The organism is Curvibacter sp. EU05-FHT14A10, assembly GCF_058791075.1.
Genome location: NZ_JBYTDE010000010.1, coordinates 1 through 55,578 on the forward strand (window position 1 = coordinate 1; position 55,578 = coordinate 55,578).

The 55,578-nt window shown below is 65.7% G+C and carries 52 protein-coding genes (1 of these 52 only partly in view); 21 read left to right on the forward strand and 31 right to left on the reverse strand.

The annotated features are described in order from the left end of the window. Positions 1 to 87 precede the first annotated feature (87 nt). Both AC3WUT_RS18975 and AC3WUT_RS18980 read right to left on the reverse strand, forming a co-directional pair. Positions 88 to 1,212, reverse strand: coding sequence for a lipocalin-like domain-containing protein (locus tag AC3WUT_RS18975; protein WP_492348644.1), 1,125 nt, complete (start codon positions 1,210 to 1,212; stop codon positions 88 to 90). Positions 1,213 to 1,224: 12 nt separating this feature from the next. Then, positions 1,225 to 3,810, reverse strand: a complete 2,586-nt coding sequence (locus tag AC3WUT_RS18980; RefSeq protein WP_492348645.1) for an FtsX-like permease family protein — start codon at positions 3,808 to 3,810, stop codon at positions 1,225 to 1,227. Between the two features lie 196 nt (positions 3,811 to 4,006). On the opposite strand from AC3WUT_RS18980, the gene AC3WUT_RS18985 reads away from it, so the two are divergent. Further along, positions 4,007 to 4,438 carry an Hsp20/alpha crystallin family protein gene (locus tag AC3WUT_RS18985; RefSeq protein ID WP_492348646.1) on the forward strand — a complete coding sequence of 144 codons (432 nt, stop codon included), beginning with the start codon at positions 4,007 to 4,009 and terminating at the stop codon, positions 4,436 to 4,438. A 23-nt stretch (positions 4,439 to 4,461) separates the two neighbouring features. Here the strand turns inward: AC3WUT_RS18985 and AC3WUT_RS18990 are convergent, their stop codons facing one another. From AC3WUT_RS18990 to AC3WUT_RS19000, 3 genes are read right to left on the reverse strand one after another with little or no spacing between them, the layout of a single operon-like run. Continuing rightward, positions 4,462 to 5,148 (reverse strand): ABC transporter ATP-binding protein, encoded by a 687-nt coding sequence (locus AC3WUT_RS18990; protein WP_492348647.1) that lies wholly within the window; start codon positions 5,146 to 5,148, stop codon positions 4,462 to 4,464. A gap of 13 nt (positions 5,149 to 5,161) precedes the next feature. Further along, the gene (gene miaA, locus AC3WUT_RS18995; RefSeq protein WP_492348648.1) at positions 5,162 to 6,133 is read right to left on the reverse strand and encodes a tRNA (adenosine(37)-N6)-dimethylallyltransferase MiaA; all 972 of its coding nucleotides are present in this window, start codon (positions 6,131 to 6,133) and stop codon (positions 5,162 to 5,164) included. Positions 6,134 to 6,143: 10 nt separating this feature from the next. Beyond that, on the reverse strand, positions 6,144 to 7,334 hold the full coding sequence (locus tag AC3WUT_RS19000) for a multidrug effflux MFS transporter (RefSeq protein WP_492348649.1): 1,191 nt from the start codon (positions 7,332 to 7,334) through the stop codon (positions 6,144 to 6,146). A 254-nt stretch (positions 7,335 to 7,588) separates the two neighbouring features. Here AC3WUT_RS19000 and AC3WUT_RS19005 point away from each other — a divergent pair, with 254 nt between their 5' ends. Continuing rightward, on the forward strand, positions 7,589 to 8,908 hold the full coding sequence (locus AC3WUT_RS19005) for a serine hydrolase domain-containing protein (protein ID WP_492348650.1): 1,320 nt from the start codon (positions 7,589 to 7,591) through the stop codon (positions 8,906 to 8,908). A 211-nt stretch (positions 8,909 to 9,119) separates the two neighbouring features. Then, positions 9,120 to 9,449 (forward strand): ferredoxin FdxA, encoded by a 330-nt coding sequence (gene fdxA / locus AC3WUT_RS19010; protein WP_492348651.1) that lies wholly within the window; start codon positions 9,120 to 9,122, stop codon positions 9,447 to 9,449. A gap of 31 nt (positions 9,450 to 9,480) precedes the next feature. Here the strand turns inward: fdxA and gdhA are convergent, their stop codons facing one another. After that, on the reverse strand, positions 9,481 to 10,824 hold the full coding sequence (gene gdhA, locus AC3WUT_RS19015) for an NADP-specific glutamate dehydrogenase (protein WP_492348652.1): 1,344 nt from the start codon (positions 10,822 to 10,824) through the stop codon (positions 9,481 to 9,483). A gap of 130 nt (positions 10,825 to 10,954) precedes the next feature. Continuing rightward, entirely contained in the window at positions 10,955 to 12,967 is a 2,013-nt protein-coding gene (gene mutL, locus AC3WUT_RS19020; protein WP_492348653.1) for a DNA mismatch repair endonuclease MutL, read from the reverse strand. Between the two features lie 98 nt (positions 12,968 to 13,065). On the opposite strand from mutL, the gene AC3WUT_RS19025 reads away from it, so the two are divergent. Next, positions 13,066 to 13,719: a DedA family protein gene (locus AC3WUT_RS19025; protein WP_492348654.1), complete on the forward strand. Its 654-nt coding sequence runs from the start codon at positions 13,066 to 13,068 to the stop codon at positions 13,717 to 13,719. Positions 13,720 to 13,792: 73 nt separating this feature from the next. On the opposite strand, the gene AC3WUT_RS19030 is transcribed toward AC3WUT_RS19025, so the two are convergent. The 3 genes from AC3WUT_RS19030 to tsaE all read right to left on the reverse strand — a co-directional run bounded on the left by AC3WUT_RS19030 (position 13,793) and on the right by tsaE (position 16,408). Beyond that, the gene (locus tag AC3WUT_RS19030; RefSeq protein ID WP_492348655.1) at positions 13,793 to 14,053 is read right to left on the reverse strand and encodes a YMGG-like glycine zipper-containing protein; all 261 of its coding nucleotides are present in this window, start codon (positions 14,051 to 14,053) and stop codon (positions 13,793 to 13,795) included. 214 nt (positions 14,054 to 14,267) lie between these two features. Then, positions 14,268 to 15,815, reverse strand: coding sequence for an N-acetylmuramoyl-L-alanine amidase (locus AC3WUT_RS19035; RefSeq protein ID WP_492348656.1), 1,548 nt, complete (start codon positions 15,813 to 15,815; stop codon positions 14,268 to 14,270). Beyond that, positions 15,812 to 16,408: a tRNA (adenosine(37)-N6)-threonylcarbamoyltransferase complex ATPase subunit type 1 TsaE gene (tsaE, locus tag AC3WUT_RS19040; RefSeq protein ID WP_492348657.1), complete on the reverse strand. Its 597-nt coding sequence runs from the start codon at positions 16,406 to 16,408 to the stop codon at positions 15,812 to 15,814. Before tsaE ends, AC3WUT_RS19035 begins: the two co-directional genes overlap by 4 nt. On the opposite strand from tsaE, the gene queG reads away from it, so the two are divergent. Next, positions 16,388 to 17,518 (forward strand): tRNA epoxyqueuosine(34) reductase QueG, encoded by a 1,131-nt coding sequence (queG, locus tag AC3WUT_RS19045; protein ID WP_492348658.1) that lies wholly within the window; start codon positions 16,388 to 16,390, stop codon positions 17,516 to 17,518. The two genes, tsaE and queG, sit on opposite strands and share 21 nt — an antisense overlap. Here queG and AC3WUT_RS19050 read toward each other — a convergent pair. Then, positions 17,457 to 18,362, reverse strand: coding sequence for an AEC family transporter (locus AC3WUT_RS19050; protein ID WP_492348659.1), 906 nt, complete (start codon positions 18,360 to 18,362; stop codon positions 17,457 to 17,459). The genes queG and AC3WUT_RS19050 overlap by 62 nt on opposite strands. 124 nt (positions 18,363 to 18,486) lie before the next feature. On the opposite strand from AC3WUT_RS19050, the gene AC3WUT_RS19055 reads away from it, so the two are divergent. From AC3WUT_RS19055 to AC3WUT_RS19065, 3 genes are all read left to right on the forward strand, one after another. Beyond that, positions 18,487 to 19,452, forward strand: coding sequence for a tripartite tricarboxylate transporter substrate binding protein BugE (locus AC3WUT_RS19055; protein WP_492348660.1), 966 nt, complete (start codon positions 18,487 to 18,489; stop codon positions 19,450 to 19,452). Positions 19,453 to 19,580: 128 nt separating this feature from the next. Next, positions 19,581 to 20,510, forward strand: a complete 930-nt coding sequence (gene xerD / locus AC3WUT_RS19060) for a site-specific tyrosine recombinase XerD (RefSeq protein ID WP_492348661.1) — start codon at positions 19,581 to 19,583, stop codon at positions 20,508 to 20,510. A gap of 64 nt (positions 20,511 to 20,574) precedes the next feature. Continuing rightward, positions 20,575 to 21,567, forward strand: a complete 993-nt coding sequence (locus AC3WUT_RS19065; protein ID WP_492348662.1) for a Bug family tripartite tricarboxylate transporter substrate binding protein — start codon at positions 20,575 to 20,577, stop codon at positions 21,565 to 21,567. A 52-nt stretch (positions 21,568 to 21,619) separates the two neighbouring features. Here the strand turns inward: AC3WUT_RS19065 and AC3WUT_RS19070 are convergent, their stop codons facing one another. The 3 genes from AC3WUT_RS19070 to AC3WUT_RS19080 all read right to left on the reverse strand — a co-directional run bounded on the left by AC3WUT_RS19070 (position 21,620) and on the right by AC3WUT_RS19080 (position 25,159). Further along, complete coding sequence (locus tag AC3WUT_RS19070) at positions 21,620 to 22,918, reverse strand: EAL and HDOD domain-containing protein (protein ID WP_492348663.1); 1,299 nt, start codon at positions 22,916 to 22,918, stop codon at positions 21,620 to 21,622. Between the two features lie 60 nt (positions 22,919 to 22,978). Continuing rightward, a complete protein-coding gene (locus tag AC3WUT_RS19075; protein WP_492348664.1) occupies positions 22,979 to 24,262 on the reverse strand; it encodes an EAL and HDOD domain-containing protein in 1,284 nt (427 codons plus the stop codon). A 78-nt stretch (positions 24,263 to 24,340) separates the two neighbouring features. Beyond that, complete coding sequence (locus AC3WUT_RS19080) at positions 24,341 to 25,159, reverse strand: ferritin-like domain-containing protein (RefSeq protein WP_492348665.1); 819 nt, start codon at positions 25,157 to 25,159, stop codon at positions 24,341 to 24,343. An 87-nt stretch (positions 25,160 to 25,246) separates the two neighbouring features. On the opposite strand from AC3WUT_RS19080, the gene AC3WUT_RS19085 reads away from it, so the two are divergent. Together AC3WUT_RS19085 and hslO are read left to right on the forward strand one after the other, a co-directional pair. Continuing rightward, on the forward strand, positions 25,247 to 25,771 hold the full coding sequence (locus AC3WUT_RS19085) for a gamma carbonic anhydrase family protein (RefSeq protein WP_492348666.1): 525 nt from the start codon (positions 25,247 to 25,249) through the stop codon (positions 25,769 to 25,771). Positions 25,772 to 25,815: 44 nt separating this feature from the next. Beyond that, positions 25,816 to 26,808 carry an Hsp33 family molecular chaperone HslO gene (gene hslO, locus AC3WUT_RS19090; protein WP_492348667.1) on the forward strand — a complete coding sequence of 331 codons (993 nt, stop codon included), beginning with the start codon at positions 25,816 to 25,818 and terminating at the stop codon, positions 26,806 to 26,808. A gap of 62 nt (positions 26,809 to 26,870) precedes the next feature. Here the strand turns inward: hslO and AC3WUT_RS19095 are convergent, their stop codons facing one another. The 8 genes from AC3WUT_RS19095 to AC3WUT_RS19130 are packed head-to-tail and all read right to left on the reverse strand — an operon-like array spanning position 26,871 to position 33,728. After that, on the reverse strand, positions 26,871 to 27,551 hold the full coding sequence (locus AC3WUT_RS19095) for an AAA family ATPase (protein WP_492348668.1): 681 nt from the start codon (positions 27,549 to 27,551) through the stop codon (positions 26,871 to 26,873). Next, positions 27,544 to 28,191: a nicotinamide riboside transporter PnuC gene (gene pnuC, locus AC3WUT_RS19100; RefSeq protein ID WP_492348669.1), complete on the reverse strand. Its 648-nt coding sequence runs from the start codon at positions 28,189 to 28,191 to the stop codon at positions 27,544 to 27,546. Before pnuC ends, AC3WUT_RS19095 begins: the two co-directional genes overlap by 8 nt. Positions 28,192 to 28,225: 34 nt before the next feature. After that, positions 28,226 to 28,501 (reverse strand): cell division protein FtsB, encoded by a 276-nt coding sequence (gene ftsB / locus AC3WUT_RS19105; protein ID WP_492348670.1) that lies wholly within the window; start codon positions 28,499 to 28,501, stop codon positions 28,226 to 28,228. A 31-nt stretch (positions 28,502 to 28,532) separates the two neighbouring features. Further along, positions 28,533 to 29,816 carry a phosphopyruvate hydratase gene (gene eno, locus AC3WUT_RS19110; protein ID WP_492348671.1) on the reverse strand — a complete coding sequence of 428 codons (1,284 nt, stop codon included), beginning with the start codon at positions 29,814 to 29,816 and terminating at the stop codon, positions 28,533 to 28,535. 47 nt (positions 29,817 to 29,863) lie between these two features. After that, positions 29,864 to 30,151, reverse strand: coding sequence for a DUF1330 domain-containing protein (locus AC3WUT_RS19115; protein ID WP_492348672.1), 288 nt, complete (start codon positions 30,149 to 30,151; stop codon positions 29,864 to 29,866). Continuing rightward, the gene (gene kdsA / locus AC3WUT_RS19120) at positions 30,148 to 31,002 is read right to left on the reverse strand and encodes a 3-deoxy-8-phosphooctulonate synthase (protein WP_492348673.1); all 855 of its coding nucleotides are present in this window, start codon (positions 31,000 to 31,002) and stop codon (positions 30,148 to 30,150) included. The genes AC3WUT_RS19115 and kdsA overlap by 4 nt, the downstream gene beginning before the upstream one ends. Before the next feature lie 17 nt (positions 31,003 to 31,019). Further along, positions 31,020 to 32,666, reverse strand: coding sequence for a CTP synthase (gene pyrG, locus AC3WUT_RS19125; protein ID WP_492348674.1), 1,647 nt, complete (start codon positions 32,664 to 32,666; stop codon positions 31,020 to 31,022). A 45-nt stretch (positions 32,667 to 32,711) separates the two neighbouring features. Further along, positions 32,712 to 33,728: a LysR family transcriptional regulator gene (locus AC3WUT_RS19130; protein ID WP_492348675.1), complete on the reverse strand. Its 1,017-nt coding sequence runs from the start codon at positions 33,726 to 33,728 to the stop codon at positions 32,712 to 32,714. A 111-nt stretch (positions 33,729 to 33,839) separates the two neighbouring features. On the opposite strand from AC3WUT_RS19130, the gene AC3WUT_RS19135 reads away from it, so the two are divergent. From AC3WUT_RS19135 to dut, 3 genes are all read left to right on the forward strand, one after another. After that, the gene (locus tag AC3WUT_RS19135) at positions 33,840 to 35,363 is read left to right on the forward strand and encodes a CoA-acylating methylmalonate-semialdehyde dehydrogenase (RefSeq protein ID WP_492348676.1); all 1,524 of its coding nucleotides are present in this window, start codon (positions 33,840 to 33,842) and stop codon (positions 35,361 to 35,363) included. Positions 35,364 to 35,535: 172 nt separating this feature from the next. Beyond that, on the forward strand, positions 35,536 to 36,747 hold the full coding sequence (gene coaBC, locus AC3WUT_RS19140) for a bifunctional phosphopantothenoylcysteine decarboxylase/phosphopantothenate--cysteine ligase CoaBC (RefSeq protein ID WP_492348677.1): 1,212 nt from the start codon (positions 35,536 to 35,538) through the stop codon (positions 36,745 to 36,747). Positions 36,748 to 36,766: 19 nt separating this feature from the next. Continuing rightward, on the forward strand, positions 36,767 to 37,213 hold the full coding sequence (gene dut / locus AC3WUT_RS19145) for a dUTP diphosphatase (RefSeq protein ID WP_492348678.1): 447 nt from the start codon (positions 36,767 to 36,769) through the stop codon (positions 37,211 to 37,213). A 74-nt stretch (positions 37,214 to 37,287) separates the two neighbouring features. On the opposite strand, the gene AC3WUT_RS19150 is transcribed toward dut, so the two are convergent. Beyond that, on the reverse strand, positions 37,288 to 37,812 hold the full coding sequence (locus AC3WUT_RS19150) for an FKBP-type peptidyl-prolyl cis-trans isomerase (protein ID WP_492348679.1): 525 nt from the start codon (positions 37,810 to 37,812) through the stop codon (positions 37,288 to 37,290). Positions 37,813 to 38,178: 366 nt separating this feature from the next. Between AC3WUT_RS19150 and AC3WUT_RS19155 the strand changes: the two genes are divergently transcribed. From AC3WUT_RS19155 to AC3WUT_RS19170, 4 genes are all read left to right on the forward strand, one after another. After that, positions 38,179 to 39,858, forward strand: coding sequence for a diguanylate cyclase domain-containing protein (locus AC3WUT_RS19155; RefSeq protein ID WP_492348680.1), 1,680 nt, complete (start codon positions 38,179 to 38,181; stop codon positions 39,856 to 39,858). 108 nt (positions 39,859 to 39,966) lie between these two features. Continuing rightward, positions 39,967 to 41,100, forward strand: coding sequence for a JmjC domain-containing protein (locus AC3WUT_RS19160; RefSeq protein ID WP_492348681.1), 1,134 nt, complete (start codon positions 39,967 to 39,969; stop codon positions 41,098 to 41,100). A 5-nt stretch (positions 41,101 to 41,105) separates the two neighbouring features. Beyond that, positions 41,106 to 41,618: a hypothetical protein gene (locus AC3WUT_RS19165; RefSeq protein WP_492348682.1), complete on the forward strand. Its 513-nt coding sequence runs from the start codon at positions 41,106 to 41,108 to the stop codon at positions 41,616 to 41,618. 256 nt (positions 41,619 to 41,874) lie between these two features. Continuing rightward, a complete protein-coding gene (locus tag AC3WUT_RS19170; RefSeq protein ID WP_492348683.1) occupies positions 41,875 to 42,138 on the forward strand; it encodes a hypothetical protein in 264 nt (87 codons plus the stop codon). A gap of 88 nt (positions 42,139 to 42,226) precedes the next feature. Here the strand turns inward: AC3WUT_RS19170 and AC3WUT_RS19175 are convergent, their stop codons facing one another. From AC3WUT_RS19175 to AC3WUT_RS19205, 7 genes are all read right to left on the reverse strand, one after another. Continuing rightward, entirely contained in the window at positions 42,227 to 43,000 is a 774-nt protein-coding gene (locus tag AC3WUT_RS19175) for an MBL fold metallo-hydrolase (protein WP_492348684.1), read from the reverse strand. A gap of 116 nt (positions 43,001 to 43,116) precedes the next feature. Beyond that, entirely contained in the window at positions 43,117 to 44,235 is a 1,119-nt protein-coding gene (gene bamC / locus AC3WUT_RS19180) for an NlpB/DapX family lipoprotein (protein ID WP_492348685.1), read from the reverse strand. Positions 44,236 to 44,279: 44 nt separating this feature from the next. Continuing rightward, entirely contained in the window at positions 44,280 to 45,176 is an 897-nt protein-coding gene (gene dapA, locus AC3WUT_RS19185; RefSeq protein WP_492348686.1) for a 4-hydroxy-tetrahydrodipicolinate synthase, read from the reverse strand. A 67-nt stretch (positions 45,177 to 45,243) separates the two neighbouring features. Further along, positions 45,244 to 45,810: a class I SAM-dependent methyltransferase gene (locus AC3WUT_RS19190; RefSeq protein WP_492348687.1), complete on the reverse strand. Its 567-nt coding sequence runs from the start codon at positions 45,808 to 45,810 to the stop codon at positions 45,244 to 45,246. A 3-nt stretch (positions 45,811 to 45,813) separates the two neighbouring features. Further along, positions 45,814 to 46,629 (reverse strand): SDR family oxidoreductase, encoded by an 816-nt coding sequence (locus tag AC3WUT_RS19195; RefSeq protein WP_492348688.1) that lies wholly within the window; start codon positions 46,627 to 46,629, stop codon positions 45,814 to 45,816. 55 nt (positions 46,630 to 46,684) lie between these two features. Next, positions 46,685 to 46,852 carry a hypothetical protein gene (locus AC3WUT_RS19200; protein ID WP_492348689.1) on the reverse strand — a complete coding sequence of 56 codons (168 nt, stop codon included), beginning with the start codon at positions 46,850 to 46,852 and terminating at the stop codon, positions 46,685 to 46,687. A 10-nt stretch (positions 46,853 to 46,862) separates the two neighbouring features. Next, positions 46,863 to 48,083 (reverse strand): MFS transporter, encoded by a 1,221-nt coding sequence (locus AC3WUT_RS19205; protein WP_492348690.1) that lies wholly within the window; start codon positions 48,081 to 48,083, stop codon positions 46,863 to 46,865. A gap of 121 nt (positions 48,084 to 48,204) precedes the next feature. On the opposite strand from AC3WUT_RS19205, the gene AC3WUT_RS19210 reads away from it, so the two are divergent. From AC3WUT_RS19210 to AC3WUT_RS19225, 4 genes are all read left to right on the forward strand, one after another. Beyond that, positions 48,205 to 50,184: a DNA topoisomerase IV subunit B gene (locus AC3WUT_RS19210; RefSeq protein WP_492348691.1), complete on the forward strand. Its 1,980-nt coding sequence runs from the start codon at positions 48,205 to 48,207 to the stop codon at positions 50,182 to 50,184. Then, positions 50,162 to 51,034, forward strand: a complete 873-nt coding sequence (locus AC3WUT_RS19215) for a lytic transglycosylase domain-containing protein (RefSeq protein ID WP_492348692.1) — start codon at positions 50,162 to 50,164, stop codon at positions 51,032 to 51,034. The genes AC3WUT_RS19210 and AC3WUT_RS19215 overlap by 23 nt, the downstream gene beginning before the upstream one ends. After that, positions 51,031 to 53,373, forward strand: coding sequence for a DNA topoisomerase IV subunit A (gene parC / locus AC3WUT_RS19220; RefSeq protein ID WP_492348693.1), 2,343 nt, complete (start codon positions 51,031 to 51,033; stop codon positions 53,371 to 53,373). The genes AC3WUT_RS19215 and parC overlap by 4 nt, the downstream gene beginning before the upstream one ends. A gap of 155 nt (positions 53,374 to 53,528) precedes the next feature. Continuing rightward, positions 53,529 to 55,271, forward strand: a complete 1,743-nt coding sequence (locus tag AC3WUT_RS19225) for a methyl-accepting chemotaxis protein (protein ID WP_492348694.1) — start codon at positions 53,529 to 53,531, stop codon at positions 55,269 to 55,271. Between the two features lie 93 nt (positions 55,272 to 55,364). Here the strand turns inward: AC3WUT_RS19225 and AC3WUT_RS19230 are convergent, their stop codons facing one another. Further along, positions 55,365 to 55,578, reverse strand: the 3' end of a protein-coding gene (locus AC3WUT_RS19230; protein ID WP_492348695.1) for a RidA family protein. It continues 245 nt past the right edge of the window; 214 of the gene's 459 nt are visible here — the last part of the coding sequence; its start codon lies off the right edge, out of view; it ends in the stop codon at positions 55,365 to 55,367.

Below are 55,578 nucleotides of genomic sequence, written 5' to 3' on the forward strand. Positions count from 1 at the left end.
CCAGGAAACTGGCGGGGGTTTTGTCTTTGGGGCTGCAGAATACGCTACTGCAGCTCCTGGGCCAACGCTTGCCGCTGCCCTCTCCGATCACAGCCTCAGCGCCTGCGCGTACCCCGTCAGCTCCACGTACCCTCGGCCCAGCAATCGGCCCTGAACGTCGAACACCTCGCTCAAGCCCTCCCAGTAGATCGCACCTGTTGATGCGCGGCTGTCCAGCTCCTGTGCTTCAACCACCGCTTTGACGACCCATGCCCGCCCCGGCAGTTCCACCTTCCATTCGGTTGGGTACTCCGCCTGCGTCTTTGGGCTTCGCCAACGTCTAACAGGAGTCAACTGAACCTGTCCTGGGCTGGTGATGGTTTGCTTGCCGCTGGCATCGCGCCAGGTGCTGGCATCCCAGAGTGTGTTCCCGCCTCGGTCCCGCATGCGGAACGCCATGAGGGCTGAACCATCGAGGAAATTGAGGCCCATCCAGTCCCATCCCTGGGCTTCGGGGGCCATCAGTTCATCGCTCCATTCGTGGTCCAGCCAGGCCCGGTGCTCGGTCCCTGCATCCAGAACAAAGCGCTGACCCTGCAACTGGATGTGCCCCTGCACACTCATCTGAGGCTCGCTGTAGTAGCGACTGAATTGCGTGGCCTGAGGCCCCTTTTGGGAATAGCCCTCCAGGCCTTGCAGGAGCAGTGGCTGCCTGGGTTTGAAGTCAAGGTGCAGCTCGAAGGCGTCACTCTGAATCCGGGCTTCGTACTGGCTGCCCTCTTGGGTGTGGCTGACACGCCGAAACGACCAGGGGTGCAAGTGCACCTCAGTGTCTTGGGTGCCAGCTTCGGCCAAGCCCATGCCTGCGCGTGCACTGCGCTGGTCATGCCAAAGCTGTTTGCCCTGTACATCGGTCAGCGCAGCATGGGCGAACACCAGTTGCTGGGGGGAGAAGGCCGAACGTCCTTTGGGCACACCCTGCACGCGGGATCTGAAGAACGTGATCTGGTAGCCAAACATCCGCGAACCGGATTGAGCGCTGCCCGTCACGTACCACCACTCAATGCCCTGCTCTGGATGACTGCCAAAGTCTCTTGGAAATTGCAGCGGTGGTCTGGACAGCAGCGGCCCCTTGGCCAGGGCCCCCATGGGGGCACCCGCACCCACCAGACTCCAGGCCAGGGCATTGAATTGACGCCGTTTCAGCATCTGCGGTTTGGACAAAGGGTTCATGGGTGACAAGGTTTACCAATCTTCTCGCACGGCGCTCACCGCATCGCGGCTGACCGCCGCCCGCCCCGCCAGCCAGGCCGTCACCGTGCCGGCTGCGACCGTGGCCAGGCACAGGGCCAGCAATCGGCTCCAGGGGGCATGCAACTCCATGCTCCAGTGAAAACTCTGGGGATTCACCACTTTGACCAGCAGCACGGCCACCGCCAGCCCCAGCAGCAGTCCGGCCGCGGCACCGATGCTGGTCCAGACCAGCCCCTCACCGGCGACCACGGCCAGAATTTGCCGGCGGGTGAGCCCCAGGTGGGTCAACAAGCCGAACTCTTTGCGGCGTGCCAACACCTGGGCGCTGAAGCTGGCCGCCACGCCAAACAAGCCGATGCCAATGGCCACGGCCTGCAGCCAGTAGGTCACGGCAAAGCTGCGATCGAAAATCTTCAAGGAGCGCTCACGGATCTCTGCCGAGGAGGCGATCTCCAGCGCCAGCGGCCTGCTGCTGCCGCCTTGGCTGGAAGGCAGGGCCAGCAGCTCAGCTTGCACGACCGATTCAGCCACGCCAGGGCGTGGCCAAAGGGCCAGATCGTTCACTTGCGAGTCCCCGCTCAAGGCCTGGTAGTCGGCCCGGTCCATCACCAACGTACCGGACTGGCGGGCGTAATCTCGCCAGATGCCTTTCACAAAGAAGCGGGTCGCCGGCGATGTGGGTGCCGGATCCCGATGCGGGAAAGCCTTGGCCAGCAAGTCGAAGTCTTCGCCAGGGCGTGCCTGGTACAAGTCGACCATGGCCTCGCTCACGTAAAGCCCAATCGCGCCGGTCGGTGTGTCCAGAATCTTTCCTTGCAATGGCAGGCTTTTGGAGTCGTCCAGCCGGTCCTTGGCGATCAGGGTGACTTTGGGCCGCCCAGGCATCAGCTGCAGCGCGCGCACCCGCAATCGACTGCTGGCTTGTACCGAGGGCAGTGCCACCGCCTGGTTCAGCCAGTCTTCTGGCAAGGTCAGTACTTCGCTCGCTTGCTGGCTGCCTTGCAGGTGTACATACAACGGGGCTGGCAGCACCAGGTCCAGCCAGTCGATCACTGAGACCCTGAAACTGCTGACCATCACGGTCAAGGCCACGGCCAGACTCAGGCTGGCCACCACCCCACTGATGGCCGAGCTGGCCATGCCGCGCATTCGGCGAGCGCGCTCCACCGCCAGCAAGGGCAGCAGGTGTTGCTGCAGGGCCCCAGCCAGTGGACCATCGATGATGGCCATCAGGCTGGGCAAGAGCACGATGCCCCCCACCAGAAGTGCACCCACCGACACATACGCCGCCACCGGGATGCCCCACCAGGGAGGGGACAAGGCCAGCACGCCGGCCAGTGCCATCAACATCAGGCCCGCCATGCGCCCATGGGCTGCAGAGGGTGCATCTCCCAGCCCTTTCAGCGATTGAGCCGGGGGCAGCGCGGCGGCGGCGCGCGCCGGCCACCAGCCCCCTGCCAACGCCGCGGCCACGCCCAGGCTGCCATACAGCAGCGCCGCGGCCGGGCTCCAGCGCAGGCTGGGTGCCACACCGGTGAAATACCCGCCACCCAGATCACCGCCCAACCAGCGCAGGGCCAGGGCCGCCAGGACGGTGCCCGCCAGCAGGCCGAGCCCACTGCCCACGCCGCCCAGCAGCAGGGATTCAAGCAGCACCAACCGGGCCCGCTCCCTGGGTTGCAGGCCCAGCACGCCCAGCAGCGCAAACTGCCGTGTGCGCCGTGCCACGCTCAGCGACAACACCGAAAACACCAGAAAAGCCCCGGTGAACAGCGCCACCAGGGCCAGCACCGTCAGGTTGACCCGGTAGGCCCGCGACAACTGGTCAATCTGTTGACCCGCGTCGGCCGGCTCATGGGCCAGCACATTGGCGGGCAGGTTCAGGTCCGTCAGGTAGCGAACGTGGTCCACCCCGGCCTGCAGCCGCACGTCGATGCGACTCAACTGACCGACACGGTCAAACAAGTCCTGCGCTGCGGCCATGTCCATCACGGCGGTGGCTGGTCCCGTCACAGCCAGCGTGCCCGCGACCTGAAGCGCCACCGGGCCCGCCTCGGTCTGTACCTGGACCTGGGTAGCGCCGGAGACTTGAGCCTGGGCCGCCGCATTCAGAAAAACACGTCCAGGTCGCAAGATGTCCAGGCGGTCTGCGCCAGCCAGGGGGCGTGGGATCAGGTCGGGTGCCACGCCAGCCAGGCGGAACGCATCCACACCCAGCAGTCGCAAGGGCACACCGCCCGGGGCCTGTGTGGTGAGCAGCAAGGTGTTGAGCTCCAGCACGGGTGAGGCCTCGGCCGTTTCGGGGTGTTGGGCCACCCGGGGGTACAGCGCTTCATCGAAGGTTCCCCGCACGGCGCGCAGTTCCAGATCGGCCTGCCCATTGACCGAGCGCACGGCCTGCGAGAACTCGTCCAGCGCCGAGGCATTGATCAGATGCACCGAAAAGGCCAGGGCCACGCCCAGCAGCACGGCCACGATCGCGGCCAGTGATCGCCAGGGGTGACGGCGCAACTCTTGCCACGAAAAAGTGCAAAGCAAGGCCCAGAGGGGCGATTGGTGACGGGGTGGCGGTGGCATCAGCCGCCATTGTGCACAGCTCTTTCAAGACCCTTCGCATCACCCGTCATCGCGACTTTTTGCGCCAGATCAAACAGGGATGCGAGGGTCTGTCTTGAACCCCAAAGCCGCTCTTGATGCGCCGCGCAGACCCCCTATTTTCTGAACGGGGGGCCCGCATGGGCCTGTCCCGTCATCAACCAGAAGGAGTTTCGACATGAATTCACTGATCCCACGCGGGGGCCTGCTGCTCGATGAGTTTTTCCGCGATGCCGCCCCCGGTTTCTACATCCGCCCCTTGCACGGGGACAGGCTGCCCACGCCGGCCCAGATCAAGGTCGACGTGACCGAAAGCGACGCCGCCTTCACCGTGCACGCCGAGGTGCCCGGTGTCGCCAAAGAAGACCTGCATGTGACCCTTGAGGGCCAGGTTTTGAGCCTCAGTGCCGAGGTGCGGCAGCAGGACCAGGCCACCCGCGATGGCAAGGTGTTGCGCAGCGAGCGCTACTTTGGTCAGGTGGCTCGCAGCATCCAACTGCCCACCGAGGTGGACGTCAGCCAGGCCCGCGCCCGGTACGAAGACGGGGTTCTCACCCTGACCCTTCCAAAGCGTCAGGCCGGCAGCGCCCAGCGGCTCAAGATCGAGTGAAGCGGCACCCGCCGGGGCGTGGGCTAGGCCGCGATGCCCTGAGCCGTCAGCCGCAGCACCCGGTCGGCCTGGGCCGCAGCGGCTTCCGAGTGGGTGACCAGCACCAGCGCGGCCCCTTGTTCACGCGTCTGCTGCAACAGCAGGGCCATCACTTGGCTGGCGGTTTGCGGGTCCAGGTTGCCGGTCGGTTCATCGGCCAGCAGCAGACCGGGCCGGTGCACCAGGGCGCGGGCAATGGCCACGCGCTGCAACTGGCCGCCGCTCAGTTGCTGTGGCAGGCGCTCGCCCAGCCCCGCCAGCCCTACGGCTGCCAGCATCTCCGAGACCCGGGCCTGGGCAGCCGTACCGCTTTGGCCCAACAGCATCAAAGGCAAGGCCACGTTTTGTCGCACGTCCAGGTGGGGCAGCACATGAAAGGCCTGAAACACAAAGCCCACATGCTGGCGTCGCCACAGGGCGCGCGACGTTTCGTCCAGCCCGGCCAGATCGGTGCCTTGCACATCGATTCGGCCTTCATCCCAGTGGTCCAGGGCCGCCAGGCAGTTCAGCAAGGTCGACTTGCCCACGCCAGACTCACCGATGATGGCGACAAACTCCCCGGCACTGACAGTCAGGCTCACGTGCTCGAACACCGGGGCGCCGGCATAGCGTTTGCCCAGGCCCTGAACGCAGATGGCGGGCTTGGTCATGAATGGGCCAGGGGCGTTCATGGTGTTCGTGTCCTCAGCCCAGCTGTCCGCTCTTGCGCAGCAGGGCCTCAGCCAGGGCCAGCACCTGCGGCAGGGCATCGGGTGCATCGCAGGCCACGGTGTGGCGTCGAGGCATGCTGCGCAGCCAGGTCAGCTGCCGCTTGGCGAGCTGGCGTGTGGCAAAGATGCCGCGATCGCGCAACTCGTTCATCGGTTCTTGGCCTGACAAGGCCTCCCAGGCCTGGCGGTAACCCACGCAGCGCATCGATGGCAGGTCCGGGTGCAGATCGCCGCGGGCCCGCAATCGGCAGACCTCGTCGATGAAACCCTGTTGCAGCATGGCGTCAAAGCGTTGTTCGATGCGGTGGTGCAGCCATTTGCGGTCCTTGGGTTCCAGCGCGATCAGTTCGATGGGCAGGCCCCGGGTCGTGTCGCCGTGCTGTGCGGCATGAAAGCTCGACAGCGTCTGCCCCGATACCCGGAACACCTCCAGCGCACGCTGGATGCGCTGGGCATCGTTCGGGGCCAGGCGCTGAGCCGTGGCGGGGTCCACACGCGCCAGTTCGGCGTGCAGGCCAGGCCAGCCGCGCTCGGCTGCCTCAGCCTCCAGCGCGGCACGCACCTCGGGGTTGGCGGGGGGCATCGGGTCCAGTCCATCCACCAAGGCCTTGAAGTACAACATCGTCCCGCCGACCAGCAGCGGCAGGGCGCCGCGGGCGCGGATGGCCTGGATCAGCCCAGCCGCGTCTTGGGCAAACTCGGCGGCGCTGTAGGCTTGCAAAGGGTCGCGGATGTCGATCAGGTGATGGGGCACCTGCGCCAGCTCGGCCGCGCTGGGCTTGGCCGTGCCGATGTCCATGCCCCGGTACACCAGTGCCGAATCCACGCTGATGATCTCCATCCGATGATGGGGCGCGAGGTGCGCAGCCAAAGCCAGTGCGGCAGCCGTCTTGCCGGAGGCGGTCGGGCCTGCCAGGGCCAGGCAGGGAAGGGTCGAAGTCGTCATGCAAGGGGTCTCAGGTGGCGGCCGGTTCACCGTATTTGGGGACCAGTGTCCAGGCGGTCAGGGCGATGCAGGCGCTCCAGAACCAGACGCCCAGGGTCAGAGGGTAGATCGTGCCGTCCATGTGCTGCCCCAGCCAAGCCCCGATCCCAAAGGCCACCACCATCATGCCGAAGCCATTGAGCGCCGAGGCTGCGCCGGCGGCCTGGGGGAAGGGGCCCACGGCACCGCTTTGCCCACAAGGCTGGTGCACCCCGTGAGCCAGCATGAAGATGTAATAGGGCAGCATGATGGCCCAGCCCTGGTGCACGCCCGCCAGGGCCAGTGTGCCCATCAGCGTGCCGCCCAGCAGGGTCATCCCGCCGGCCACGGCCACGCTGCGTCGCAGACCCAGGCGCGGCAGCATCCAGCGGCACATGAACGTGCCCAGAAAGTAGGCAAAAGACATCGAACACATCAACAGGCCATAGGCGGTCTTGCTCAGCCCCAGGACTTTGATGAAGACGAAGGACGACGAGGCCAGAAAGGTGAACAGCCCGCCATACGAGGCCGCGGTCAGCACCGAGAAGGTGATGAAGGTCGGGTGGCGCAGGATCTGCCCCCAGGTGCGCAACACCACTGAAGGCTGGGTGGCACGCGGGTTGCGCTGGGCCAGGCTCTCGCTGAAGCGCCAGCCCAGCAGCCCCAGGGTGGCGGCGCCGAACACGGCCAGGGCCAGCATGGCGGCCCGCCAGCCCATCCAGTCGGACAGCAGGCCCCCCAGGGGAGCGCTCAGGCAGGCGATCACACCCAGGCCGGACAAGCCCTTGGACATGACCCGTGCGCCTTCCAGTGGCTTGTACAGGTCACGCACGATGGCCCGGGCGCACATCACGCCAGCCCCCATGGCCGCCCCCTGCACCATGCGGCCCAGGATCAGCATCTCCATCGAGGTGGCCAGGGCACAGCCCAGGGCCGACACGGTGTAGGCCACCATGCCGATCAACAGCACGGGGCGGCGTCCGATCCGGTCCGACAGCGGGCCCCAGGCCAGTTGCGAGCAGCCGAAAGCCAGCAGAAGCGCCGACAACGTCAGTTGGGCTTGCGTCATCGTGGCGCCAAAGCCCTCTTTCATGGCCGGCAGGGCGGGCAGGTAGAGGTCGGTGGTCACCGGCTGCAGACCCAGCAACAGAGACAGGATCAGGACCACCAGCCCGGGGCTCATGGCGGGGGTCTGGGGAAGGGCCGCAGAGGCGGCAGAACGAGAGGCAGGCATCCGGGCGAGCGTATCAGAAAGCACCCCGGGCCCTGCCAGGGCGAGGGCACTCCGGTCAGTCGCCTGGGTGACGGAATCGGGCCGGTGTATCCCTGACAGGACATACCCGCAGCACCGTCCTGGGGCGCCTCCGCCTTTGCTAAGGTGGCTGGTTAACCCCGTTCACTCAGCGATCCCTGGATCGGCACGCCTGGAGGCTAGTCATGACCGCATTTCCCGCTCTTCGATGTTCCCTGAGCACCTTTCGCATGGGCCTGCTGGCGGTGCTGTGTGCCCCGTTGCTGGCGACGGCCCAGACCCCGCCACTGCCCCCTCCCGACAGCGTGAACCTGGACCGCCTCGGCTACATGAGCACCTTCCCGCCCGAGCCCGCCCAGCGCGTCACCTTGGCCAACAGCTACCAGTATCCGCAGCTGCGTTGGGTGGTGCAGCATGTGCGCGAACTGCAACCCACGCACAACATCCGGCGTGGCACGGGCCCGGCCTCCAGCTTGCCGGCCGATCCTCGACCCCTGGGACCAGTGAGCTTTGAAGATGCCAAGGGCCAGTCGCTCACCATCGATGAGTGGGCACGCAGCACCTACACCGACGCCTTGGTGGTCTTGCACAAGGGGCGGGTGGTGTACGAGCGCTACGACAACCAGATGACGCCGCATTCGCCGCACCTGTTGTTTTCGGTCACCAAATCGTTCACCGGCCTGCTGGCCGCCCAACTGGCCCAGGAGGGCAAGCTTGACCCGGCCGCCCTGGTGACCACCTATGTGCCCGAACTGGCCGGCTCGGCCTGGGGCGACATGACGGTGCGTCAAGTCATGGACATGACGGGTGCGGTGCGCTTTCGTGAGGTCTACACCGACCCCAGCACCGAGATCTTTGGCTACAGCTGGGCCAGTGGCCTGCTGCCCAGGCCTCCGGGTTACCAGGGCCCCACCACGGTGTACGACTTCCTGAAAACCCTCAAGAAAGAGGGCGAGCATGGTGAGGGCTTTGTCTACCGAACGGTGCACTCCGAGGTGCTGGGCTGGATCGTGTCGCGTGTCACAGGCCAGCATTGGGCCGAACTCATGAGCCAGCGCATCTGGCAGAAACTGGGCATGGAAGAAGACGCCTATGTGATGGTCGACAGCGTGGGCACGCCCTTACAGGGGGCTGGCCTGAACGCCACCGCCCGCGACCTGGCCCGGGTGGGTGAGATGTTGCGCCTGGGCGGCACCTTCAATGGCCAGAAGATCCTCGACAAGGCCGTCATCGAGGACACGGCCCGAGGTGGTGACCGCGAAAAGTTCAAGTTCCAGGGCCTGCAGGCGGCCCGACCGGGCTACAGCTACCGCAACCAATGGTGGGTGCTGCACAACGCCGATGGGGCCTACGAGGCCGCCGGGGTGCACGGGCAGTTCATCCACATCAACCCGGCCGCCGAAATGGTGGTGGTCAAGCTGTCGTCGCACCCCGTGGCGGGCGCCGCTTTCACCCACCCGACCACGCTCAAGGCCTGGGCCGCGCTGGCCAAAGCCGTGCGCTGAGCCCGGGCATGGGCCGCGGTGGCGCGGCACAGGCCCGCTTTCGCTGACAATCGGCGCGCTCCCGCAGGCTTTGCGGTGGCTTTTCGTGACTCGTGAAAGGCTGCGCCGTGGCGCCCCGATTTTCTGTTGGCCCTGCACCCGGGTGCGGGGCCATTGTTTTGTCTGACGCTGATTTTTTCAAGCGGCCTGGCGCCTGTGCTGCGGAGGCCCCATGCCTTTCGTAGTCACTGAGCCCTGCATCCAGTGCCGTTACACCGACTGTGTCGAGGTGTGCCCCATGGACTGCTTTGTGGCCGGCCCCAATTTTCTGGTGATCGACCCGGCGGGCTGCATCGACTGCTCGGTGTGTGTGCCCCAGTGCCCGGTGCAGGCCATCGTGAACGCCGCCGAGGTCACGCCAGAGCAGGCCCCCTATGTGGCCCTCAACGCTCACCTCGCCAAGTCAGAGGGCTGGACGCCGATCCGCCAGCGACAGGCGCCCTTGCCAGAGCATGCGCACTGGGCCCAGGTGGCGGACAAGCGCCACCTGCTGCCGGCCTGAGCTTGGCCTCTTTTGGGGCGGCTCGGGCGGGTCAGACCACGCCCTGGGCCCGCATCGCGTCGGCCACCTTCACAAAGCCCGCCACGTTGGCGCCGGTCAGGTAGCTGACACGGCCTGTCGCATCTCGCCCATGGTCCACGCAGGCCCGGTGGATGCCGCTCATGATCTGGCGCAGGCGCAGGTCCACCTCCTCGCGCGGCCAGCTCAGGCGGGCGGCGTTCTGGCTCATCTCCAGGCCTGAGGTGGCCACACCGCCTGCATTGCTGGCCTTGCCTGGGGCATACAGCACCCCGGCCGCCTCGAAGGCCTTGGCGGCTTCGATGGTGCTGGGCATGTTGGCGCCTTCGGCCACGCACAGCACCCCGTTGGCGATCAGGGCCGCCGCATCCAGGGCGTCCAGTTCGTTTTGTGTGGCGCAAGGCAGGGCCACATCCACCGGCACTTTCCAGGGCCTGGCATCGGGCTCGAAGCGGGCCCCGATGCGCTCGGCGTAGTCGCTCACGCGCCCGCGGTGGTGGTTCTTGATCTCCATGAGCAGCGCGAGCTTCTCTGGGGTGAAGCCTTGCTCGTCGATCACCGTACCGCCCGAGTCCGACGCGGTCAGTACCAGGGCGCCCAGCGTCATGGCCTTCTCGATGGCGTACTGAGCCACATTCCCCGAACCCGACACGCTGACCCGCAGGCCCTCGAACGAGCGTCCCCGGGAGTGAAGCATCTCTTCGGCAAAATACACCGTGCCATAGCCCGTGGCCTCAGGGCGCATCAGCGAGCCGCCAAAGCTCAGCCCCTTGCCGGTGAACACGCAGTCAGCCCGGTTGCTGAGCTTTTTCATCATGCCGGCCATGAAGCCCACCTCGCGCCCGCCCACACCGATGTCACCGGCGGGCACGTCGGTGTCCGCGCCAATGTGGCGGTAAAGCTCTTGGACGAAGGCCTGGCAGAAGCGCATCACCTCGCCGGGGCTGCGCCCCTTGGGATCGAAGTCGGAGCCCCCTTTGGCACCGCCCATGGGCAAGGTGGTGAGGGCGTTCTTGAAGGTCTGCTCGAAGGCCAGGAACTTCAGCACCGACAGGTTCACTGAGGGGTGAAAGCGCAGGCCGCCCTTGTAGGGCCCCAGCGCCATGCTGTGCTGGATGCGGTAGCCGCGATTGACCCGGACCTGGCCCTGGTCGTCCACCCAGCTGATCCTGAACATCACGATGCGCTCGGGCTCGACCAGGCGCTCCAGCAGGGCGTGTTCCGCGTAATGGGGGTGGCGTTGCAGAAACGGCCACAGACATTCCATCACTTCCGTGACGGCTTGCAGGTACTCGGGTTGGTGGGGGTTTTGGCGGTTCAGCCGTTGCACAAAGCTGGCGGCATCGAGATGCTTCATTCAAGGGTCCCTTCGCCTGCCGCACAAACCGGCAGGGGGGATGATCTTGCGGGCAGGCCGCCCAGCGTTCGTCACCAAATGTAGCCCCTGTGCCCGCCCCCTGGCGGCGGCGCTGGACGGCTTGCTGCCCTCAGCGCCCGCGCAGGAACAGGGCGTCCAGTTCGCGCATGGGCAGTTGCCGCCAGGTGGGGCGTCCATGGTTGCATTGGTCGGATCGCTCAGTCTCTTCCATCTGGCGCAGCAGCCCGTTCATCTCGTCCAGGGTCAGGCGGCGGTTGGCGCGCACCGCACCGTGGCAGGCCATGGTGGCCAGCAGTTCGTTGCGAGCCCGCTGCACCACCGTGCTGGCATCGTGCTGGCCCAGTTCGGCCAGCACGCTGCGGGCCAGCTCCACCGCATCGCCCTGGGCCAAGGTGCTGGGCACCGACCGCACGGCCAGCGTCTTGGGCGAAAAAGGCACGATCTCCAGGCCCAGCGTGGCCAGGGTGTCGGCACATTCCTCGGCCGTGGCCACCTCTTGGGGCGTGGCGGCGAAGGTGGCCGGGATCAGCAAGGGCTGACTGGCCAGCGGGGCCTCGTCAATCTGGGTCTTGAGGCGCTCGTACACGATGCGTTCATGGGCGGCGTGCATGTCCACAATCACCAGGCCATGGGCGTTTTCCGCCAGGATGTACACCCCTTGCAGTTGCGCAATCGCACGCCCGAGCGGCCAGTCGTCGGCGGTGTCGGGCAGGGCCGTGGGCGCCGGCTGGGCAGCCAGGCTGGCCTGATTGAAGGGCGAGGGGGCCCCGAGCGCCGGATGGACGCTGGGGTTGCCAACGGGGGGCTGAGCGAGGGCCGGGCGCCCCACCGTGTCGGCCCACAAGGGCGGGGTGGTCCCGTTGGCGGTGGCGGCGCCAGGTTGCCACAGCGCGGCCAGGTCGTTCACGCGGTGACCCACCGGATCGGGGCGAAAACCCATGCCGGCCTGGGTCCAATGGGCGCTGAAGGGCGCTGGCGCGGTGGCGTGGGTCCCGGCCAGGCCTGGCGCCTGATCCGGGCCGGGCTGGAGGCCCGTCAACTCCGGGGGCTGGGCGGCGGCGGCCGCGGCCGCCGCCAGCGCAGCGCGCGGGGCAGCCAGGGCATTTTCGACCGCATGGCGCACCGCCTGATGGACCTCACGGCTCTCCCGGAAGCGCACTTCGATCTTGGTCGGGTGCACGTTCACGTCGACGCGGGTCGGGTCAATCTCCAGCGACAAGGCATAGACGGGCTGGCGTTGGCCATGCAGCACGTCTTCGTAGGCACTGCGGGCTGCATGGGTGAGAACTTTGTCGCGGACGTAACGTCCGTTCACATAGCAGAACTGGTGGTCGGCCCGTGAGCGCGACGCATCCGGCACCCCGGCCCGGCCCGTTACCCGGATCGGCCCCACATTGAAGTACACGGCCACCGATTGGGTCAGGAACTCTTCGCCCAGCACATCGGCCAGGCGGCGGTCATGGGCTTCGGGACCGTGGCAGGCGCGCCACTGCTCCACCAGCTTGCCTTCGTGCCAGATCGCAAAGCCGACTTCGGGGCGGGCCAGGGCGTGGCGGCGCACCGATTCCACGCAATGCGCCAACTCGGTGGCGTCGGTCTTCAGAAACTTGCGCCGTGCGGGCGTTGAGAAGAAGAGCTCTTTGACCTCCACCGTGGTGCCGGTGGCCCGGGCGGCCGGCTTCAGTTCGCCGGTGCGTGCATCCAGCAGGAAGGCATTGGGTTGCCCTTCGGTGCGAGACAGCAAGGCCATTTCAGAGACAGAGGCGATGGCGGCCAGGGCCTCGCCGCGAAACCCCATGGTGCCCACTGATTCCAGGTCGTGCAGGTTGCTGATCTTGCTGGTGGCATGGCGCTTCAGGGCCACGGGCAACTCTTCGGGGGGGATGCCCATGCCGTTGTCCTCGACCGAGATCAGCCGCACGCCACCGGCCAGCAGACGCACGGTGATCTGGCTGGCGCCTGCGTCCAGCGCGTTGTCCACCAGTTCGCGCACCACCGAGGCGGGGCGTTCGACCACTTCACCTGCGGCGATCTGGCTGATGAGTTCATCGGGCAGCTCGCGGATGGGGCGGCGCGCGGAAGTGGCAGATGGGGAGGATGGGGGGAAGGGCTCGGTGTTCACCCCGGGATTCTAGAGGCCCGGCAGCTCATGGGTCCTCAGCGGGGCTTGTCACGACGTTTGCGGTTGGCGGCTTCATAATCTGCCGCCAAAGGATGCCCATGGAAATCATTGCCTCATTGATCGACTTCATCATTCACGTCGACAAATACCTCGAGTTCTTCGTGCAGAACTACGGCCTGTGGGTCTATGCGCTGCTGTTTGCCATCGTGTTCGTCGAGACCGGCCTGGTGGTCATGCCCTTCTTGCCGGGCGACTCGCTGCTTTTCATTGTCGGGGCCATGGGCGGGGCGGGTTTGCTGAACCTGCCCTTGGCTGCCGTGGTGTTGGTGGTGGCCGCCATTCTGGGCGACCAGTGCAATTACCAGATCGGCCGGTTTTTCGGCCCCCGGGTGTTCCAGTGGGAGAACTCGCGCTTTTTCAACCGGGACGCGTTCAACCAGGCCCACGCCTTTTATGAGCGTTACGGAGGCATCACGGTGATCCTGGCGCGCTTCATGCCCTTCATTCGCACCTTTGCCCCCTTTGTGGCGGGCGTGGCGGCCATGACCCGTCGCCGTTTCACGGCTTATAACGTGGCGGGGGCGGTGATCTGGGTGGTGGGGGTCTGCGCCATCGGCTACCTTTTCGGCAACCTGCCTTGGGTGAAGCAGCATTTCGAGAAAATCATCTGGGCGATGATCCTGCTGCCGGGCCTGCTGGCCCTGTGGGGCGCCTGGAAGGGCCGCCGCTCCGGTGGGGCGGCCCAGGCCTGAGAACGTCGGTTCGTTCCAAGGGGCCGTTGCACCACACAGGCTCGCCGGCTGTGTGCGTGAACGGCGCTCAGCGTCAGCGACGGCCCTTGCTGAGTTCGTTGCCTGCCAAGGCGCCTGCTGCCGCGCCGGCCACCACGCCCAGGGTGCTGCCGAACAGCACGCTGCCGGTGGCGCCACCCACCACCGCGCCAGCCACCGTACCCACTTGCTGGTGGGTGGGGCGGGAGGCGCAGGCGCCCAGGGACAGGCTCAGTGCCAGCACGGTGAGCAGGGTCAGCCGACGGGAAGAAGGGAGCGCCAGGCTGGGGGCGGTCCGAAGGGTGTGGTTTTTCATGGGATTCCTTTGAACAGGTCGGGAGGGCGGTGGATCCGCCAAGACTCTGTTCGGAACTTTACAAACATGAGCCACCACCATCTGTTTGAAACTCGGCATTGATGTGTTGCCAAGGTTTCAAATAAGTCCAGATGTTTCAAAAATAGGCCTATTCGGTCATTAATGACGAATTGCCGGCAATTTGATCGACTCACCGCGCCCCATGGCGGGCGCTTCAGGCACTGCGGTTGCGTGCCAGTGGCGGGTTGCGCGAGAAATAGCGCTCGATGCCCCGCATGACGGCATCGGCCAACTGATTCTGGTACTCAGGGCTGCGCAGGCGGGCTTCTTCTTCGGGGTTGCTGATGAAGGCCGTCTCGACCAGCACACTGGGGATGTCGGGCGCCTTGAGCACGGCAAAGCCGGCCTGCTCGACCTTGGGCTTGTGCAGTCGTCCGACGGCGCTGATCTCACCCAGCAGGGCGGTGCCCAGCTTCAGGCTGTCGTTGATCTGCGCCGTGGTGCTCATGTCGAGCAGGGCGCGTTGCACGGTGGCATCCTGCACCTTCACGTTCAGGCCGCCCACCTGATCAGCCCGGTTCTCCTTGTCGGCCATCCAACGGGCCGCCGCACTGGAGGCGCCACTCTGGCTGAGCGCGAACACACTGGCTCCGCGGGCCGCCGGGGTGATGAAGGCGTCGGCATGGATGCTCACGAACAGGTCGGCCTGCACGCGCCGGGCCTTGTCCACCCGCACATGCAAGGGCACGAAGAAGTCGGCATCGCGGGTCATGAAGGCCCGCATCGGGTTGCCCTTGACCGTGGTGGCGTTGATGCGTTCACGCAGCAGGTGGGCGATGCTGAGCACCACGTCCTTCTCGCGCGTGCCCGAAGGGCCCGTGGCGCCTGGGTCTTCGCCGCCGTGGCCCGGGTCCAGCGCGATGATGATGAGGCGGTCGGTGGCCTGGGTCTCGGCGTTGTCGTTGGCCGGGGGCCTGGCAGGGCGCGGCGCGGGGCCAGGGGGGCTGGCGTTGGCTGAAGCCTGGGTTGTTGGGCTCGTGCCAGGGCCGCTGAGGCTGGGGCTGGGCTTGAGCTCCGGGCGGCCTGGGGGGCTCACGGGGGCGGAGCTTGCGGAGGGCGCGGTTGCATGGGGGTTGCGCTGCGCAATCAATTCTCCCAGGGGGTCGGGCAGTGGCGCGGGCTTGCCTGCGCTGCCACTGGGGGGGGCGGTGGTGACGGCGGTGGCCGGCGCATGCACCGCTTGTCGGCTGTCCTGAAGGCGTTCTGCGATCAGGGCTTCCAGTGGGTCGACTGTCACCGTGGGGTACAGGTCGAAGACCAGCCGGTGCTGGTAGGCGGCCACCGGGGGCAGGGTGAAGACCTGGGGCAAGGCTGCCTGTTTGAGGTCAATCACCAGCCGGACCACCCCTGGGGCGTACTGGCCGACCCGGATCCCGCTGATGAAGGGGTCGTCGGCCTTCACCTTGGCCACCAACTCCCGAAGGGCCGGGTTCATCTCGATGCCGTCGATGTCCACGGCCAGTCGTGGCGGGTTGGCCACAAAGGTCTGCCGCGCGGCCAGTGCGCCATCGGATTCGATGGTCACCCGGGTGTAGTCTGGCGCGGGCCACACCCGCACGGCCACGATGCTGGCACCCCAGGCCAACTCGGTCAGCCCCATCAGCAGCACCACGCCACCGGCCTGCAAGGCCTGGCGGCGGCGCAGCAGGACGGGTACCTGTGGGGTCTCTGCGTGCGCGTTCAGGTGGGGGTGGCGGCTCATGCTCGCAAGGCCTCCAGCAAGGTCTGGCCCAGCGGGGTGGCGGCTTGCAACACGACCTGGCGGGCGGCCGCGGGGGCCTCGGCCGTGTCGGCGCTGTCATCATCCGGCGTCTCGTCCGATCCCAGCACCGTCAACTGCAGCACCAGGTCGGGCACGGGCAGCATGCCCTGGGCCTTGTCGGGCCATTCGGCCAGCTTCAGGCCCGGGCTGGCAAACAGGTCCCGAAAGCCGGCCTCCTCCCATTCACGGGGATCGTTGAAGCGGTAGAAATCAAAGTGCCAGATGCGCAGCACCTGCTCACCCTGGCGGGCTTCATGGGGCTCAACCACGGCGTAGGTGGGGCTTTTGATCCGTCCCTGCACGCCCAACTCGCGCAGCAGGTGGCGCACAAATGTGGTCTTGCCGGCGCCCAGATCCCCCTGCAACTCGATGAAGGCATGGCGCACACCAGGCAAGGCGGCCAGACGGCGGGCGAAGGCCTGGGTATCGGTTTCGTGGCTCCAGATCAGCGTGGCAGAAGACAGGTGGGGCGACATGGGCGACATGGACAACAGGGTTCCTACAATTCCGGGGTGCAAATCAATGGCCATCAACTTGTATCCGACATCCAGGGCTGGGCCCGGGCGCTGGGATTTTCTCAAATCGGCGTCGCCGGCATCGATCTGGCGAGTGCCGAGCCAGGCTTGGAGGCCTGGCTGGCTGCCGGGTTCCACGGCAGCATGAATTACATGGCGGCGCACGGGCTGAAGCGGGCCCGGCCAGCCGAACTGGTGCCGGGCACGGTCAGCGTGCTGACCGCGCGCATGGATTATCTGCCCGCCAGCACCCCAGCCGACTGGACCGGGCATGAACTGGCGCGATTGCAGCGTCCCGGCGAGGCGGTGGTGTCCTTGTATGCGCGGGGCCGTGACTACCACAAGGTGTTGCGCAGCCGATTGCAAAAACTGGCCGAGCGCATGGCCGCCGAGTTGGGGCCTCTGGGGCACCGGGTGTTCACCGATTCGGCCCCGGTGCTGGAGGCCGAACTGGCCGCCCGCAGTGGCCAGGGCTGGCGCGGCAAGCACACCCTGGTGCTGAACCGCGACGGGGGTTCGATGTTCTTCCTCGGTGAGATCTACCTGGACATCGCCTTGCCGCCCACTGAACCGGTCACGGCGCACTGCGGCCAGTGCAGCGCCTGTGTACAGGCCTGCCCTACGCAGGCCATCGTGGCGCCCCACCGGGTGGATGCGCGGCGCTGTGTCTCTTACCTCACCATCGAGCACGATGGCCCGATCGACCTGGCCCTGCGTCCGCTGTTGGGCAACCGCATCTACGGCTGCGATGATTGCCAACTGGTGTGCCCCTGGAACAAGTTTGCGCAACGCTCGCCCTTGCCCGATTTCGACGAGCGCGCCGGCCTGTCAGGCCAGACGCTGGCGCATTTGCTGGGCTGGTCCGAGGGCGAGTTTCTGCGCCGCACCGAGGGCAGTCCGATCCGTCGCATCGGCCATTGGCGCTGGGTGCGCAATCTGAGCGTGGCGGCCGGCAATGCCCTGCAGGGTGGCCTGGCGGGTGACGAGGCCGTGGTGCTGCGCCAGGCCCTGGCGGCACATCAGGCCGGTGCCGACGCGGTGTTGGCCGAGCACCTGGCCTGGGCGCTTAGCGCAGCACCCCCAGGGCAAAGGGCAGGCTCGCCATGCCCAGCAGGGTCGACAGGGTGACCAGGCCAGCCACATAGGGGCCGTTGTAGCCCATGCGGGCGGCCAGCACATAGCAGGTCGAGGCGGTGGGCAGGGCTGAAAACGCCAGCAGCACCGTGGTCTGCACGGTGTCCAGCCCGAAGGCGCGGGCCAGGCCCCAGGCCAGCAGTGGCAGCACCAGGTGTCGGATGGACAGAACGGCCACGGCCAGGGTGCGGGCCTTGGCCAGTTGCCCGATCTCCATGCCTGCGCCGGCCGACATCAAGCCCAGTGCCAGCGAAGCCGCGCCGATGCGGCTGACCGTCGGGTCCAGCCAGACCGGCATGGTGAAGCCCGCCAGATTGGCCAGCAGCCCGCTGGCCGTGGCCAGCACCAAGGGGTTGCGCAGAATCTCGCCCACGAAGCCGCGCTTGGCGTGGCGTGCCATGGGCCAGACCGCAGCCACGTTGAAAATCGGCACGCAAACGCCGATCAACACCGCGATCAGCAACATGCCCTGGGGCCCGGCGAGCCGGTCGGTGATGGCCAGGGCAATGAATGAATTGAAGCGGAACGCCACCTGCACGCTGGCCGGGTGCTCACGCCCGCGCATGAAGCGGCCCACGAACGGCAAGTGAGGCAGCGCATACGACAGCCCAATGCCCGACACCCCCATCAACACCCCGGCCGTGAGCAGCGAGGACGCCTCGCCCAGGTTCAGCGGGCTTTTCACGATGGAGTGGAACAGCAGCACCGGAAACAGAAAGAAATACACCAGGCTCTCGACCTGTTGCCACACGGTGCGGTTCAGCGCGGTGTATCGGCACAACAGAAAGCCGCAGAGAATCAGCGAAAAATCGGGGAAGAGCAGTTGGGCGTAGTTCACCGGTCGAGAATAACAGTCAGGGGGCAACAGGGTTTGTCACTAGCTGCTTTCCACAGGGGCAGAGGTCGGGCTAGCCGTTACGATCTCGCACTCATTCAAGAACGCGTTGACTAGGAGAATTCAAATGCATCGTCGTACCTGGATTGCTGCACTCGCTGTGAGCACATTGACCGGTGCCGTGTGGGCGCAGTCTTACCCGACCAAGGCCATTCAGTTGGTCGTTCCGTTTGCGCCAGGGGGCACGACCGACATCATTGCCCGCACCATCGCTGACCCGCTGGGCAAGGTGCTGGGGCAACCCGTGGTGGTGATCAACAAGGCGGGCGGCGGCGGCGTGGTGGGGGCCACCGAAACGGCGCGTGCGGTGCCCGATGGCTACAGCCTGGGCGTGGCCACGGTCTCGACCACGGCCGCCAACCCCGCCATCAACCCCAAGATCCCGTACAACCCGCTGACCGACTTCAGCCCCATCGTCAACGTGGCGGCCACGCCGAACGTGATTGCGGTGCACCCGAGCTTTCCGGGCAAGGACTACAAGAGCTTTCTGGCCGAGGTGAAGAAGTCGCCCGGCAAGTACTCGTACTCGTCGTCGGGCACCGGGGGCATTGGCCACCTGCAGATGGAGCTCTACAAGAACCTGGCGGGCGTGTTCGTCACCCACATCCCTTACCGGGGTGCGGGTCCGGCCTTGAACGACACGGTGGCGGGTCAGGTGCCGATGATTTTCGACAACATGCCCTCGGCCATGCCCTTTGTGCGTGAAAACCGGCTGATCCCCATCGTGGTGGCCGCCCCCACGCGTTTGGCGGCCTTGCCCAATGTGCCCACCTTCAAGGAGGTCGGGCTGGAGCCGGTGAACCGCATGGCCTACTACGGCATCTATGGCCCCAAGGGCCTGCCCAAGGAGGTGGTGGACAAGATCAACGCCGGCGTGCGCAAGGCCCTGGAAGATCCGGCCGTGCGCAAGCGCATCGAAGACACCGGTTCGATCATCGTGGGCAACACCCCCGAGCAGTTCGCCGACCAGATCAAGGCGGAGTTCGAGGTCTACAAGCGCGTGGTGCAGCAGCAGAAGCTCACCCTGGATTGAGCTTGTGAACCTTCGGGCTCGGCGAGGCCTGTTCGGGCCCTGATGCCACAGGCCGGTTGCTTGCCACAGCAACCGGCCTTTTTTGCGTCTGGGGCATGGCATAGTTCGGGCTCTGCCTGCCCTCATCCATGTCCACGCTGACCCAGCCCACATCGACGCCTGTCCCCACGCCACGCAGCCAGGGCCTGATCGACAGCTTCATCGATGCCCTGTGGCTCGAAGACGGCCTGTCACAGAACACCCTGGCGGCCTACCGGCGTGATCTGAGCCTGTTTGCTGGCGCGCTGGCCCAGCAGGGCTTGTCGCTCGATGGGGCTGGCGAGGCGCACATCCAGCAGTACTTTGCCCAACGCCATGCGCAGAGCCGCATCACCACTTCCAACCGGCGGCTGACCGTGCTGCGCCGGTATTTCCATTGGGCCCTGCGCGAGCGGCACATCTCGGTGGACCCCACGCTGCGACTGCAGGCGGCGCGTCAGCCGCTGCGCGTGCCCAAGACCCTCAGCGAGGCCCAGGTCGAGGCCTTGCTGGCGGCCCCTGATACCAGCACTCCGCTGGGTCTGCGCGACCGGGCCATGCTGGAGCTGGTCTATGCCAGTGGCCTGCGGGTGTCCGAGCTGGTGGGCTTGCGCCTGCATGAGGTGGGCCTGGCTGAAGGCGTGCTCAAGGCCCAGGGCAAGGGCGGCAAGGAGCGGCTGGTGCCTTTCGGCGAAGTGGCGCGCGACTGGCTGCAGGCCTACCTGGCGCAGGCCCGGCCGGTCATCCTGGGGGGGCAGCTCAGTGACGACCTGTTTGTCACCCAGCGTGGGCAGGGCATGACCCGGGCCATGTTCTGGGTCATCGTTCGAAAAAATGCCGAGCAGGCCGGCATCCGATCGCCGTTGTCGCCGCACACGTTGCGCCACGCGTTTGCCACTCACCTGCTCAACCACGGGGCCGATTTGCGCGCCGTGCAGATGCTGCTCGGCCATGCTGACATCTCGACCACCACCATCTACACCCATGTGGCCCGGGAGCGCCTGCGCCAGCTGCATGCCCAACATCACCCACGGGGCTGAGGCCGGCGAATATGCTGATGCTGAGCCCTCCAGCCTGGTCCCCACCTCTTGCTTTGGAGTTTTCATGTTCCTGAACTCACGCCGCCAATTGCTGGCCCGGTCCTCTGCCCTGGGCCTGTTGCCTGTCGCCCGAGGGGCCTGGGCGCAGGCCACGCCGGCCTGGCCCACGCGCCCGGTGCGCCTGCTGGTGGCCTATCCCCCCGGCGGCGTGAGCGATGTGGTGGCCCGCCTGCTGGCCGAGCGCCTGCAAGGCCCGTTGGGGCAGCCTGTGGTGATCGAGAACAAGGCCGGTGCCAGTGGGGCGATTGCCATGGACGCGGTGGCCAAGGCCGCCCCCGATGGCTACACCCTGGGCTTCAGTGCCATCAGCCCGCTGACCCTGAGCCCCCACCTGGGCAAGCTGCCCTATGACCCGGCCCATGACCTCGTGCCGGTGGTGAACGTGATGGCTTCGCCGGTGCTGCTGTTGGCCACGCCAGGGTCGGGTTTGAACGATTTTGCCGGGCTGCTGGCGCAGGCGCGCAAGCAGCCGGGGCAGGTGCGTTGGGCCACGGCCGGTCAGGCCTCACTGGGCCACATCATGCTGGAGCAACTGCGGGCTGCGGCCCAGGTGGACATCACGCACGTGCCGTACAAGGGCGGCGGGCAACAGATGACGGACGCCTTGAGCGGCCAGTTTGAGGTCTTGTCGACCAATGCCAGCGCCGCCGTGCTGCAGCATGTGAAGAGCGGGCGCCTGCAGCCTTTGGCGGTGGGTGCAGCCAGCCGCCTGGAGGCCCTGCCCAAGGTGCCCACACTGGCCGAGTTGGGCTACCCCGCAGCCAACCTGGCGTCGCAGTTCGGGTTGCTGGCTCCGGCCCGCACGCCGGTGGCCGTGGTGGAGCGCATCAATGCCGAGGTGAACCGGGTGCTGGCCCAGCCCGATGTGCGCAGCCGGCTGCTGGCCAGCGAAAACCTGCCTGCAGGGGGCAAGGCCAGTGATTTCGCCCGCTTGATTGCCCAGGAGTCCGAGGCCAACGCCCGCATCATCCGGCAGGCTGGCATCAAGGCAGATTGAGGCCCAGGGCCCGCCCATCCACCCGCCGCTGCGGTGGGTGGGGCCGAGAGCCTCAGTCGTTGAGCGACTCGGCCCAATCCAGGGCTTGAAGGTGGGCCCAGTTGACCTGGCGGTTGGACAGGTGCAGTTCGGTGGCCACGCGGGCAAACACCGCGTCATCCCCTGATTCGCAAGCGATGGTCAGCTCCAGGAAGGGCCAGAACACACCGGTCTTGTTCAGCAGGGCATCGACCACGTTCTGCGGCAGCGAAACCGTGTTGAGCGCCTTGTCCAGCGAGATGCCCAGCATGGTGTCGAGCAGCGAGAACACCCCCACGATGAAGGCGTTGTCGCATTCCTCGGCGGGCAGCAGTTCGGCGGCCAGCAACTCCATCAGGCGCCCACGCACCACGGCGGTGGTGCCCACCGCGGGCGGTGCACCATCCTTCGACGTGGTGAGCAGCAGGGCGGCCCAGCGGAACAGCTTTTTCATGCCGAGCATCATCACGGCATGGCGGAACGAAGTGACCTCGACCTGCAGGCCGAAGCCGGCCGAATTGATGAAGCGCAGCAGGTTGAAAGACAGGGTGGGGTCTTTCTTGAGCAGTTCCTCGATGTCGCCCGCGTCGGCCTGTTTGCGTACCAGGTTGATCAACTGGATGATGGTGGCCTGCGAAGGGCGGATGGTCTTGGCCTGAACCAGCGAGGGCTTGGCGAACCAGAAGCCCTGGAAAAGCTTCACGCCCAGCTTGGCCATGCGCTCGAACTGTTCGGCGGTCTCCACCTTCTCGGCGATCATCTCGGCCTTGGTGTTGGCTCGGGCGAACTTGACCAGGGGCTCGGCCAGCTCAGGCTTCAGGATGTTCATCTCGATCTTGATGAACGAGGCCAGCGGCAGCCACGAGGCATAGGCCCGGCGCAGCATCATGTGCGGAAACGCCAGCCGGAAACCACGCTCGCGCAGGTCTTTCAGAATCAAGGCCCGCTGCTCGATCAGCTCCACGTCATCGGTGGGCATGGGCGGCACTTCCAGCACCACTTTTTCGGGGCTGATCAGCTCCAGGTGTCCCCCGGCCAGGCTGTCATGGGTGCAGTTGATGAACACCGTCTTCTTGCCCACCAGGGCTTCGGTGCCGGCATAGGACAAGGCATTGAACAGCAAGGCCGCGTCGCTGGCGGCGGTGTGGCTGGCACCGCGGGTGGAGCGGTCAAAAAGCTCGTAGCCGTAGACGGCACGGTGTTCGTCCACGATGGCCTGGCGCGCGATCACCGAGGCGTTTTCGTCTTCGGCCGGGTTGCCCGCCGCGTTGTCGGCGATTCTGTCCAGTGGCGACAGGGCACTGTCGCCCGGCGGGGCTTCGTTGGAACTCATGGGGTGTCCTTCCTGCATTGCTTTGATCTGTGTCGGGCCGATGGCGCCAAGCTGACCCGCTCAGGTCTCATTGACCATCTGGTCGGCCCAGGCCAAGGCCTGCAAATGAGCCCAGTTGGCTTGCTGGCCGCTCAGCTTGAGGGCTTGACAGGCCAGGTTGAAGCGCACTTCGTCACCCAGCTCGCAGGCTTCTGCCAGCTCCAGCAACGGGGCGTAGGGGCCTTCCTTGTTCAGCAGCACGTCTGTCACGGTGTGGGGCAGGGTCAGGGTTTCCAGGGCCTGGTCCAGCGGCACGCCCAACATCACGTCGAGCAGCGAGAAGATGCCCACCACGAAGGCGTTGTCGGCATCCTCGGGGCTCATCACCTGTTCGGCCAGCAGTTCCATCAGGCGCCCGCGCACCACGGCCATGTTGCCGATGGTGGCCGGCGAGTTGTCGGCGCGGGTGGCTGTGAGCAGCAGGGCCGCCCAGCGGAACAGCTTCTTGAGGCCCAAGAGCATGACGGCCTGACGGAAGGAGGTGACTTCGCGGGCGTAGCCAAAGCCTGCCGAGTTGATCAGGCGCAGCAGGTTGAAGGCCAGGCCCGCGTCCTTTTTCAGCACTTCCTCGATCTCATCGGTGCTGGCCTGGTTGCGCACCAGCTTGAGCAATTGCAGGATGTGCGCCTGTGACGGCGACACCATGCGGGTCTTGACCAGCGTCGGGCGCGCGAACCAGTACCCCTGGAACAACTGCACGCCCAGGCTGGACACGCGGTCGTATTGCTCGGCCGTTTCGACCTTCTCGGCAATCAGGGCGGCATCGGTGCTGCGGCGGGCGTTCTTGACCACCTCTTTCAGGTCATTGTTGGCAATCAGTGCCAGATCCAGCTTCACGAACGTGGCCAGCGGGCGCCACAGCGCATAGGCCGGTTCGAGCACAAACTGCCCGAAGGCAAGCCGAAAGCCCCGCTGACGCAGCTGGGCCAGGATGGGCAGGCGGTGCTCCACGTTCTGGGGGGCCGGGTCGTCCAGGGGCGGGATTTCCAGCACCAGGCGCTCGGGGTTGACCAGATCCAGGTGACCGCCCGCCAGACTGTCATGGGTGCAGTTGACAAACAGGAACAGCTTGCCGAACAGGTCCTCTTCACCGACGTGCGAGAGGGCATTGAACACCAGGGACACGTCCGAAGCCGCCGTGTGGTCGCCGCTGGCCTGGCTGCGGTCGAACAGTTCGTAGCCCACGACATTGTGGGAGGCATCGACGATGGCTTGGCGGGCAATCATGGGCGCCTGGGTTTGTCCGTTGGCCATTGATGGAGCCCCGCCGGCAGCAGGGGCGTTGTTCGGACGTACAGCAGTCATGTGGGGAGGCCTTTCACGGCCGCTATTTTAGAGATGAACGGGGCTCAAGACGCTCTTGACGGACTCCCAAGCGGTGCTTTACCCGTTTTGCAGCCATTCCATCTCGATTTCCGTGAAACCTGCCGCACGCCGGGCCTGGTCGTTGAAGGGGGGGCGCATGCGCGGGGCCTCGTGGCGGCGCGTCAGCTCGGGGTAGAGCGCCACCGGGTCCAGGCCCTGACGCTCGCACAGCCAGCGGTACCAGTGGTTGCCGATGGCCACGTGACCGACTTCGTCGCGCAGGATGATGTCCAGCACGCTGACGGCCTCGAGCGCGTCGGGTGTGCCAATGCGCCGCAGCTTGGTCTGGATCAGCGGAGTGGCATCCAGGCCCCGAGCCTCCATGGTGCGAGGCACCAGGGCCATGCGGGCCACGATGTCGTCCGCAGTCCGCTCGCACATGGACCACAGGCCCTGGTGGGCCGGAAAGTCGCCGTAGTCCCAGGGGTGCCCGTTGTGGGGCATGCGTTGCAATTGTGCACGCAGCAGTTCGAAGTGGTAGGCCTCCTCACGGGCCACCCGCAGCCAATCGGTGTAGAAGGCCTCGGGCATGTCCGCAAAACGCCAGACCGCATCAAGGGCCAGATTGATGGCGTTGAATTCGATGTGTGCGATCGAGTGCAGCAAAGCGGCCCGCCCTTCCACCGTGCTGGGCGACCGTTTGACCACTTCGGTGTGCTTGACCAAGGGTGGGCGGTCGGGGTGGCCGGGCAGCAGGGCGCCAGCGGGGGCTTGCAGCCGGGTGTTCACGGCCAGGGCCAACGCACCAGCCTGCTCGTGCAAGGCCACGGTGGCCGCCACTTTTTGGGCGGGATCGGTGAGGCACAAGACCTCCAATGCACGTTGACGTAGCTCCATCTCTACAATTCTAGGCTGCGCCGCCGGGCCTGCCCGGCACTTGATGGCTGACAAAGCGGCCCCAAATGAACCCACTGGAGACAATGAATGGCAGTGTATGAACTCGACGGGGTGGCCCCGGAAGTGGCCGAATCGGCCTGGATTGCAGACAGCGCACAGGTGATGGGCCGGGTCAGCCTGGGGCAGGACGCCAGCGTCTGGTTTGGCACGGTGGTGCGTGGGGACACCGAATCCATCACCATCGGTGAAGGCTCCAACATCCAGGACGCCAGTGTCTTGCACGCCGACATCGGCAAGCCGCTGGTGGTGGGGCGCCATGTGACCGTGGGGCATCAGGTCATGTTGCACGGGTGCACCATTGGCGACGAATCGCTGATCGGCATCGGTGCGGTGGTGCTCAACGGGGCCCGCATCGGCAAGAACTGCCTGGTGGGGGCCGGCTCGCTGGTCACGGAGGGCAAGGAGTTCCCGGACGGTTCGATGATCATCGGCAGTCCGGCCAAGGCGATCCGCCAGCTCAGCCCCGAGCAGATTGAAGGGCTTCGCCAGAGTGCGAAGCATTACATCGACAACGCCCGCCGTTTCAAGGTGGGTTTGCGTCGCGTCGACTGAGCTCCCGGGCTTGTTCGAGGTGGCGATTTTCAGGATTTTTTTGCGTGTCTGAACTTCATAAATTTCTTTTTGATGGCCTGCCGGTGCGCGGCATGATCGTGCGCCTGACCGATGCCTGGACCGAGGTCCTGGCCCGGCGTGCCGCCAACTCGGCCACCGGGGCCTACCCGGTGCCGGTGCGCGAGCTGTTGGGTGAGATGGCCGCGGCCAGCGTGCTGATGCAGTCCAACATCAAGTTCAATGGGGCCTTGGTGCTGCAGGTGTTCGGCGACGGACCCGTGCGTGTGGCCGTGGCGGAAGCCCAGCCCGACCTGAGCCTTCGTGTCACGGCCACCCTGGTCGGCGAAGTGCCCGAGCAGGCGCGCCTGAGCGAGATGGTCAATGTCCACAACAAGGGGCGCTGCGCCATCACCCTGGACCCCAAGGACAAGTTCCCGGGCCAACAGCCCTACCAGGGGGTGGTGCCCCTGTTCGATGACCATGGCCACAAGCTGGAAAAGCTCAGCTCGGTGCTGGAGCATTACATGCTGCAAAGCGAACAGCTCGACACCTGCCTGGTGCTGGCGGCCGACGACAAGGTGGCTGCGGGCCTGCTGATCCAGCGGCTGCCGCTCGAAGGCGAGGGCAACTTGGCCGGCAGCCTGCGCTCTGCAGCCAATGAGGACGAGATCGGCCTGAACGAGCACTACAACCGCATCGCCCTGCTGGCCGGCAGCCTCAAGCGTGAGGAACTGCTGACGCTGGATGTGGACACCATCCTGCGTCGTCTGTTCTGGGAAGAAAAAGTGGTTCGCTTTGAACCCCTGAAGGGGGACACTGCACCGCGCTTTGCCTGCAGCTGCAGCCGCGAGCGCGTGGGCCAGATGATCCGTGGCCTGGGCACGGAAGAGGTCGAAAGCATCCTGGCGGAGCAAGGGCAGATCGAGGTGGGCTGCGAGTTCTGCGGCCAGCAATACCATTTCGATGCGGTGGACGCGGCCACGCTGTTCACCCGCACCGAGCATCACCTGGCGCCTGGCACCAAGACCGTGCAATGAAAAGAAGGCACCAGATGGGTGCCTCAGGCTGCCAAAATGCCCCTTGATGGGGCGTTTTTGTTTCAGGACCCGCGTGCCAGCAAGCCCGAAAAGAGCTTGTGCTCACAGGCACCGTCGCTGCAATGCTCGCAGCGCCAGGGGCGGTTCAGCACGTTTTCGTCGCGCAGGCTGGCGATGCGTTCGAGCAGGCGGTTGCGCTGGGGCAGGCTGGGCAATCGGGTCAGTGTCAGCAGCGCGTTCTGCAGGCGGCGCTCCCCCGTGCCGTACACCACCTGGTAGGGCAGGCTGTGGCTGCTCAGAGCCAGGCGCAGCCGGGCATCCACCGGTTCACGCACCTGAGGGCCGTCCCGCTGCAGGCCATCGGCCACCCAGGGCAGGTCCAGGCCGGTCAGCAGGGTGAGTGCATAGCCCTGCTGATGGCGCGCCGCGTCGGCGTACAGGCGGATGTCCTGGAACAACAGGTCGCTGTACACCGCGGTCATCAGGGGGGTGGTGTCGGCCAGCACCAGCGCAGTGTGGCGGGCGGCCTCCACGATGCGCCGGGCTTGTTCCCGGGCAATGGCGGCTTGTTCGTCGGGACGGGGGGTGCGGGCCTCGTGCTCACACCATTCGCGCAGGTATTCCGGCACCACGGTGCAGGCGATGCCACAGTCGTTCAGGGCCTGGCCCAGGGCCAGGCTCAGGGCCGTCTTGCCGGTGCTTTCTGCACCCAGCAGGGCCACGCGCAGCCCGGTTTCAGCCATGGGCTTGAACCACGGTCTGGTGTTGCTGCCCTTGCTGTTGCCGCCAGGCCCGCCAGCCCACCACGCTCAGGGCGCTGAACAAGGCGTACAGCACGGTGGTCAGCCACAGGCCCTTGTAGGCAAACAGGCCGATGCAGACCAGGTTGACGATCAGCCACACCAACCAGTTTTCGGTCAGCTTGAGCCCCAGCAGCACTTGCCCCACCAGGCTGGCGGCGGTCGGGAAGGCATCCCACCAAGGCACGTCGGAGTCGGTGTAGCGCTGCAGGAACCACCCGGTCAGCGGCCACAGGGCCACACAGGCCACCACCACGCCCAGGCGTCCGCGCGTGCCCATGGAGCTGATGCGCAGCGCCTGGCGCGGTGTGCCGTCTGGGGTTTGGCGGCCTTGCAGCCATTGCGACCAGCCCCACAGCGCCAGCGCCACAAAAAAAGCCTGCAGCAAGGCATCGCCATACAGGCGGTTGCGCCAGAACAGCAGCAGGTAGAGGGCCGAGCTCAGTATCGCCAGCGGCCAGCCCCAATGAATTTCGCGGATGTTGCAGGCCACCATGGCCAGGGCGAGGGCAAATGCCACGACCTCAAGCCAGCTGGTGGGGGCGCCCCAGAGTTCAAACGCGGTGGTGAACAGGGCATCCATGAAGAGGAGGCGCCGCAGCCATCAGGCCGGGCGCTTATTTGGTGATCTGGACGAAGATCTCGTTGGGCCTGACCATGCCCAGCTCGATGCGGGCACGTTCTTCGACCATGGCCAGCCCTTCCTTGAGGTCGTTGACCTCGGAGGCGAGCTGGTCGTTGATGCGCTGCGCCGCCGCGTTGCGGGCCTGCTGCTCGTCGATTTTCTGCTGCAGGCTGGCGACGTTGGGAATGCTGCCGCGACCCAGCCAGAGCTGGGCATGCAGCAGGCCCAGCATGGCCAGCAGGATCAGCGGAAGCAGTCGAAGGCCCATGGCGGTCTCAGCCCATCAGCGCCGTGGCGGCTCAGCGCAGGTTGTAGAACGCAGCACGGCCCGGGTAGACGGCCACGTCGCCCAGGTCTTCTTCGATGCGAAGCAGCTGGTTGTACTTGGCCATGCGGTCGCTGCGGCTCATCGAACCGGTCTTGATCTGGCCGGCGTTGGTGCCCACGGCGATGTCAGCAATGGTGGAGTCTTCGGTTTCGCCCGAGCGGTGCGAGATCACGGCGGTGTAGCCGGCGACCTTGGCCATTTCGATGGCCTGGAAGGTTTCGGTCAGGGTGCCGATCTGGTTGATCTTGATCAGGATCGAGTTGGCGATGCCCTTGTCGATGCCTTCTTTCAGGATCTTGGTGTTGGTCACGAACAGGTCGTCACCCACGATCTGAACCTTCTGGCCCAGGCGTTCGGTCAGGTGCTTCCAACCGTCCCAGTCGCCTTCGGCCATGCCGTCTTCGATGCTGATGATGGGGTACTTGTCGCACCAGGTGGCCAGGATGTTGGTCCATTCTTCGGCCGACAGCACCAAACCTTCGCCTTCGAGGTGGTACTTGCCATCCTTGTAGAACTCGCTGGCAGCGCAGTCCAGGCCCAGGGCGATCTGCTCGCCGGCCACGAATCCGGCCTTGTCGATGGCTTCCAGGATCAGCTGGATGGCGGCCTCATGGCTGGCCACGCTGGGGGCAAAGCCGCCTTCGTCGCCCACGGCGGTGCTCATGCCCTTGTCGTGGATGATCTTCTTGAGGGCGTGGAACACTTCGGCGCCGTAACGCACGGCTTCACGGAAGGTGGGGGCGCCCACCGGGATGATCATCAGCTCTTGCAGGTCGAGGTTGTTGTTGGCGTGCGCGCCACCGTTGATGACGTTCATCATCGGCACCGGCAGTTGCATGCCACCCATGCCGCCAAAGTAGCGGTACAGGGGCAGGCCCGATTCTTCGGCCGCAGCGCGGGCCACGGCCATGGACACGGCCAGCATGGCATTGGCGCCCAGGCGGCTCTTGTTGTCGGTGCCATCCAGATCGATCAGGGTCTTGTCCAGGAAAGCCTGCTCGGAGGCGTCCAGGCCCAGCACGGCCTCGGAGATCTCGGTGTTGATGTGTTCGACGGCCTTGAGCACGCCCTTGCCCAGGTAGCGCGACTTGTCGCCGTCACGCAGTTCGATGGCTTCACGGCTGCCGGTGGAGGCGCCCGAGGGCACGGCGGCGCGGCCCATCACGCCCGATTCGAGCAGAACGTCGCATTCGACGGTGGGGTTGCCGCGGCTGTCCAGGACTTCACGGCCGACGATGTCTACGATTGCACTCATGTTGTCTTCTTTCAAAACAAAACAAAAACGGTTTGCAGTCGGGGCGCTCAGACCCCTTCAACCACGATCATGCGCATGATGGCCGCGCCCTCACGGGCCGCACGGGCTTGCCCGTATTCGGGCGAATCATAAAAGACCCGGGCGGCGGCCACACTTGCAAACTTCAGGACGACCAGGCGTTCTGGCGCCCAGTCACCTTCCAACACCTCGACCTGGCCTCCGCGCACACACACCTCGGCCTGGTGGGCCTGGATGGCGGCGGTGGACCATTGGCGGTACTCGTCGTACTGCGCAGGGTTGGTGACCGTGACGTTCGCAATGATGTACGCACTCACTGGAAATCGCTCTCCAGGAAGGGTGTCTTTTTGGTGACCAAATCCAACGCGAGCAAGGTCTCCAGCAAGGCCTTCATGCGCTTGAGCGGCACGGCATTCGGGCCGTCGCTCAGGGCTTCGCTGGGGTTGGGATGGGTTTCCATGAACAGGCCGGCCACACCCACCGCCACGGCAGCACGGGCCAGCACTGGCACCATTTCACGCTGGCCGCCTGAGCTGGTGCCCTGGCCACCGGGCAGCTGAACGCTGTGGGTGGCATCGAACACCACCGGGGCGCCGGTTTCACGCATGATGGCCAGGCTGCGCATGTCGCTGACGAGGTTGTTGTAGCCGAAGCTGGCGCCGCGTTCGCAGGCCATGAAGCTGTCCTCGGGCAGGCCGGCGTCGCGGGCGGCGGCACGGGCCTTGTCGATGACGTTCTTCATGTCGTGGGGCGCGAGGAACTGCCCCTTCTTGATGTTCACCGGCTTGCCGGACTGGGCCACGGCGCGAATGAAATCGGTTTGCCGGCACAGGAAGGCCGGTGTCTGCAGCACATCGACCACGGCGGCCACGGCCGGGATCTCGGCCTCGCTGTGCACATCGGTGAGGATGGGCACGTTCAGCTCTTTCTTGACCTTGGCCAGGATCTCCAGGCCGCGCTCCATGCCCGGCCCCCGGAAAGTGGTGCCCGAGGATCGGTTGGCCTTGTCGTAGCTGCTCTTGAAGATGAACGGGATGCCGAGTGCCGAGGTGATTTCCTTCAGCGTGCCGGCGGTGTCCATCTGCAATTGCTCGGACTCGACCACACAGGGCCCGGCGATCAGGAAGAAGCGTTGGTCAAGACCGATGTCGAAGCCGCAGAGTTTCATGGTGTTTCCCAGGCCTTTCAGGCCGCAGTCTTGTGGTCCAGTGCCGCCTTGATGAAGGCGTTGAACAGCGGGTGGCCGTCCCAGGGGGTGGATTTGAACTCAGGGTGGAACTGCACGCCCATGAACCACGGGTGCACGCTTTGCGGCAGCTCGACGATTTCGGTCAGGTGCTCACGCTGCGTCAGGGCCGAGATCACCAGGCCCGCTTCGCGCAGCTGGTCCAGGTAGTTCACGTTGGCTTCGTAGCGGTGGCGATGGCGTTCGGTCACCACGTCGCCGTAGATCTTGTGGGCCAGGGTGCCGGGGGTCACGTCGGAGCTCTGGGCGCCCAGGCGCATGGTGCCGCCCAGGTCGGAGTTCTCGTCGCGCTTCTTGATGGTGCCGTCGGCGTCTTTCCACTCGGTGATCAGGGCGATCACGGGGTGGGGCGAGTCGGGTTCGAATTCGGTGCTGTTGGCATCGGTCAGGCCGGCCACGTGGCGTGCGTATTCAATGGTGGCCACCTGCATGCCCAGGCAGATGCCCAGGTAAGGCAGCTTGTGCTCGCGAGCGTACTGGGCCGCACAGATCTTGCCTTCGACGCCGCGCTTGCCAAAGCCGCCCGGCACCAGGATGGCGTCGTATTGGCCCAGGCGCTTCACGTCCTGCGGGGTGATGGTTTCAGAGTCGACGTAGTCGATCTTGACCGCGACATGGTTCTTCATGCCGGCATGGCGCAGCGCTTCGTTGAGTGATTTGTAGCTGTCGGACAGGTCGACGTACTTGCCCACCATGGCGATCTTGACCTCGCCCTTGGGGTTCTCGGTCTCGAACACCAGATCGTCCCAGCGCTTGAGCTTGGTCGGCGGCGTGTTCAGGCGCAGCTTGTCGCAGATCAGGCCGTCCAGGCCCTGCTCGTGCAGCATGCGGGGCACTTTGTAGATGGTGTTCACGTCCCACATGGAGATCACGCCCCATTCGGGCACGTTGGTGAACAGCGAGATCTTGGCGCGTTCGTCTTCCGGGATGCGGCGGTCGGCACGGCACAGCAGCGCATCGGCCTGGATGCCGATTTCGCGCAGCTTCTGCACGGTGTGCTGGGTGGGCTTGGTCTTGAGTTCGCCGGCCGCAGCGATCCAGGGCACGTAGGTCAGGTGCACGAAGGCCGCGTTGTTCGGGCCCATGCGCAGGCTCATCTGGCGTGCGGCTTCCAGGAAGGGCAGCGATTCGATGTCGCCGACGGTGCCGCCGATCTCGACGATGGCCACGTCCACCTCATCCGGGGTGCCGATGCCGGCGCCGCGCTTGACGTATTCCTGGATCTCATTGGTGATGTGCGGGATCACCTGAACGGTCTTGCCCAGGTAGTCACCGCGGCGTTCTTTTTCCAGCACCGACTGGTAGATCCGGCCGGTGGTGAAATTGTTGGTCTTGTTCATGCGCGTTTCGATGAAACGCTCGTAGTGGCCCAGGTCGAGGTCGGTCTCTGCGCCGTCATCGGTCACGAACACCTCGCCGTGCTGGAACGGCGACATCGTGCCCGGATCGACGTTGATGTACGGATCGAGCTTGATGAGAGTGACTTTGAGGCCTCGCGATTCGAGGATCGCGGCGAGGGAGGCTGAGGCGATTCCCTTGCCCAGGGAAGACACCACACCGCCGGTGACGAAGACAAATTTGGTCATGTCGGGGGGTCGGGAGCAGTTGTCCCGGGAGGTGGTAAACGGAGATTATAAAGGTGCCGCCGGTGCGACACCTTCATGCAGCAGGGGTGACTTGGATGGGGCCTGCAGCGCAAACCCGCCAGCCAGAGATTGTCGCAGGTGCTGCACCAGTGCGCTGACCGCTCGTGGCACATGGGCCGAATAGGGGCGTATCGCATACAGCTGCCGGGCAAATGGACCGGCATTGGCCCAGTGGGCCAGCACCTGAACCAGTTGCCCGTCGCGCAGACCGGCCTGGGCACTGAAGTCGGGCAGCAGGGCGATGCCGATGCCAGCCAGGGCGGCATCGCGCAGGGCCTCGCTGTTGTTGGCGGCCAGGGGGCCGGCCACCGGGACCGTGACCCGCTCCCCTGGCTGGCCGGGCGGGGCGGAGGGGGCTTCGGTGGCCGGGGGCTCGAAGGTCCAGGTGGGGGTGCCGCCACGGCGCGGGTAATGCAGGCAATCGTGCTGGCGCAGGTCTTCGGGGTGGCCCGGCGTGCCGCGCCGGGCCAGGTAGGCGGGGCTGGCCACCAGCACCGAGCGGGTCGGGCACAGGTTCCAGGCCACATGGGTTTCCGGCACCTGGTCGCTGTGGCGGATCGCCAGATCCAGCCCCTCCATGGCCAGTGAGGCCATGCGGTCCGACATGTCCAGCTCCAGGCGCACTTCAGGGTACTGCTGCAAGAAGGTCGCCAGGCGGGGCACCAGTTGCTGGCGCGCCAGCGCCACCGGTGCGGTCAGGCGCAGCAGGCCGCGCGGGGTGCCGGCCAGGTCGCGCACGCTGGCAAAGCTGTGGGCAATGGCATCGAAGGGTGCACGGGTATCGTCGACCAGGCGCTGGCCGGCCTCGGTCAGGCGCACGCTGCGGGTGGTGCGCTGCACCAGGGGCACGCCGGCCAGCTTTTCAAGCTCCGAGATGCGCTGGCTCATGGCGGCCTTGCTCACCCCCAGTCGGGTGGCGGCGGCGGTGTAGCTGCCTTGCTGGGCCAGCACCCCCAGCCAATGCAGATGGCCCCAGAGGGTGTGGATTATTTGGTCGTCCATGTTCGTATTGTTCATCAATTTGAACAATGAGTTCAGCGGCGAGTGCTAGGCAGGGGCGGGGGCGCTGCCTAGACTGCAGTCCTGCATTCATTCTTTCAACAGCGAGGCACCATGAGCCAGACCCTTTCTTCCGCCGACGTCGGTCATTACATCGGTGGCGCCGCCACGGCAGGCGTCAGCACCCGCCGCCAGCCGGTCTACAACCCCGCCACCGGTGAAGTGGCCCGCCAGGTGCTGCTGGGCAGCACCGCCGACGTGAATGCCGCCGTGGCTGCCGCCCAGGCCGCCTTCCCGGCCTGGTCCGACATGCCGCCGATCCGCCGTGGTCGCGTGATGTTCAAGTTCCTTGAGTTGGTCAACCAGCACAAGGACACCCTGGCCCGCATGATCACGCTGGAGCACGGCAAGGTGTTCACCGACGCCCAGGGCGAGGTCAGCCGTGGCATCGACATCATCGAGTTCGCCTGTGGCATTCCTCAGTTGCTGAAGGGTGACTACACCGAGCAGGTGTCCACCGGCATTGACAACTGGACGATGCGCCAGCCTCTGGGCGTGGTGGCCGGCATCACCCCCTTCAACTTCCCGGTGATGGTGCCGATGTGGATGTTCCCGGTGGCCATTGCCGCCGGCAACACCTTCGTGCTCAAGCCCAGCCCGACCGACCCCAGCGCCAGCCTGTTCATGGCCGATCTGCTCAAGCAGGCCGGCCTGCCGGACGGCGTGTTCAACGTGGTGCAGGGCGACAAGGAAGCCGTGGATGCGCTGCTGGAGCACCCTGATGTCAAGGCGGTCTCCTTTGTCGGCTCCACCCCGATTGCCAACTACATCTACGAAACCGGTGCCCACCACGGCAAGCGCGTGCAGGCCCTGGGCGGCGCCAAGAACCACATGGTGGTGATGCCTGACGCCGACATCGACCAGGTGGTCGACGCCCTGATCGGCGCCGGCTATGGCTCGGCGGGCGAGCGCTGCATGGCGATCTCGGTGGCCGTGCTGGTGGGTGACGTGGCCGACAAGGTCATCCCCAAGCTGCTGGAGCGCGCCAAGAGCCTCAAGGTGCTCGACGGCATGAACCTGGACGCCGAAATGGGCCCCATCGTCACGGGCGCGGCCCATGCCCGCATCAGCGGCTACATCGATGCCGGCGTGAAGGAGGGGGCCCAGTTGCTGCTGGACGGCCGCAACTTCGACGGCAAGAGCGCTGGCCCCGGCTGCGACAAGGGCTTCTGGCTGGGCGGCACCCTGTTTGACCATGTCACCCCCGAGATGAAGATCTACAAGGAAGAAATCTTCGGCCCGGTGCTGTCGTGTGTGCGGACCAAGGACTTTGCCGAAGCCGTGAAGCTGATCAACGACCACGAATTTGGCAACGGCGTGAGCTGCTTCACCCGCGACGGCAACGTGGCGCGCGAGTTCAGCCGCCGCATCCAGGTGGGCATGGTCGGCATCAACGTGCCGATCCCGGTGCCCATGGCCTGGCATGGTTTTGGCGGCTGGAAGAAGAGCCTGTTCGGCGACATGCACGCCTATGGCGAAGAGGGTGTGCGCTTCTACACCAAGCAAAAGAGCGTGATGCAGCGCTGGCCCGAAAGCATCGGCAAGGGCGCCGAGTTCGTGATGCCCACGGCCAAGTAAGCGGCAGACACCCGCTCTGACGGCCCAGGCCACCTTCGGGTGGCCTTTTTTTCGTGACCACCTTCGGGTGGCCTTTTTTCATGGCCACCCGCGTGACCCGAAGGGCGTTGCGGGTCTGCTACATTGCCGCATTCTTTGCCAACCGGGCCCGCTCAGCCGGGCCCTTGTCACCATGGACCTCCAGGGAAAACACATTGTGCTCGGCCTCACCGGCGGGGTGGCCTGTTTCAAATCGGCCGAACTGTGCCGCGAACTGATCCGCCAGGGCGCCACGGTGCAAGTGGTGATGACCGAGGCCGCCTGCCAGTTCATCACCCCCGTCACGATGCAGGCCCTGTCGGGCCGGCCGGTCTACACCTCCCAGTGGGATGGCCGCGAGGCCAACAACATGCCCCACATCAACCTCAGCCGCGAGGCGGATGCCATCGTGCTGGCCCCGTGCAGTGCCGACTTCATGGCGCGCCTGGTGCAGGGACGTGCCGACGAGTTGCTGAGCCTGCTGTGCCTGGCCCGCCCCATCGAGCGCGTGCCGCTGCTGGTGGCCCCCGCCATGAACCGCGAGATGTGGGCTCACCCTGCCACCCAGCGCAATCTGGGCCAGTTGCAGGCGGATGGCGCCGTTCTGCTGGGGGTGGCGCGGGGCGACCAGGCCTGCGGCGAAACCGGCGACGGTCGCATGCTTGAAGCGTTGGAGATCACCGAAGAGGTGATTGCCTTCTTCCAGCCCAAGACGCTGCGCGGCCAGCGGGTGCTGGTCACCGCGGGCCCCACGTTTGAGTCCATCGACCCGGTGCGCGGCATCACCAACCACTCCTCGGGCAAGATGGGCTTTGCCATTGCCCGAGCCGCCCGCGAGGCGGGGGCTGAGGTCACGCTGATTGCCGGCCCGGTTCACCTGCCCACCCCGCGCGGGGTGCGCCGCCTCAACGTGGTGTCGGCATGCGACATGCTGGCCGCCACCGTGCCGGCCAGCGAGCAGGCCGATGTGTTCATTGCCACGGCCGCCGTGGCCGATTGGCGGCCGGCCAGCGCCAGCGACCAGAAGATCAAGAAAGACGGTTCGGGCCAGACGCCCCAACTGAGCTTTGTCGAAAACCCCGACATCCTGCACACCGTCGCCCAGGGCGATCGTGCCCGCAGCGGGGCACTTTACTGTGTCGGTTTTGCGGCCGAGAGTCACGACCTGGTGGCCCATGCCCAGGCCAAGCGTGCGCGCAAGGGCGTGCCGCTGCTGGTGGGCAACATCGGGCCCACGGCTTTCGGGCAAGACGACAATCAGCTGTTGCTGGTGGATGCGCAAGGCGTCCAGGAGCTGCCCCGGGCTTCCAAGCTGGCGCTGGCGCGCCAGTTGGTGGCCGAGATTTCCCGCCGCAAGGCCTGCTGATGCCTGTTGAATTTACCCAATGAACATCGACGTCAAGATCATCGATCCGCGCATGGCGGACCAACTTCCTGCTTACGCCACCCCGGGCAGTGCCGGCCTGGACCTGCGTGCCTGCCTGGCCGAGCCGCTCACCCTGGCACCCAACGCCTGGCAACTGGTGCCCACGGGCATCGCCATCTGGCTCAAAGACCCCGGTTATGCCGCCATGATCCTGCCGCGTTCGGGCCTGGGGCACAAGCACGGCATCGTGCTGGGCAACCTGGTGGGCTTGATCGACAGCGACTACCAGGGCCAGTTGATGGTCAGCGCCTGGAACCGCAGCGACGTGGCCTTCACCATCGAGCCCATGGAGCGCATCGCGCAACTGGTGATCGTGCCGGTGCTGCAGGCCAGCTTCAACGTGGTGACCGAGTTCCCGCCCACCCAGCGCGGCGAGGGCGGCTACGGTTCGACCGGCAAGGGCTGATCCGGCCTGCCTGGCAGGCATGACAAAGCCCGTGGCCCTGGCAGGCACACGGGCTTTGTTTTTGATCGCTCAGGTCAGTGCAACTGCTGATTGCCGGGGGCCAGGGGCTGTACCCGGAAGAAGCCGGTGCCCGCCGTGCCGCTGCCGATCTCCTCTTCGGTGGCTTCGCGCACGGCGTGCACCTTCAGGTGCAGGCGGATCGCGATGCCGGCCAAGGGGTGGTTGCCATCCAGCACCACATGTTCGGGGTAGATCTCGGTCACGGTGTAGAGCGCATCACGGGGGGCGTCCGGGTTGCAGCCTGTGGGCAGGGCCGTGCCGTCGAAGGTCATGCCTTCTTCCAGCTCTTTCGGGAACAGGGTGCGCGGCTCCAGGAAGATCAGGTTCTCGTTGTACTCGCCAAAGCCTTCTTCGGGTTCGATCTGCAGCTTGACGCTGGCGCCGGGCTCATGGCCTTGCAGCACCTCTTCAATCTTCTTCAGCAGGTCGTCGCCACCCACCAGAAAGTCAACCGGCTCGTCGAGCACGTCGAGTTCTTCATTCAGGGTGTCAGTGAGGGTCCAGGTCAGTGCGACCACGCATTGTTCAGTGATTTCCATGGCGTCTGCCTTGATAGATGCAGTGATTGGGGGGCGGGCGGGCTCGTTGCGGGCGGCCCGGGGCCGGGGGCGCCGGGGCCCTGCAGGTGCTGCAGGGCAGGGGCGTGACCGGCGTCGAGGGCCCGAGTGTATGCGACGGGCCCGCCTGCGGCAGGCACAGCAGGCCCGGCGCCGGGTTTTCTCGCACCTGCCATGAGTCGGGGCTACCATGGTGGGTGCTGGGTGCAACGTGCTTTTCATGCCTTAGCCGTGGCCTTTTATCGCTAGGTTGTCCACCTATCCACCGATTTGTGCATGTTCAAGGTTTTTTCTTTTCTGTCTGGGCTAGGTGTCTTGCTGGCCCAGCGCGGCCGGTGGGCGTTGGCCATGCTGTGTCTGATCACCGCCCCCTGGCAAACCCAGGCGGCACCCCTGTTGCTGCAGAACTTGGCAGACGGGCAATCCCTGACGGGGCAGGTGCAGGTGCTGATCGATCCGACCGGCCAGGCTGATCTGCCGGCGGTGCAGGCTTCTCAGGATTTCGCTCAACCCGCTCAGGTGCTGCGCACTCCCGGCGATCATCAGGTGCTCTGGCTGCGCTTGCAGGTGCAGCAGAAAGAGGCTCAGGGTGACTGGCTGCTGCTGTTTCCCAGCACGGCCATGCATGCCTTGGCCTTCCATGGGCCTTTCAATCAGGCCGGCGAGGCCCTGGATGAACCGGTCTACACGGGCCTGAGTCTGCCCTACGGCACCCGGCCGCTGGCCAGCGAACGGTATGCGCAGCGCCTCAGGCTGCCGGCACCCGGGGTCTACACCGTCTACCTTCGGGTGCAGACCAACACCGCCAAGACCTTGAATCTGCGGATCTGGGACACGGCCAGCTACCTGGCCACCCGACCGCAGAAGCTGCTGTTCGATGGCCTTTGCTATGGCGTTTTGCTGGCGCTGGTGCTCTACAACCTGGCCCTGGTTCGAGGCTGGCGTGACCGCAGCACGGTTTACTACGTGCTGACCGGTGTGGCCGCCTTTCTGACCCTGGCCACCTACAACGGCCACACGGCCCACTACTTCTGGCCCGATTCACCTTGGTGGATCGAGCGCAGCTATGTGTTGGCGCCGGCCCTTTGGGTGGGTTTCAGTGCTTTGTTCGGGGCCGCTTTCCTGGAGGAGGGCGCGCCGGCCCGCCGGACGGGGTGGGTGGCACTCAAATCAGGGCTGGTGGCATGTGCCGTGGCCATCCTGGCCAGTGGCGTGGCGGGCTGGATGGAGACCGCGCAGAACCTCCTTGAGGCCTCGGCTGTGGTGGGGGTGGTCCTGCTCACGGGCCTGGCCTTTGTGCGATGGCGGCGTGGCTTTCAGCCAGCCTTCTGGTACCTGGCCGGCCGTCTGACGCTGTTTGCCTCGGTGCTGCTGACGGTGGCCATCAGCCGGGGCTGGTTCAATTTGCCATTCTGGTTGGCCAATGGCATGCAAATGGGGGTCTGCGCCGAGACGGTGGTGTTTGCCCTTGCCCTGAGTGCCCGGGTGCGTGAGCTGCAACTGCAGCGGGCCGAGTTGCGCATCCACGCCGAACAGATGGCCCTGGTGGCCGCCACCGACCCCCTGACTGGCCTGGCCAACCGCCACGGTCTGGAGCAGGCCGCCGCTGGCCTGCTGGATCGGCCGGGGCAGCAGGCGGTGCTGATGATCGATCTGGATCGTTTCAAGCCCATCAACGACACCCTGGGTCATGAGGTCGGCGACCAGGTGTTGGTCGAGGTGGCCGCGCGCCTGCGCACCGCTGTGCGTGAGTCGGATGTGGTGGCCCGGCTTGGCGGCGACGAGTTTGTTCTGCTGCTGGCCCAGGTGTTGGACCTGGCTCAACTGGAGGCCTTGGCGCGGCGCCTGGTGCAGGCCGTCTCGCGGCCCATGGTGCTGGGCGAGGCCCATGTGCAAGTGGGGGCCAGTGTGGGGGTGGCCCTGCCGCCTGGTGACGGGCGGGCTCTGAAGGAGCTGATGCTGGCGGCCGACCGGGCCATGTACCAGGCCAAGCGCCTGGGCAGCGGCTACGCCTTTGCTGTCCACTGACGCGGCAATCGCCCTTCCTTGCGGCGCGTCACGGACCGCGATGTCGGTTCCGTAGGAAAATCGCGCCACTTGGAGCAACCATCCGGCCCGACCGGAGTCTTTTTTCTCATGGACATCACCCAACCTCTCACGCTGCTGGGCGGCCTCAGCCCGCAGCAATTCATGAAGCGCCACTGGCAACGAAAGCCCTTGCTGGTGCGCCAGGCGGTGCCGGGCTTCCAGCCTTTGCTGGACCGCGCCGAGCTGTTCGAGCTGGCGTCGCGCGAGGAAGTGGAGTCGCGCCTGGTGCGCCAGACCCACCCGGGCTGGGACGTGCGCTCTGGCCCCTTTGCCCGGCGCAGCCTGCCGGCACTGAACCAGCCCGATTGGACCCTGCTGGTGCAGGGCGTCGACCTGCACGATGAAGCGGTGCACCACCTGATGCAGGGGTTTCGCTTTGTGCCCGACGCCCGGCTGGACGATCTGATGATCAGCTACGCCAGCAACGGCGGCGGCGTGGGGCCCCACTTCGACAGCTACGATGTGTTTCTGCTGCAGGCCCACGGCAAGCGCCGCTGGCGCATCGGGCGCCAGACCGACCTGAGTCTGCGTGAGGACACGCCGCTCAAGGTGCTGGCGAATTTCGAGCCCGAGGAAGAGTACGTACTGGAGCCCGGCGACATGCTCTACCTGCCTCCGCGCTATGCCCATGACGGCATTGCCGAAGGCGAGTGCATGACCTACTCGATCGGCTTTCGCTCGCCCAAGCGGGGTGAACTGGCTCGCGAGGTCTTGCAACGCCTGGCCGAGGACGCGGACGACCTGGCCGGCGAGGGCCTGTACCGTGACGCCCATCAGCCAGCGGTGGCCGACCCGGCGGCCATCCCGGGCGGCCTGCATGAATTCGCGGCCGATGCGCTGCAGAGCGTGCTCAACGACCCTGACGCCCTGGCCCGGGTGATTGGTGAAGCGCTCACCGACCCCAAGCCTCAGGTCTGGTTCGAGGCCAGCAGCACCGAGGTCGATGTGTCGGCCGGGGTCCGGCTGGATCGCCGTACCCGCATGATGCACGACGAGCGCCACATTTTCATCAACGGCGAGGGCTTTCGCGCCGCCGGGCGCGACGCCACGTTGATGCGCCAACTGGCCAGCCTGCGCGTGCTGGGTGGACGCGATGTGGGTCGCTTGAGTGCTGGCGCCCGGGACCTGTTGATCGAATGGTGCGAGGCCGGCTGGCTGCACCCGCTGCCCACCGAGCTCTGAACCCCATGACGGGCGATCAGGCCTCCGGTTCCACCACGTGGCCCTTCGAAGGTCGTTTCGAGGGGCGTGAGGCCTTTGCTGAGCGCATTCGCCAGGCCCTGGCTGCCGCAGCCCGCGAGGGCTGGCGGGAACTGTTTCTGTGCGACGAAAGCTTTGAGGACTGGCCGCTGGGGGAGCGCAGCGTGATCGAGTCGCTGTCGGCCTGGTCGCGCAGTGGCCGTCGGATGCTGCTGCTGGCCGCCTCTTATGAAGAGCTCCGGCGGCGTCATCACCGCTTTGTGCACTGGCGCCAGACCTGGGACCACCTGATTGAGGCGCGTGCCTGCCGAGGTCGATCAGTCACCGAATGGCCCAGTGCCTTCTGGACACCCGCCTGGGCCCTGCATCGCCTGGATCTGCAACGCAGCACCGGGGTCTGCAGCCAGGCGCCCGAGCGTCGGGTGGCGCTGCGCGAGATGCTTGATGAATGCTGGCGCCGAGGATCACCGGCGTTTCCGGCCTCTACCCTGGGATTGTGAAGCTGGAAGTGATTCGAATCTGAGGATGGGTGACGCCGGCACTCATGGGTGCTCAGGAATGGTTCCTGAACTTTACGTAACGGATACATCCGGCCACTGAATTGCCCTTGTCAGTATTTGTTGGGATTGACGTTTCCCTTCTATAATTTGAAGTTGAGTGAAAAAGCGCGGCTAAAGCAGCGCACGCTCAGTCAGAGCCGTTCGTAGGGATGGTCTGACGCAACGGAATTCTCTCTGTCCAACAAGGAAACTTGAAATGAAGAAATCGCTCGTTTTGGCGACCCTGATCGCTGCTGCCGCCCTCGCCGCTTGTGGCAAGAAGGAAGAACCGGCTCCTGCTCCGGCACCGGCTCCCGCTGCTGCTCCCGCTCCGGCTGAAGCACCTGCTGCTGCTCCGGCCGCCCCGGCTGCTGACGCTGCTGCTGCCGCTCCGGCTGCTGCTGCCCCGGCCGCTCCGGCTGCCGACGCCGCTGCTGACGCTGCCAAGAAGGCCGCTGAAGACGCTGCTGCCAAGAAGTAAGCTCTCCTTGCTTCTCAAAAAGCCACCTTCGGGTGGCTTTTTTTCGTCTGGCTTCGGTGAGGGCTGCCTTGTGGCGTCCCGTTGAGCCTCAAAGGCTGTACCAATCCGATCCCAGGGTCGGGCTGGCGATGCCAATGGCGTCTTCGGGCCAGTCCAGGGCTTGGGCCAGCGTGTGCCGCACCAGGGCGGCCTGGTTGTTCTGCTCGCTCAGGTGGGCGGCCACCACGTGGCGCAATGAAGGGTGCTTGAGTTGAGCCAGGGCCTGCGCGCTGGCCTGGTTTTCCAGGTGGCCCCAGGGGCCACTGATGCGCCGCTTGAGAAAGGCCGGGTAGCGCGATCGGCTCAGCATGTCGGCATCGTGGTTGGCCTCCAGGTACAGGGCCTGGCATTGGGCCAGCTGGGCCAGCACATGGGGTGTGATGTGGCCCAGGTCGGTCAGCAAGCCGAGCCGCGACTGTCCGTCTTCGCAACGCAGCTGCAGGGGCTCGCGGGCATCGTGTGGCACGGTGAAGGGGTGCAGGCTCATGCTGCCGAAATCGATCACCTGCTGATCGCGCGCCAGCCGCAGGCAATCCCCGAGATCAGGCTGGCCCAGGGCCAGCCAGGTGCCCTCGCTCATCCAGACCGGCAAATGGTGGCGCGCTGACAGGCCGAGGGCGCAACCGATGTGGTCCGAATGCTCGTGGGTGATGAAAATGCCATGCAGTTCGCTGCTGCTCAGGCCTGCCTGAGTCAGCCGGGTTTCCAACTGCCTGATGCCCAGCCCGCAGTCCACCAACAGCCTGCGACAGTGGCTGCCTTCGCCAGCTTCGACCACCGTGGCGTTGCCTGTGCTGCCGCTGGCCAGATTCTTGAATCGCATCGAAAAAACAGGAGGTTCGGAGTCGGTGAGTGGGCGCGGACCACGGGTGCAGACAAAAGAAAGGGCAGGTCATCGGACCTGCCCTGCTGTCGTCCCGACCTGAGGGCCGGCGGGTCTTATTTCAGGTCGTCGACCAGCACCTTGACGATGCGCTGTGCCGTGCCGGAGGTTTCCGGTGCGCCGTTGGCATCCAGCACCGAGACGGTGGTGGCATTGCCTTCGCTGCGCACGGCGATCTGGTACTTCACCGGGGCGGTGTTGGCATCCGAACTGCTGAACAGCTTGCTGATGAAGCCGGGTTCCTTCTTGTCGGGGTTGGGGGCGACATAGCGCACAAAGTACAGGCCCTTGGCGCGGTCGCGGTCTTCCACCGTGAAACCGGTGCGGTCCAGGGTCAACCCGACGCGGCGCCAGGCGCGCTCGAAGCCTTCGTCCATCTGCACCACCGGCAGGTTGTTGACCTGGGCGGCACGAGCCATGGGGGCTGGCGCTGCGGCCGCGGTCTGGGCGCGGGCTTGTTCAGCCGTGCCGCCACCCAGTTTGACCATGAGTCGGCGCAGGAATTCGGCTTCCAGCTCAGGGTCGGCGGGCCGGGGTTGCCAGGCGGTCTGGGCGGTGTCTTTGTTGTTGGTGGTGTAGGTTTCCACCATGCCGCGATGGCTGATGTAGATCTCGGTGCTGCCGTCGGCGGCCCGCTCCAGGCGGGTGCGGAAGCGGTCACGCTCGCCGGTGTCGTACAGCGAGTCGATTACTTTGCCGAGGGTGTTGCGGATCCAGTCCTGGGGCAGCTTGGCGCGGTTTTCGGCCCAGTCGGTTTCCATGATGCCCAGGCGGGAGTCCTCGGTCACCAGGCTGAAGCCGTTTTCCACCCAGAAATCATGCACCGGGGTCCAGAGCTGGTCGGCCGAGCGCTTGACCACCAGCCAGCGCTGGTTGCCCGAGCGCTCCACGCGCACATCACCCAGGTTGCTGGCCGCGGTCTGGATGGCCGACACAGGCTGCTTGCCCATGGCGGCCTGGAACCCGGTGGCCGATACGCTGCTGCCGCCGCCCAGGGCGTAGCGGGTGTCACCGCTCAGCTGGGTCAGGTCAGGGGGGACTTCCAGCGTGGGCGCCTTGGTGGCGCTTTTGTAGTTGATCTTGTCACTCTCCAGCGACGAGCAGGCGCTGAGGGCGACAGACAGGCTGAGCAGGCTGAGCAGGCTGCAAGGGCCCAGTCGTGTGGTTGGGGTCACGGGAAGTCCTTCCAAGGCAGGAATAGGGTGTCGTTCGACGGCGGTCAGATCAGGCCGGCGGCGCGCAGGGCGGCTTCCACCACCGGCTCGTTGGCCGGTGTCAGCTCGGTCATGGGCAGGCGCATCGCGCCACCGCACAGGCCCATGCGCTTCATGGCCCATTTGACGGGGATGGGGTTGGCTTCGACGAACAGGTGCTTGTGCACGGGCATCAGCTTGAACTGGATCTCCATGGCGCGCTTCACATCGCCAGCGATCGCGGCCACGCAGAGTTCATGCATCAGGCGGGGCGCCACGTTGGCGGTCACGCTGATGTTGCCTTGGCCGCCACACAGCATCAGGGCCACGGCGGTCGGGTCATCGCCCGAGTAGACGGCAAAGCCCTTGGGCACTTCGCGGATCAGCCACTGGGCGCGTTCGATGTTGCCTGTGGCCTCCTTGATGCCGACGATGCCAGGCACCTGGGCCAGGCGCAGCACCGTGTCGTGGGCCATGTCGGCCACGCTGCGGCCGGGCACGTTGTAGAGCACGGTGGGCAGGTCGCCCACGGCTTCGGCAATGGCCTTGAAGTGGCGGTACTGGCCTTCCTGGGTGGGCTTGTTGTAGTAGGGCACGACCTGCAACTGGCAGTCGGCGCCCACGCCCTTGGCGAACCTGGCCAGTTCGATGGCCTCGGCCGTCGAGTTGGCGCCGCAGCCGGCCATGATGGGCACGCGCTTGGCGGCTTGTTCGACCGACACGCGAATGATCTCGCAGTGCTCTTCGACGTTGACCGTCGGCGATTCACCCGTGGTGCCCACCACACCGATGCAATCGGTGCCTTCGGCAATGTGCCAGTCAATCAATTTGCGCAGGGTGGGGTAGTCCACGCTGCCGTCTTCGTGCATCGGAGTCACCAGGGCGACGATGCTGCCTGTAATAGGGCCGGTTGGGGAGGTCATGTCCGCAGTCTCAAACGGTAAAAGAGCATTCTAACTAGGCTGCCGGGCCCCCGGGCGCGCTCGGGGGTCAGGGCAGGTCGGTCAGCGCATAACGCACCAGCCCCCCATCGGGTTGTCCGGTCTCGCGAATGGCGGTGATGCGTTGCACGAAGCGCGCCGGCTCGGGGAGGAATCCGTCCTCGTAGGCCACCACCCGCAGCCCGGCGCAATGGCGCAGCAGTTCGCCGTGTTGCAGCAGAAAGTCGGGCCGCGAAGGCCTGCCCACGGTCTCGTTGCCCTGGGCAAAGGTTTCGTAAATCAACAGCCCGCCCGGGGCCAGGCTGGCCAGCAGGGTGGGCATCAAGGGTCGCCACAGGTAGTGGGTCACCACCACGGCTTCAAACACCCGACCCGCAAAGGGCCAGGGCCCTGCTTCGATGTCGGCGCACACGGCTTCGCCCAGGCCTTCGAGGGCGGCAATGGCCTCGGCATGGCGGTCGACCATGGTGACCGGATGGCCGCGCCCGGCAAACCAGTGCGCGTGGCGCCCGTGGCCGCAGGCCACGTCCAGCACACGGCCACCGAGGGGCACCAGGTGGCTCCAGCGTTGCACCCAGGCAGAGGCCGGCAGCAGGGCATGGGGTGAAGGCGCCATGGCTCAATGCCCCGGTCGCACGTCGTTGTGCAAAGCCTTGAGGGCCATCTTTTCGACCAGGCCTGGGGCCAGCAGGCGCAGCCAGCGCCCCACCTTGCCCTGCAGGCTCATGACGACCTCGCGATCACGGCGGGCCAGCCCACGCAGGATCAGGCGGGCACATTCCTCGACCGACATGGCCTTGTCTTCCTTGAGGCCGCTGCGCCCGGCAGCCTTGCCCTGCGCGTTGTAGCCGCGGACTCGGATGTCGGTGGCCACCACGCCGGGGTAGGCGGTGGTGACGCTCACGCCGCTGTGCCTGAGTTCGGCCCGCAAGGCTTCAAAGAAACCGGTCATGGCGAATTTGCTGGCGCTGTAGGCGGTTCGTCCAGGCACGCCGATCAGTCCGGCCAGCGACGACACAGCCACGATGCTGCCCTGGGTGGCTTTCAGGTGGGGCAGGGCAGCGTGTGTGCACCACACGCTGCCCCAGAGGTTGATGCGCATCAGGTCTTCATACCAATGCAGATCGTTGTCGGCCACATCCTCGAACAAGGCGTGGGCCGACATGCCGGCGTTGTTGATCAACACATCCAGGCGTCCAAAGCGTGCCACCGTGGCTTCGATCAGGTGCCGGCAGGCTTCTTCGTCCGACACATCGGTGCGGACCACCAGGGTGTCGCAACCATGGCTGGCGCACTGCAGGGCCACCTCGTTGAGCTTGGCCGCGCTGCGGGCGGCCAACACCAAGGCCAGGCCCCGGCCATGCTGGCGCGCCAGCTGTCTTGCCACTTCGGCCCCGATGCCATCGGAAGCACCGGTCACAACCATGGTCTTCATCCCATTCCCCTCTGAATCATTGAAGCGGTCCGGGCCCGGCACCCACCGGATGCACTCAGAAACAGGCCCAGAGCTGGTTGGCGAGTGTCAATAAGAAATCACTTTGAGCATAGAGGGCAAACACCGCTGCCAGCACGGCGGCCATCAACACCCAGGCCAGTGCATGGGCGGCCCGGGTCAACCAGGGGGTTCTGGTGGCAGTGTGGGGGGAAGTGGCTTCCATGGCGGCAGGCTCAGGCCACCGCCGGGCGGTGCGGGCGGTGGATGGGGGCTTCGCGCACCGGCAGGTTGACCAGGCCGGCGAACACGCCCAAGGCGATGGCCAAGTACCAGACGATGTCGTAGCTGCCGGTACGGTCATACAGGTAGCCGCCCAGCCAGACCCCCATGAACGACCCGATCTGGTGGCTGAAGAAGACAAAGCCCCCCAGCATGGAGAGGTGCTGCACGCCAAAGATCTGGGCAATCGTGGCGTTGGTGGGCGGCACGGTGGACAACCACAGGGTGCCCATCACGGCCGCAAACACATACACGCTGACGGGTGACAGCGGCACCAGCAGGAAAATGGTGATCACCACGGCGCGCGCGAAATAGATGAAGGACAGGATGTTCTTCTTGGCCATGCGCTGGCCCAGGGTGCCGGCAATGTAGGTGCCGAACACATTGAACAGGCCGATCAGGGCCAGTGCATAGCTGGCCACCTGAGGCGACAGGCCCTTGTCCTTCAGATAGCTCGGCATGTGCACGCCGATGAACACCACCTGGAAGCCACAGACGAAATAGCCCGCCATCAGCAGCTGGAAGCTGGGGTACTTGAAGGCTTCGGCCAGGGCCTGAACCACCGTCTGCTGGCGCTTGGCGGGGGCGCCACCCTGAAAGCCCGGCTCACGCAGGCCGAAGGCCAGTGGCACGATCATCAACACCAGCAGGCTCAGGGCCAGCAAGGCCTCCTTCCAACCCAGCTGGGCAATCAGCTGCCCTTCCACGGGCACCATCAGGAACTGCCCGAACGAACCAGCAGCCGCGGCCACGCCCATCGCCCACGACCGCTTTTCGGCCGATATCTGCCGACCCAGAACGCCATAAATCACGGCATAGGTGGTGCCGGCCTGGGCCGCACCAATCAAGACGCCGGTGGTCAGTGCAAAGGTCAGGGTGCTGGTTGACAGCGCCATGCCTGCCAGGCCCAGTGCGTACAGCAGGGCGCCGCCCAGCAACACCTTGAAGGCGCCCAGACGGTCTGCGGCCATGCCGGCAAAGATCCCGCACAAGCCCCAGGACAGGTTCTGGATGGCAATCGCCAGCGCAAAGGTCTGGCGCGGCCAGCCCTGGTCCTGGGTGATGGGTTGCAGCCACAGGCCAAAGCCATGGCGGATGCCCATCGACAGGGTGACGATGGCCGCTCCACAGATCAGCACCTGGGCCATCGAAAGATTTTTGGGTTGTGAACTCATGCCAGAAATGTAGCGAATTCAACGTTTGCTTGCAGATCACGCGGGTGACCGTGACAAACCTCGGCCTGGGTGCCTGTATGCACATCCAGTTTGGTCGACTCTGCACACTACAATCCGCGCCATGGCAGTCAAACCTACGACCGAATATTCCGAAGGCTCAATCCGCGTCCTGAAGGGGCTTGAACCCGTCAAGCAGCGGCCGGGCATGTACACCCGCACCGACAACCCCTTGCACATCATCCAGGAGGTGTTGGACAACGCCGCCGACGAGGCCCTGGCAGGGTATGGCAAGAAGATCAAGGTCACGCTGCATGCCGATGGCTCGGTCAGTGTGGAAGACGATGGCCGCGGCATTCCTTTCGGCCTGCACCCCGAGGAAAACGCCCCTGTCATTGAACTGGTCTTCACCCGCCTGCATGCGGGCGGCAAGTTCGACAAGGGCAAGGGAGGGGCCTACAGCTTCTCTGGCGGCCTGCACGGCGTGGGGGTGAGCGTCACCAATGCCCTGGCAGTGCGTCTGGAGGCCACCTCATACCGTGAAGGCAAGGTGGCCAAGCTGGTATTTGCGGCCGGCGATGTGATCGAGCCCCTGGTCACCCGCGCGGGCGGCGGTGCTGCTGAAGGTGACCGCAAGCAAGGCACCACGGTGCGGGTCTGGCCCGATGCCAAGTACTTCGAATCGCCCAACCTGCCGATGGGCGAGTTGACGCACCTGCTGCGCAGCAAGGCTGTGCTGATGCCCGGCGTGTCCGTCACGCTGGTGAATGAAAAGACCAAGGAAAGCCAGAACTGGCTCTACAAGGGCGGCCTGCGCGACTACCTGATGCAGACGCTGAACACCGATCCGGTGATCCCCTTGTTTGAAGGCGAGGGCTTTGCCGATGGCAGCAACGACAGCTTTGCCGATGGCGAGGGCGCGGCCTGGGCCGTGGCCTTCACCGAAGAAGGCCAGCCGGTGCGCGAGAGCTACGTCAACCTGATCCCCACCAGCAACGGCGGCACCCACGACAGCGGCCTGCGCGATGGCCTGTTCAATGCCGTCAAAAGCTTCATCGAACTGCATTCGCTGCTGCCCAAGGGCGTCAAGCTGCTGCCCGAAGACGTGTTTGCGCGGGCCAGCTATGTGCTCAGTGCCAAGGTGCTGGACCCGCAGTTCCAGGGCCAGATCAAGGAGCGCCTGAACTCGCGCGATGCCGTGCGCCTGGTGTCGAGCTTTGTGCGCCCCGCGCTGGAGCTGTGGCTGAACCAGCACGTCGAATACGGCAAGAAGCTGGCCGAACTGGCCATCAAGGCGGCCCAGACCCGTCAGCGTGCCGGTCAGAAGGTTGAAAAGCGCAAGGGCTCGGGCGTGGCGGTGCTGCCCGGCAAGCTGACCGACTGCGAGAGCCGCGACCTTGGTCACAACGAGGTGTTTCTGGTCGAGGGCGACTCGGCCGGCGGCAGCGCCAAGATGGGCCGTGACAAGGAATGCCAGGCCATCCTGCCCTTGCGTGGCAAGGTGCTCAACACCTGGGAGGTCGAGCGCGATCGCCTGTTTGCCAACACCGAAATCCACGACATCGCGGTGGCCATCGGGGTCGACCCGCACGGGCCCAACGACAGCCCCGATCTGTCGGGCCTGCGCTACGGCAAGGTGTGCATCCTGTCGGACGCCGACGTGGACGGCTCGCACATCCAGGTGCTGCTGCTGACGCTGTTCTTTCGCCATTTCCCCAAGCTCATCGACGCCGGCCACGTGTATGTGGCGCGCCCGCCGCTGTTCCGGGTCGATGCCCCGGCGCGTGGCAAAAAGCCGGCCTCCAAGGTGTATGCGCTGGACGAGGGCGAGCTGGCCTCGATTCTGGACAAGCTGCGCAAGGAAGGCGTGCGTGAGGGCAGCTGGACCATCAGCCGCTTCAAGGGCCTGGGCGAGATGAACGCCGAGCAGTTGTGGGACACCACGCTCAACCCCGACACGCGCCGCCTGCTGCCGGTGCAGTTGGGCGACCAGAGCTTTGCCGACACCGAGGGCCTGATCACCAAGCTCATGGGCAAGGGCGAGGCCGCGGCGCGTCGCGAGCTCATGGAACTGCATGGCGATGCGGTCGAGATCGACATCTGAGCCGCGCCGTCTGGCCCGGCTGCTGCTGATCGTTGGGGGGCTGGCCGCCTCCTGGCTGGCGCCCGCCCGCGCCGAGGTGTGGGGCTATGTGGACCCCCACGGCACGCCCCATTTTGCGGCCGAGCGCCTGGATGATCGCTACGCGCTGTTCTACCGCGGCAATGCCGCCCAGGAGGGCGAGCCGGCCCGGGCCGACACGCCGCGCGCGGTGGCCGTGCCCACGCTGCAGCCCCGCCTGCTGGCTTTTTTCGAGGTGTCGCCCGGCTACAAGCGCGTCAAGCTGCAAATGCGCGAGGCGGCCCAGTTGCACCGGGTCGATTTCGAGTTGCTGCAGGCCTTGATCGCCACCGAGTCGGGCTTTGACGCCAATGTGGTGTCGCCGCGCGGGGCTGTGGGCCTGATGCAGGTGATGCCTCCGACCGCCGAGCAATACGGTGTGGTGGGTGACCCTCGCCAACCGATCGAGAAGCGACTGACCGACCCACGCATCAACCTGCAGGCCGGCACCCGCTACCTGCGTCATCTGCTGGACCTGTTCGACAACCGGCTCGACCTGGCCCTGGCCGCCTACAACGCAGGCGTCAGCGCGGTGCAGCGCGCCGGCCAGCAGGTGCCCAACATCCGTGAAACCCAGAACTACGTGCGCACCGTGACCCAGTTGTATGCGCTGCTCAAGCCGCCGCCTCAGGTGGCAGAGCAACGCCGCAGCCAGGCCCGGCCTCGCCTGGAGTGGCTGCCGGTGCCCGGCGGCGCCATCGGCCGCGCCAACATGATCGAACCCCGCCTTTCCCCGGGCCTGAACGAGTTGTCGTTCGCGCCCTCGCAACCGTCTGCCATCGAGACCCCATGAGTGATCAACCGACCCTAGATTTATCCACCGGCGAAAGCGATGACGGCCTGAGCTTGGCCAACTACGCCCAGCGCGCCTACCTGGAGTACGCCCTCAGTGTGGTCAAAGGCCGCGCCCTGCCCGATGTGTGCGATGGGCAAAAGCCCGTGCAGCGCCGCATTCTGTATTCCATGGACCGCATGGGCCTGGGCTTCAGCGGCAACACGGCGGCCAAGCCGGTCAAGTGCGCTCGCGTGGTCGGCGATGTGCTGGGCCGCTTCCACCCCCACGGCGACCAGGCCGCCTACGACGCCCTGGTGCGCATGGCGCAGGATTTCAACCAGCGCTACCCCTTGATCGACGGGCAGGGCAACTTCGGCAGCCGCGACGGCGATGGTGCCGCCGCCATGCGTTACACCGAGGCGCGCCTGTCCAAGATCACCAGCCTGCTGCTCGATGAGATCGACGAAGGCACGGTGGATTTCGTCCCCAACTACGATGGGTCGACCCAGGAGCCCACCCACCTGCCGGCGCGTCTGCCGTTTGCTCTGCTCAATGGTGCCAGCGGCATTGCCGTCGGCCTGGCCACCGAGATCCCCAGCCACAACCTGCGCGAAGTGGCCGACGCCTGCGTGGCCCTGATCCGCAACCCCCAGCTGAGCGAAGCCGAGCTGTTCACCCTGGTGCCAGGCCCCGACTACCCGGGCGGCGGCCAGATCATCAGCAGCAGCACGGACATTGCCGACGCCTACCGCGGCGGGCGCGGTTCGCTCAAGGTGCGCGCGCGCTGGAAGATCGAAGAGCTGGCGCGCGGCCAATGGCAACTGGTGGTGAACGAGCTGCCCCCCGGTGTCAGCAGCCAGCGCGTGCTCGAAGAAATCGAAGAGCTGACCAACCCCAAGGTCAAGGCTGGCAAGAAGGCCCTCACCCAGGAGCAGACCCAGCTCAAGGCCACGGTGCTGGCCGTGTTGGACGCGGTGCGCGACGAATCCAGCAAGGACGCGCCGGTGCGCCTGGTGTTCGAGCCCAAGACCAGCAAGATCAGCCAGCCCGAACTGATCACCAGCCTGCTGGCCCACACCAGCCTGGAGACCACTGCGCCGATCAACCTGACCATGATCGGCCTCGATGGCCGTCCGGTGCAGAAATCGCTGCGCCAGATGTTCGAGGAGTGGATCGAGTTCCGCCAGGGCACCATCAAGCGTCGTTCGCAGCATCGCCTCGACAAGGTGCTGGACCGCATCCACATCCTGGAGGGGCGGCAGATCGTGCTGCTCAACATCGATGAGGTCATTGCCATCATCCGGCACAGCGATGAGCCCAAGGCCGCGTTGATCGCCCGCTTCAATCTGTCCGACCGACAGGCCGAAGACATTCTTGAAATCCGCTTGCGCCAACTGGCTCGACTGGAGGGCATCAAGATTGAGCAGGAGCTGTCGGAGTTGCGCGGCGAGCAGCAAAAACTGGAAGACATCCTGGCCAACCCCGGCTCGCTCAAGCGCTTGATGATCAAGGAGATCGAGGCCGATGCCAAGCAGTTTGCCGACCCGCGTCGCACCCTGATCCAGGCCGAAAAGCGTGCCGTGGCCGAAGTCAAGGTGATCGACGAGCCGGTCACCGTGGTGGTGTCTGAAAAGGGCTGGGTGCGGGCCCGCAATGGCCACGGGCATGAGCCTGGCAGCTTTGCCTTCAAGGCCGGTGACGGCTTGTACGGCACCTTCGAGTGCCGCACGGTCGATCTGCTGGTGGTCTTGGGCAGCAATGGGCGTGTGTACTCGGTCCCGGTGTCCACCTTGCCGGGCGCGCGGGGCGATGGCCAGCCCGTCACCACCCTGATCGAACTCGAAGCCGGAACCCAGCCGGCCCATTATTTCGCCGGGCCGGCCCAGGCCACGGTGCTGCTCAGCAGCTCGGGTGGTTATGGCTTCCTGGCCACGCTGGAGAACCTGGTCTCGCGCAACAAGAGTGGCAAGGCCTTTGTCACGCTGGGCGAGGGTGAGACGGTGTGCAAGCCCTCCCATGTGGCCCACAGCAGCGGCGCCCAGCCGCTGGCCCCCGCCACCCATGTGGTGTGCGCCTCGACCGGGGGGCGCATCCTGAGCTTCGAGATGGCCGAACTCAAGAACATGGAAAAGGGGGGCCGTGGCTTGATGCTGATCGATCTGGAACCCAAGGACACCCTGGCCGGTGCCGCGGCCTACACCCGCAGCATCCGCATCGCTGGCACGGGCCGCGGCGGCAAGGCCCGGGAGGAAACCCTGGAGATCCGCTCGCTCAACAACGCGCGGGCCTTGCGAGGTCGAAAAGGCAAAGCGGCCGACCTGGGTTTCAAGCCTGAAGTGATCACCAGAATCGAATGAAATTGTTATTTATCAATAAATTTCGATAAATATGATTACAATGACTGCTGTTAACAAGGTGTAAACCCCGATCTTCACCTTGGCATGGCCATCCGTCTGTTGCTTGGGTCTATGCTCACCAGAAGGTCGGCGCGTCGGACTCTGAGGAGCAGAACATGAAAATTGCCAATTTGAAGATGGCCACCAAGTTGTGGCTTGCGGTGGCCTTGATCATTGGTGCCTTGCTGGGCGTGATCGGCTTTGCGGCGTACCGCTCAGCGGCAGTCCAGGCTGAAAGCGATCGCCAGTCAGCCGCCTATGCGGCGCGCATCGACAAGGCCACGCGCTGGGCCGGCCTGACCCAGGCCAATTCGGCGCGCACCTATTCGGTGCTGTTGAGTTCGGACCCGGCGCTGGCCGGGGCTTTGAAAGAGGCCATTGCCAACACGACGGCCCAGATCGGCGAGTTGCAAAAGGCCATTGAAGCCGTGGCCGACGAGTCCTCGGACAAGGCGCAACTGGCCAAGATCGCGGCCAGTCGCAAGGTGATGCTCGGCTTGCGTGAGCAGGGGCGGCAGTTGCGGGCTGCAGGGCAGGCCAATGAGGTGGCGGAGCTGGCCAACGGACGCTTCAAGGCGGCCCTGGCCACCTACCTCGAAGACCTCAACGGTTTTGTCACGCTACAGCACCAGCACGCCCAGGAAAGCCAGCAGAAGATCGCCGAGTCCCGCCTGCTGACCGTGAAGGTGGCTGCGGTGTGCATTGCCCTCATCGTGATCTCCATTCTGTGGGGCGCCTACGGCTTGATCCGAAGCATCGTGAAGCCCTTGAGCCAGGCCAACCGCCTCGCTGCACGCATTGCCGAAGGCGACTTGAGCACCACGCTGGAGTCCGATCGGCAGGACGAGTTTGGCGAACTGTTGCGTTCGCTGGTGGCCATGAGCCAATCGCTGGCCCAGACCGTGGCACGGGTGCGCCAGAGCACCGACAGCATTGCCCTGGCCAGCAGCGAGATTGCCGCCGGCAACAACGATCTGTCGGTGCGCACCGAACAGACCTCGAGCAATCTGCAGCAAAGTGCGTCGGCACTCGACAACCTGACCAACACCGTGCAGCACAGCGCCCAATCCGCACAGCAGGCCAGCAGCCTGGCGGCCAGCGCTTCGCTGGTGGCCGAAAAAGGCGGTGCCGTGGTGCAGCAGGTGGTCTCCACCATGGATGAGATCCAGACCAGCAGCAAACGCATCGCCGACATCATCGGTGTGATTGACGGGATTGCCTTCCAGACCAATATCCTGGCCCTCAACGCGGCTGTTGAGGCGGCCCGTGCCGGGGAGCAGGGTCGTGGCTTTGCCGTGGTGGCTGGCGAGGTGCGCAGCCTGGCCCAGCGCAGTGCCGAAGCCGCGCGTGAGATCAAAACCCTGATCAGTGCCTCGGTCGAACGGGTCGAAAACGGTACCCGGCTGGTCACCGATGCGGGGCAGACCATGGGCGACATCGTGAGCTCGGTGCGACGCGTCACCGACATGATCGGTGAGATCACGGCCGCGGCCAACGAGCAAAGCGGCGGCATCGCCCATGTGAACCAGGCGGTGGCCAGCCTGGACCAGATGACCCAGCAGAATGCCGCCCTGGTGGAGCAAAGTGCGGCCGCCGCGCAAAGCCTGCGTGAGCAGGCCGAGCAACTGGCCCAGGTGGTGGGCACCTTCAAGATGGCTGGACACGGTGGTGCCAGCCTGGCGCCGATGCGAAGCGCGCCAGCCAGGGCGCCCCTGCCTCAGCCCGCCAAGCCCGTGGCCCGATCGACCCCGGCGCCGGTCTTGTCGGCGGTCAAGACCGCAAAGGCCCCGGCGCCCGCGGCGCCCCGCATTGCCTCGGCTCCGGCCGCCGGTGCTCAGGATGATTGGGAAAGCTTTTGAGCGACTGTCGCGGTCACCGGCTCCCTGCTTGAAAGTGCAAGACAAAAAGCCCGGCGATGCCGGGCTTTTTGTATGGGGCACCAGAGTTTGCGCTTACTCGATCTCGGCAATCAGTTCGATCTCGACGCAGGCACCCATCGGGATCTGGGCCACGCCAAAGGCGCTGCGGGCGTGGGCGCCGCGCTCGCTGCCGAACACTTCACCCAGCAGCTCGCTGGCGCCATTGGTGACCAGGTGCTGCTCGGTGAAATCGGGGCTGGAGTTGACCAGGCTCATCACCTTGACGATGCGCTTGACCTTGTTCAGG

Coding starts and splice junctions, on each gene's coding strand:
- dut (WP_492348678.1), top strand. CDS start 36,767: ATGAACATCGACGTCAAGATCATCGATCCGCGCATGGCGGACCAACTT.
- AC3WUT_RS19065 (WP_492348662.1), top strand. CDS start 20,575: ATGTTCCTGAACTCACGCCGCCAATTGCTGGCCCGGTCCTCTGCCCTG.
- AC3WUT_RS19135 (WP_492348676.1), top strand. CDS start 33,840: ATGAGCCAGACCCTTTCTTCCGCCGACGTCGGTCATTACATCGGTGGC.
- AC3WUT_RS19055 (WP_492348660.1), top strand. CDS start 18,487: ATGCATCGTCGTACCTGGATTGCTGCACTCGCTGTGAGCACATTGACC.
- AC3WUT_RS18990 (WP_492348647.1), bottom strand. CDS start 5,148: ATGAACGCCCCTGGCCCATTCATGACCAAGCCCGCCATCTGCGTTCAG.
- pyrG (WP_492348674.1), bottom strand. CDS start 32,666: ATGACCAAATTTGTCTTCGTCACCGGCGGTGTGGTGTCTTCCCTGGGC.
- fdxA (WP_492348651.1), top strand. CDS start 9,120: ATGCCTTTCGTAGTCACTGAGCCCTGCATCCAGTGCCGTTACACCGAC.
- AC3WUT_RS19155 (WP_492348680.1), top strand. CDS start 38,179: ATGCTGTGTCTGATCACCGCCCCCTGGCAAACCCAGGCGGCACCCCTG.
- miaA (WP_492348648.1), bottom strand. CDS start 6,133: ATGACGACTTCGACCCTTCCCTGCCTGGCCCTGGCAGGCCCGACCGCC.
- gdhA (WP_492348652.1), bottom strand. CDS start 10,824: ATGAAGCATCTCGATGCCGCCAGCTTTGTGCAACGGCTGAACCGCCAA.
- AC3WUT_RS19165 (WP_492348682.1), top strand. CDS start 41,106: ATGACGGGCGATCAGGCCTCCGGTTCCACCACGTGGCCCTTCGAAGGT.
- pnuC (WP_492348669.1), bottom strand. CDS start 28,191: ATGGATGCCCTGTTCACCACCGCGTTTGAACTCTGGGGCGCCCCCACC.
- AC3WUT_RS19215 (WP_492348692.1), top strand. CDS start 50,162: ATGCGGTCGAGATCGACATCTGAGCCGCGCCGTCTGGCCCGGCTGCTG.
- AC3WUT_RS19095 (WP_492348668.1), bottom strand. CDS start 27,551: ATGGCTGAAACCGGGCTGCGCGTGGCCCTGCTGGGTGCAGAAAGCACC.
- AC3WUT_RS19080 (WP_492348665.1), bottom strand. CDS start 25,159: ATGGAGCTACGTCAACGTGCATTGGAGGTCTTGTGCCTCACCGATCCC.
- ftsB (WP_492348670.1), bottom strand. CDS start 28,501: ATGGGCCTTCGACTGCTTCCGCTGATCCTGCTGGCCATGCTGGGCCTG.
- AC3WUT_RS19225 (WP_492348694.1), top strand. CDS start 53,529: ATGAAAATTGCCAATTTGAAGATGGCCACCAAGTTGTGGCTTGCGGTG.
- AC3WUT_RS19005 (WP_492348650.1), top strand. CDS start 7,589: ATGACCGCATTTCCCGCTCTTCGATGTTCCCTGAGCACCTTTCGCATG.
- AC3WUT_RS18980 (WP_492348645.1), bottom strand. CDS start 3,810: ATGCCACCGCCACCCCGTCACCAATCGCCCCTCTGGGCCTTGCTTTGC.
- AC3WUT_RS19035 (WP_492348656.1), bottom strand. CDS start 15,815: ATGAGCCGCCACCCCCACCTGAACGCGCACGCAGAGACCCCACAGGTA.
- AC3WUT_RS19200 (WP_492348689.1), bottom strand. CDS start 46,852: ATGGAAGCCACTTCCCCCCACACTGCCACCAGAACCCCCTGGTTGACC.
- AC3WUT_RS19025 (WP_492348654.1), top strand. CDS start 13,066: ATGGAAATCATTGCCTCATTGATCGACTTCATCATTCACGTCGACAAA.
- AC3WUT_RS19085 (WP_492348666.1), top strand. CDS start 25,247: ATGGCAGTGTATGAACTCGACGGGGTGGCCCCGGAAGTGGCCGAATCG.
- AC3WUT_RS19150 (WP_492348679.1), bottom strand. CDS start 37,812: ATGGAAATCACTGAACAATGCGTGGTCGCACTGACCTGGACCCTCACT.
- parC (WP_492348693.1), top strand. CDS start 51,031: ATGAGTGATCAACCGACCCTAGATTTATCCACCGGCGAAAGCGATGAC.
- dapA (WP_492348686.1), bottom strand. CDS start 45,176: ATGACCTCCCCAACCGGCCCTATTACAGGCAGCATCGTCGCCCTGGTG.
- AC3WUT_RS19130 (WP_492348675.1), bottom strand. CDS start 33,728: ATGGACGACCAAATAATCCACACCCTCTGGGGCCATCTGCATTGGCTG.
- AC3WUT_RS19210 (WP_492348691.1), top strand. CDS start 48,205: ATGGCAGTCAAACCTACGACCGAATATTCCGAAGGCTCAATCCGCGTC.
- AC3WUT_RS19160 (WP_492348681.1), top strand. CDS start 39,967: ATGGACATCACCCAACCTCTCACGCTGCTGGGCGGCCTCAGCCCGCAG.
- coaBC (WP_492348677.1), top strand. CDS start 35,536: ATGGACCTCCAGGGAAAACACATTGTGCTCGGCCTCACCGGCGGGGTG.
- AC3WUT_RS19030 (WP_492348655.1), bottom strand. CDS start 14,053: ATGAAAAACCACACCCTTCGGACCGCCCCCAGCCTGGCGCTCCCTTCT.
- kdsA (WP_492348673.1), bottom strand. CDS start 31,002: ATGAAACTCTGCGGCTTCGACATCGGTCTTGACCAACGCTTCTTCCTG.
- xerD (WP_492348661.1), top strand. CDS start 19,581: ATGTCCACGCTGACCCAGCCCACATCGACGCCTGTCCCCACGCCACGC.
- AC3WUT_RS19190 (WP_492348687.1), bottom strand. CDS start 45,810: ATGGCGCCTTCACCCCATGCCCTGCTGCCGGCCTCTGCCTGGGTGCAA.
- eno (WP_492348671.1), bottom strand. CDS start 29,816: ATGAGTGCAATCGTAGACATCGTCGGCCGTGAAGTCCTGGACAGCCGC.
- AC3WUT_RS19170 (WP_492348683.1), top strand. CDS start 41,875: ATGAAGAAATCGCTCGTTTTGGCGACCCTGATCGCTGCTGCCGCCCTC.
- AC3WUT_RS19195 (WP_492348688.1), bottom strand. CDS start 46,629: ATGAAGACCATGGTTGTGACCGGTGCTTCCGATGGCATCGGGGCCGAA.
- AC3WUT_RS19205 (WP_492348690.1), bottom strand. CDS start 48,083: ATGAGTTCACAACCCAAAAATCTTTCGATGGCCCAGGTGCTGATCTGT.
- AC3WUT_RS19175 (WP_492348684.1), bottom strand. CDS start 43,000: ATGCGATTCAAGAATCTGGCCAGCGGCAGCACAGGCAACGCCACGGTG.
- AC3WUT_RS19075 (WP_492348664.1), bottom strand. CDS start 24,262: ATGACTGCTGTACGTCCGAACAACGCCCCTGCTGCCGGCGGGGCTCCA.
- AC3WUT_RS19000 (WP_492348649.1), bottom strand. CDS start 7,334: ATGAGCCCCGGGCTGGTGGTCCTGATCCTGTCTCTGTTGCTGGGTCTG.
- AC3WUT_RS19070 (WP_492348663.1), bottom strand. CDS start 22,918: ATGAGTTCCAACGAAGCCCCGCCGGGCGACAGTGCCCTGTCGCCACTG.
- AC3WUT_RS18975 (WP_492348644.1), bottom strand. CDS start 1,212: ATGAACCCTTTGTCCAAACCGCAGATGCTGAAACGGCGTCAATTCAAT.
- AC3WUT_RS18985 (WP_492348646.1), top strand. CDS start 4,007: ATGAATTCACTGATCCCACGCGGGGGCCTGCTGCTCGATGAGTTTTTC.